General features: G+C 34.6%; 34 protein-coding genes (1 of these 34 running past the window's edge). 27 read left to right on the top strand and 7 right to left on the bottom strand.

Going from position 1 to position 57,671, the window contains the following annotated elements; translation table 11 throughout:
• The 4 genes from NK213_RS04080 to NK213_RS04065 all read right to left on the bottom strand — a co-directional run.
• Positions 1 to 1,659 carry the 5' portion of a glycoside hydrolase family 38 C-terminal domain-containing protein gene (locus NK213_RS04080; protein WP_253346966.1) on the bottom strand. The gene continues 1,026 nt to the left of window position 1, outside the view, so only the first 1,659 of its 2,685 coding nucleotides appear in the window; it begins with the start codon at positions 1,657 to 1,659; the stop codon falls past the left edge of the window.
• Between the two features lie 97 nt (positions 1,660 to 1,756).
• Entirely contained in the window at positions 1,757 to 2,821 is a 1,065-nt protein-coding gene (locus NK213_RS04075; RefSeq protein ID WP_253346964.1) for a PTS fructose transporter subunit IIC, read from the bottom strand.
• A 71-nt stretch (positions 2,822 to 2,892) separates the two neighbouring features.
• Entirely contained in the window at positions 2,893 to 3,198 is a 306-nt protein-coding gene (locus NK213_RS04070) for a PTS fructose transporter subunit IIB (RefSeq protein WP_253346962.1), read from the bottom strand.
• Positions 3,195 to 3,650, bottom strand: coding sequence for a PTS sugar transporter subunit IIA (locus tag NK213_RS04065; RefSeq protein ID WP_253346960.1), 456 nt, complete (start codon positions 3,648 to 3,650; stop codon positions 3,195 to 3,197). The genes NK213_RS04070 and NK213_RS04065 overlap by 4 nt, the downstream gene beginning before the upstream one ends.
• A 257-nt stretch (positions 3,651 to 3,907) precedes the next feature.
• On the opposite strand from NK213_RS04065, the gene NK213_RS04060 reads away from it, so the two are divergent.
• The 11 genes from NK213_RS04060 (at position 3,908) to NK213_RS04010 (ending at position 41,047) form a co-directional block, all read left to right on the top strand.
• Positions 3,908 to 5,062, top strand: a complete 1,155-nt coding sequence (locus NK213_RS04060; RefSeq protein WP_253346958.1) for a replication initiation protein — start codon at positions 3,908 to 3,910, stop codon at positions 5,060 to 5,062.
• Between the two features lie 68 nt (positions 5,063 to 5,130).
• Complete coding sequence (locus tag NK213_RS04055; protein ID WP_253346956.1) at positions 5,131 to 5,553, top strand: hypothetical protein; 423 nt, start codon at positions 5,131 to 5,133, stop codon at positions 5,551 to 5,553.
• 646 nt (positions 5,554 to 6,199) lie between these two features.
• On the top strand, positions 6,200 to 14,407 hold the full coding sequence (locus NK213_RS04050; protein WP_253346954.1) for an autotransporter domain-containing protein: 8,208 nt from the start codon (positions 6,200 to 6,202) through the stop codon (positions 14,405 to 14,407).
• Between the two features lie 663 nt (positions 14,408 to 15,070).
• A complete protein-coding gene (locus NK213_RS04045; protein WP_253346951.1) occupies positions 15,071 to 23,113 on the top strand; it encodes an autotransporter domain-containing protein in 8,043 nt (2,680 codons plus the stop codon).
• Between the two features lie 424 nt (positions 23,114 to 23,537).
• Positions 23,538 to 25,601, top strand: a complete 2,064-nt coding sequence (locus tag NK213_RS04040; protein ID WP_253346949.1) for a PTS sugar transporter subunit IIA — start codon at positions 23,538 to 23,540, stop codon at positions 25,599 to 25,601.
• 3 nt (positions 25,602 to 25,604) lie between these two features.
• Entirely contained in the window at positions 25,605 to 26,054 is a 450-nt protein-coding gene (locus tag NK213_RS04035; RefSeq protein WP_253346948.1) for a PTS sugar transporter subunit IIA, read from the top strand.
• A gap of 12 nt (positions 26,055 to 26,066) precedes the next feature.
• Complete coding sequence (locus NK213_RS04030) at positions 26,067 to 26,351, top strand: PTS sugar transporter subunit IIB (protein WP_253346947.1); 285 nt, start codon at positions 26,067 to 26,069, stop codon at positions 26,349 to 26,351.
• Position 26,352: 1 nt separating this feature from the next.
• Positions 26,353 to 27,621 (top strand): PTS ascorbate transporter subunit IIC, encoded by a 1,269-nt coding sequence (locus tag NK213_RS04025; protein WP_253346946.1) that lies wholly within the window; start codon positions 26,353 to 26,355, stop codon positions 27,619 to 27,621.
• 144 nt (positions 27,622 to 27,765) lie between these two features.
• Entirely contained in the window at positions 27,766 to 28,587 is an 822-nt protein-coding gene (locus NK213_RS04020; RefSeq protein ID WP_253346945.1) for a transketolase, read from the top strand.
• The gene (locus tag NK213_RS04015) at positions 28,580 to 29,521 is read left to right on the top strand and encodes a transketolase family protein (protein WP_253346944.1); all 942 of its coding nucleotides are present in this window, start codon (positions 28,580 to 28,582) and stop codon (positions 29,519 to 29,521) included. Before NK213_RS04020 ends, NK213_RS04015 begins: the two co-directional genes overlap by 8 nt.
• A 510-nt stretch (positions 29,522 to 30,031) precedes the next feature.
• Complete coding sequence (locus NK213_RS04010) at positions 30,032 to 41,047, top strand: hypothetical protein (protein ID WP_253346942.1); 11,016 nt, start codon at positions 30,032 to 30,034, stop codon at positions 41,045 to 41,047.
• Between the two features lie 92 nt (positions 41,048 to 41,139).
• Here NK213_RS04010 and NK213_RS04005 read toward each other — a convergent pair whose 3' ends face one another.
• Together NK213_RS04005 and NK213_RS04000 are read right to left on the bottom strand one after the other, a co-directional pair.
• Positions 41,140 to 41,715, bottom strand: coding sequence for a DUF4865 family protein (locus tag NK213_RS04005; RefSeq protein ID WP_253346940.1), 576 nt, complete (start codon positions 41,713 to 41,715; stop codon positions 41,140 to 41,142).
• A gap of 51 nt (positions 41,716 to 41,766) precedes the next feature.
• Positions 41,767 to 42,027, bottom strand: coding sequence for a winged helix-turn-helix transcriptional regulator (locus NK213_RS04000; protein WP_371926365.1), 261 nt, complete (start codon positions 42,025 to 42,027; stop codon positions 41,767 to 41,769).
• A gap of 213 nt (positions 42,028 to 42,240) precedes the next feature.
• On the opposite strand from NK213_RS04000, the gene NK213_RS03995 reads away from it, so the two are divergent.
• The 12 genes from NK213_RS03995 (at position 42,241) to NK213_RS03940 (ending at position 54,696) form a co-directional block, all read left to right on the top strand.
• Positions 42,241 to 42,762 carry a nitroreductase family protein gene (locus NK213_RS03995; RefSeq protein ID WP_253346938.1) on the top strand — a complete coding sequence of 174 codons (522 nt, stop codon included), beginning with the start codon at positions 42,241 to 42,243 and terminating at the stop codon, positions 42,760 to 42,762.
• 125 nt (positions 42,763 to 42,887) lie between these two features.
• Positions 42,888 to 44,573, top strand: a complete 1,686-nt coding sequence (locus NK213_RS03990) for a VWA domain-containing protein (protein WP_253346936.1) — start codon at positions 42,888 to 42,890, stop codon at positions 44,571 to 44,573.
• Between the two features lie 310 nt (positions 44,574 to 44,883).
• Entirely contained in the window at positions 44,884 to 45,879 is a 996-nt protein-coding gene (locus NK213_RS03985) for a LacI family DNA-binding transcriptional regulator (protein WP_253346935.1), read from the top strand.
• 219 nt (positions 45,880 to 46,098) lie between these two features.
• Positions 46,099 to 47,031, top strand: a complete 933-nt coding sequence (locus NK213_RS03980; RefSeq protein WP_253346933.1) for a sugar phosphate isomerase/epimerase — start codon at positions 46,099 to 46,101, stop codon at positions 47,029 to 47,031.
• Between the two features lie 41 nt (positions 47,032 to 47,072).
• A complete protein-coding gene (locus NK213_RS03975) occupies positions 47,073 to 48,101 on the top strand; it encodes a substrate-binding domain-containing protein (RefSeq protein ID WP_253346930.1) in 1,029 nt (342 codons plus the stop codon).
• A 73-nt stretch (positions 48,102 to 48,174) separates the two neighbouring features.
• The gene (locus tag NK213_RS03970; protein WP_253346928.1) at positions 48,175 to 49,671 is read left to right on the top strand and encodes a sugar ABC transporter ATP-binding protein; all 1,497 of its coding nucleotides are present in this window, start codon (positions 48,175 to 48,177) and stop codon (positions 49,669 to 49,671) included.
• Complete coding sequence (locus NK213_RS03965) at positions 49,664 to 50,653, top strand: ABC transporter permease (protein WP_253346926.1); 990 nt, start codon at positions 49,664 to 49,666, stop codon at positions 50,651 to 50,653. Before NK213_RS03970 ends, NK213_RS03965 begins: the two co-directional genes overlap by 8 nt.
• Before the next feature lie 16 nt (positions 50,654 to 50,669).
• Positions 50,670 to 51,803, top strand: coding sequence for a Gfo/Idh/MocA family protein (locus NK213_RS03960; protein ID WP_253346924.1), 1,134 nt, complete (start codon positions 50,670 to 50,672; stop codon positions 51,801 to 51,803).
• A gap of 229 nt (positions 51,804 to 52,032) precedes the next feature.
• Entirely contained in the window at positions 52,033 to 52,590 is a 558-nt protein-coding gene (locus NK213_RS03955) for a hypothetical protein (RefSeq protein WP_253346922.1), read from the top strand.
• Between the two features lie 159 nt (positions 52,591 to 52,749).
• Entirely contained in the window at positions 52,750 to 53,154 is a 405-nt protein-coding gene (locus NK213_RS03950) for a DUF3592 domain-containing protein (RefSeq protein WP_253346920.1), read from the top strand.
• 33 nt (positions 53,155 to 53,187) lie between these two features.
• A complete protein-coding gene (locus NK213_RS03945) occupies positions 53,188 to 54,126 on the top strand; it encodes a DKNYY domain-containing protein (RefSeq protein WP_253346918.1) in 939 nt (312 codons plus the stop codon).
• A 36-nt stretch (positions 54,127 to 54,162) separates the two neighbouring features.
• Positions 54,163 to 54,696, top strand: a complete 534-nt coding sequence (locus tag NK213_RS03940; protein ID WP_253346909.1) for a hypothetical protein — start codon at positions 54,163 to 54,165, stop codon at positions 54,694 to 54,696.
• Positions 54,697 to 54,752: 56 nt separating this feature from the next.
• Here the strand turns inward: NK213_RS03940 and NK213_RS03935 are convergent, their stop codons facing one another.
• The gene (locus tag NK213_RS03935) at positions 54,753 to 55,190 is read right to left on the bottom strand and encodes an SRPBCC domain-containing protein (protein WP_253346907.1); all 438 of its coding nucleotides are present in this window, start codon (positions 55,188 to 55,190) and stop codon (positions 54,753 to 54,755) included.
• Between the two features lie 160 nt (positions 55,191 to 55,350).
• Here NK213_RS03935 and NK213_RS03930 point away from each other — a divergent pair, with 160 nt between their 5' ends.
• From NK213_RS03930 to NK213_RS03915, 4 genes are all read left to right on the top strand, one after another.
• Positions 55,351 to 56,082, top strand: a complete 732-nt coding sequence (locus NK213_RS03930; protein WP_253346905.1) for a DKNYY domain-containing protein — start codon at positions 55,351 to 55,353, stop codon at positions 56,080 to 56,082.
• Positions 56,083 to 56,109: 27 nt separating this feature from the next.
• The gene (locus NK213_RS03925; protein ID WP_253346903.1) at positions 56,110 to 56,631 is read left to right on the top strand and encodes a hypothetical protein; all 522 of its coding nucleotides are present in this window, start codon (positions 56,110 to 56,112) and stop codon (positions 56,629 to 56,631) included.
• 169 nt (positions 56,632 to 56,800) lie between these two features.
• Positions 56,801 to 57,241: a MarR family winged helix-turn-helix transcriptional regulator gene (locus NK213_RS03920; RefSeq protein WP_253346899.1), complete on the top strand. Its 441-nt coding sequence runs from the start codon at positions 56,801 to 56,803 to the stop codon at positions 57,239 to 57,241.
• A gap of 65 nt (positions 57,242 to 57,306) precedes the next feature.
• Entirely contained in the window at positions 57,307 to 57,624 is a 318-nt protein-coding gene (locus tag NK213_RS03915; protein ID WP_253346897.1) for an MATE family efflux transporter, read from the top strand.
• Positions 57,625 to 57,671: the final 47 nt, after the last annotated feature.

The raw sequence follows: 57,671 nt of genomic DNA, 5'->3' as shown, positions 1-57,671 counted from the left end.
GTCGTATTCATCGCCGTCGTCTCCTTTTTCCTCGTATATTAAAGCTGAGAACTGTTTTCCGCTTTCTTTCTCAAGAATATTCAGTGAACCGTTTTCTTCAATAGTTATTTTCAGATATTTGTTTTCCATATTATTTTCTGACGAAAATACCAGATTTTCATTGCTATCGGCTGTTTCATTTTCTCTTATATCAATAACTTCATATCCTCCCGCAGGAAGAAAATCTGACGGAATAATAATTTTATTTTTCCAGAATACATATTTTGTATTTTTACTGTAAGAATCCAGAATATAATTTTCTGATGCAATATCCATGGCAAGGCTTATATCGGTCTCTGAAAGATCAGTATTCACAGCTGAAATAATTTCATAAGGAATTTTTTCACCCGAAGACGAATATACGGAAAATTCTTTTTCTTTAGTATAAACCGTGATCTCAATAAATTTTTCCCTTTTGTAAGGCAGGGTATTTACAAGAAGAACAGCTCTTCCTTTTATCTTGGAAAGATCAAGTTCTCTCTCCATATATCTGAAAAACATATTTTCAAGCTCTCTGTTTATCTGTCCTGAATATTTAAATCTGTTCATTATATCATCATGGCTTTCATCGGTACAGCATGTGCATATACTGTCATGAGCCTGATTTTCAAAGAGATACTTCCATGATTTATTAATAAGTCCGTTGGAATAGATACCGTCTTCAAGACAGGCAAATGCAGAAATCGGCTCAATAACAGAGGATATTTTATGTTCAAGGGTTTTATTCAGATATTTTATGTCCATTCTGCTTGAAGAATCACCATAATGAACTCTCTGCTCTTTGGTATTTCTTAATTCACCGTGTAAAACCTGTAATTTTCTGTTGTTCTTTTTCAGTGCATTTTTTATATCCTTAGTCAACAATTCAGGATTTGATATTTTTATATTTAAATCATAATTATTTTTTTGGAAATATTCATTTGCATAATTAATAATATCAGGAAGGCCTTTTTGTATAGTAGTATGGTCGCCGCCGCCCATCAGCATAATTTCGCCGTCTTTGAATCTGTCGGCTATTTTTTTTTCAGTTTCCATAATTTTTTTTACAGCTTCTTCTTTATCCGCGGGAAGGTATCTGTTATACCCGTATCCTAACGGGAAGTGTATTCCTAGTATTTCAGAACCATCAGGAGACTGCCATGAAAATACAGAATCATCAATATCATCACAGGCAATGCCACGCCAGACAAGAACAGATTTCAAATCAAAACCGTTTAATATCTGGGGAAGCTGTGCAGACTGCCCGAAAGAATCAGGGATATAGCCTGTTTCCATAGAATGTCCCATGTCGTCGGCGATATTTGAACCGATTAAAAGATTTCTCACAAGAGATTCACCGCTGATAAGATAAAAGTCAGGCTGTGTATACCAAGGGCCTACAAATAATCTTTTATCAGAAATAAGTTTTTTTAGTTTTTCTCTGTTTTCAGGGTAGATTGTGAGATAATCCTCAAGAATAGAAGTCTGGGCATCATACATAAAATAGTCAAAATTTTTATCATTCTCCAGAGTATCCAGAAGAATTTCCATGCTGTAGCCGAGTCTTACCCTGAAAGCTTCAAAGGTCTTATGCCATTCTCTGTCCCAGTGAGTATGGGGGATATAATGTAAATTTTTCATTTGCTTCTCCTTTTTATTATAATACCAATACCCGGACAGTATTGCCTGATAATCTCATCCAAGTCTGCCTGAGTATTGGTATATTTTTTTATAAATTTTAAACTTGTCCGGGTACTAATTCCTGAACCGGTTTTCTTAGCAGTATATTTGCAAATGCTATAAATAATGCACCTATAAATATAGACAAAACGTATAAAGGCCATTTTTCCACAGTAAACCATCCGTAAAAACCTGAAATAGGCGCAGGATTATTAGCTCCGAACATAACTGCAAGAGCTGAGGCTAGTGCAGAGCCTATTACATTTATAGGAATAACTCTAAGCGGTGATTCTATGGCGAAAGGTATCGCACCCTCTGAGATACCCACGAGTCCCATTAAAATAGAAGATTTTCCGGCTTCAAGCATTGATTCGTCATATTTTTTCTTTGACAGCAGAGTGGCTATTCCAAGTCCAATAGGAGGAACAATTATAGCTACCTGTGCAGCAGTATTAGGTGTAGTGATTCCGGAAGTAAGGAGAGCCATAGCTGTGGTAACTGCGGCTTTGTTAACAGGGCCGCCGAGATCAAAGCCGACCATTCCGCCGATAATTGCAGCAAGAACAATTTTGTTCGTTCCCGTCATACTTGTAAGCCATAGTTCAAACGCTTTATTAATACCGGCAAGCGGTACACCGACAACATACTGCATAAGAAGACATGTAACAAGAGTCCCTAAAACAGGTGCAAGGAAAATAGCTGTGATGCCGGCTGCAAAATCAGGAAGCTGCATTTTTTCAAGAATAAATTTTACAACATATCCTGCGAGTATACCAGCTACAAGAGCACCAAGGAATCCTGTATTCATATTTTTAGCCAGAAGTCCCGCTACGAATCCCGGTACTATTCCCGGTCTGTCTATAATGGAAAAAGCTATAAATCCTGCAATAAACGGAAGCATTAATCCAAGCGCAAGACCGCCGATACCATCCATAGTGTGAAAAAGTTTTATCAGAGCATGGCTGCTTTCGGCATGTGATGCATCCCAGATATCCACAACCCCGTAAAATGAAGAACCTATTCTTGCTATTCCCATAATAACAGCCCCGGCTATAACCATCGGAATCATATATGAGATTCCTGTCAAAAAGTGTCTCTTTAAATCAATAAAAAAATTTTTCATGTTTCCTCCTAAAATCAATTTCAAAATAGCAGATAAAATTATTAATTTTCGTTTCTTTAGAGTATGGATTATTATAGTGCCAAAGCATCTTCTATAGCTTTTTCAGCATTTTTGATAGCTTCTTTCACAGAAATTTTGTGTATGATTTTATCTTTAAATCTTTCTTCTTCTCTTACTTTAGTTTCCACGGCGAATATAACAGCATCAGCATCAGCAGCTTCCTGTACGGTAATTTTATTTTTTATTCCTGTAGCTCCCTGAGTTTCCACCTTTATATCATAATTTAATTTTTTTCCGGCATTTTCAAGAGCCTTTGCCGCCATGAATGTATGAGCTATACCTGTGGGACATGCTGTAATAGCAACTATTTTTTTCATTTTGAATCCTCCTTTTTTGTAATAATCTGATAAATTTCATTTTCATTATCAGCTTTTTTTATATTGGAAATAAAGTTTTCTTCCATAATTTTTGATGCAAGTTCAGAGAGTATTTCTATGTGTGTGTCTGAAGAGTCTTTTTTTACAGCAAGCATAAAGATGATGTCGATTTCTTCATTTGTTTCAAAATTCCATATAACCGGTTTTTTCAGTGCAGCAATACACACAGAGTTATCTTTTACAGTTTCAGACCGTCCGTGTGGGATAGCGGTGTACTCGCCCACTTCTGTGCTGGACTCAAGTTCCCTTTCATATATGGAGTCTCTGAATTCAGCGGAAGAGTTTATTCTGCCTTCTTTTTTCAGCATGCAGATAAGCTGTTCAATTGCCGAATCTTTGGAATCTGCGTCCATATTTACGGCAATAAGTTTTTCACTGTAGAGATTTGACATAATAAATTCCTTTCTGTTATTAATAAAAACTCATGAGTATTTTTATATATAAGTTCCAGACTGAGAAAAATTTTTACTGATCAGCCATGGTATTAGAAGTATATAGCGAAAAGATATATAGTCAATCAAAAATTGACAAATTTTTTTCAGAAGTCGTCTTTGAAAATAAAAAATACTTGAAAAATAAACCTAAAAAAACTATAATCAGATATAGACGACGAAAAAATATTTTGAAATCGTTATATAGGAGGCGGCTTATGAACGGGAATTTTTCTAATAAGATAAAAATGTCACTTACTATGAATAAACCACAGAAAAAGCTGTTTAAATATCTCTTTCTTGAAGCAAAAAAAGCATATGAGGAAGATAAAAGCACAATAGAATTTACACTTGAAATAAAGAAAATATTCAGATATTTAAATGTGAGATATAATATTATAGAAATTTTTGAATTTGAAAAAAATCTTGAAAAAATATTGGAAAACAAAATTATTTACACTGTTATTTCTGCGGATAATACTGAAATTATGAGGGGAAGATTTAATCTTCTGTGTTCTTACAGTATACAGCAGGATATACTCAGCTATGTATTTCCGAAAGAAATAATGGAAAGCACAGAACAGAAAAATTATTTTTCTGCCCTTGATTTTTTGGTTTCCATAGAACTGGAGCTGGAGAGAAGTCTGGTATTATATAAAGAACTCGGAAGGAATCTGGATGCGGGAAAAAGAAAAAACAGCGTGGAAATAGAACTGGAGAAGTACAAAGAGTTAATGGAAGCTGCTGATATATATAAAAGAATGTATGATCTTGAGAAAAAAATCATAGAACCCACACTAAAAGATATAAATAATTACTCACAATACTTCATAAGCATGGATAAAATAAAAGAAAACGACAACCCGAAAAGTAAAGTGAAATCTCTTGTTTTTCACATATATTCAAAAGAGGATAACGAAAAGATACAGCATCTTCTTAATATGTTTCCTGCTGATCTCAGGCAGAAAAATAATATAAGGGAAAAAACAGAAGATTTTTATTTTAGGGAAGGATATGACTTTGTATATAAAGTCATAAAATATTCTAGGGAAAAGCACGGAAATCTCTCGCTGGAAGATATGTTTTTCAAGACACTGGATGAGATATATGTGGAAAATAAAGAAGAAACAGAAGGATTTATGCTTTATGAGGAAATAAAAACCGGACTGGAAAAATTTTCAAAATTTAAAAACAGAATGGGCAGAATCCTGCTTCAGACCAGATTTGAGCTTCCTGTGCTTTTGGATATACTAAATACCCTTGCTATAGAAAAGAATCTGAAATATGAAAATAAATATTATAAAATAACAGCTTGTTATTCAGAAGATCCGGCAAAAAGATTTATAAAAATATACAAAAATACAAAAAAATAAAAAACTTCACATTAATATCACATTGCAGTGATATAATAAGTGTAACAAAGAATATTGCGGAGGTATATATGAAAAAGAAATTAGCTGTTTTATTTATTCTATTTGCAGCAGTTCTAACAGCGGGCAGTGTATCGGAAGACCTGATAAAGAAACAGAATAAAATAAATGAAAAACAGAGACAGATAGATGATAAGAAGAAAACAAACCAGATAAAGTACAAGGATAACAAGGGTAAACTTACAGAGAAAAATGCAGGTATCGCTGCTGATCAGAGAGAGCTGGATTATGAAAAGGCAAAGCTGAAATTTATGAAAGATAATAAAGATCTTCTTGTGAAAATAGAAAATAAAAAAACGGAAATACATTATGAAAGAAGAAAGAATAATCCTGACTGGGCAAAAATAGACAAAATGATTTCCGAAAGGGAAGCATTTGAAGATAGTTACAGAGATAAAGAATTAAAATTTGAAACAAATTATGCAAAGAGATAAAATATGAAAAATGGACTGGTAATTTTGAAGTAATTTTCAAAATTTGAAAGGTCCTTTTTTATTTTATGAAAAATACAGCAGCTTTTATTATGCTTATGAGATTATTCCTGAGTTTGTTTTTGATATACTCAGATATAATAAAAGCTATAAATTATCCTTTTTGTAAATTATTTAAGGGAAATTATCTGATAAAACAAATATATCAGGAAAAAATGTGTTTTAATAAAATTAAATGATATGATTTATGAAAATTAATTATAAAAATAAAATAACAAAAGTATGACAAATTTTTTACTTATTATAAATTTCATTTTTTTGTTTTCAAGTTTATAATTTTAAAGCTAAAATATCTTTTGTATTTTTTTAAAAAAATAAGTATTACTAAAATAAATTTTTATAAAATCAATTATTTGTCAGATAATAAAATTACCTTTCGGTTATTTTTTGATAATTTAAAAATTGAAAAAAAGTTTAAAAAAATAAGAAAATTGACAGGCTATAATGTTTTTATTATTATAGTGTATGAGAAAAATTCGAAACTCTATTCAAAAAATCTGTCAAAAATAAAATATATGAAAGGAGATAAATTTAAAGATAGTAAAATAAAGAAATGATAATATAAATATAAACTATTTAAGGAGGAAGTGTGAAAAAAAATAAAAAAATGTTAGTATTATTTTTATCCCTTAACTCAATGCTAACATCTTATGCTGACACAATAGATGAGATAGGTACTGTCAGTTCCAGATACGATAGAATGTATAATAGTATAATAAAAAATATTCGAAACGAAAAACCAACTCAAAAAAATTACCAGTCTATAGAAAACATATTAAAGAAAAAAAATAAAGAATTGAAAGATCTATATTTACAGGGAGATTATATTATAAAGCCGGAATATTTGGAATGGCAGGTTTTTTTTTCAGGTTTTTATACTGAAAAAGAAAAAGGTGATAATACCATGGAAAATGCTGAATATTATACTTCTGCAAGAACTCAGAGCGGGAAATTAACTGTTGATTCCAAAATATATAATGAACTTTTGGCTACAGGAATGACTGCCGGTCAGGTAGAAGCCCTTTTTAACGGCGATAGAAATGTTATGAATTCACTGACTAATGAACAGAGAAATATATTTTATGATCAGAATACTTCCTCTGGTACCTTCAAATCATTTAACCAAAAGGAAGACCCCAAAAATATAAAACTAGGTGCTTCAATTCCAATAAAAGAAGTTTTGGATTTTTCGCTTGATCCACAGATGAAAATAGTGGAGAAAACAATAAATCCGATAACTGTAACCCTTCCAAATACAAAAGTAGAAAAAATAATGATAACAGATTTTCGCGGAATAACAGCGCCGACACCGCAGGCCCCTGTGATTAATATTACTGTGAATCCGACTGTAAGTATTAATTCTCCTGATATCGATTTTAATTTTAGTGCCGGGCATAATGCCGGGGCGCCAATGAAGCTGAACGGGAGCGCAGTAAATTATGACACAAACAATAATCAGACAATATCAATGAATTATACACGCACTTTTAATGTATCGGATACTTTTCATATAGTAAACAGCCCTGGTGGAAAAATGTTTTTCGCACAGGGAACTAATGTAGAGTTTACTAATTCAAATCCCAGACCTGCCGATTCCTACGGAAGATTCTTTGCAGAAAATCGAAATAATGCTTCAGTACTTGCGAATTACGGAAGTATAAAAATATCCGCTGCATCATCAGATGCATTTATATTCGGTGATACTGTAGATTCAGTAGTGACAAGCGGAGTACCGTTTAGTACATCTGTGTATAACAGCGGTACAATGACACTGGATGCAGCATCTCCAAACGGACAGGCGAATATTCCGGGCGGAGTCGCTATGGCTTATCTTTCTAGAGGTGATGATAGTAATAGCGGGGCTAAACAGCGTTATCTGGTGAATGGAATTAATGGAGTTATGAATATAAACGGTTGGGGAAATTACGGTATTTTAATGAATCAGGTGGATAGTGAACCTTCCACACATGCTACAAAAGTAACAGGAGCAAATATAAATCTGCTTATAAATAAGGGAAAGGTAAATATAAATGTGACTGGAAGACCAAGCACTTCTACAGAAGGGAATGTAGGGATAGCGGCTTTTGCAGATAACGCCTTAAGTACCGGAAATGACAATTCATTTGTCCTGAATGATAATAAAGGAACAATAACTTCTGACAGCGGAAATAATATTCTTCTGAGACATAAAGGAACAGGCGAGGTATGGAATAAAGGTGTAATGGTAATTAATTCAGGAAATACAATCGGGATAGATAGGGAAAACTGGCTCCATGCAGCGTCTTCCAATCCTGCGAGCCAGGCATTAGGAGTTAATGACGGAGTGATAATAGTAAATAATAATGTTGAAAATGTGAAAGCAGTGTCAGGAACAGGTAATACTCGCAAACATAACAATACACAAAATACTGATAAAAAAATAATTATAAAAAACGGGGATGGTATAACAGGCGGCACTGATTATGATGGTAATAATACTGTGACGTCCTCTATTACTAAAGGTATAAGTAAAAATAGCCTTGGAAAAGGAGGGACTGTTCCTGGAAGTATATCAGGAATGAGATCTACCGCTACAGGAATGAGTGCAGTAACAACAACTCTGGATAATGATCCTGATATTGATAAAATAATTGAAAATAAAACAACGGTTTTTAACATAACAATAGCGGGAAAAAAGTATAATTATACAACACAGGACGGAGTTATATTTTTAGGAGGAAGGAATTCAGCTGGTCTGGCATCTGATATAAAAAATATAGGAGCATTTAGCCCACAGTTGGATTTGGTTACTGTAAGAAATGAAACAGATGGAAAAATCTTTATCTATTCAACCGGAAACGGTACAAGTCAATATACTATCGGAATAAACGGAATGTATTCAACAGTGGAAAACAGAGGCGGAATATTTTTAGGGCTTACGGCACAAAATGGGTCAATAGCCGGATCAGCTTCAGATGTAACTACTGAAAGTGCAGTTACGACAGTAGGGAACTATAATTATATTGGTATTTACGGAAAAGGAAGCAGTATATCAAATACAGGTTTTATAACTGATAAAGCTTCTGATAATAATCATTATTCAAAAAAAGCAATTGGAATTTATGCAGAAAATGCTAAAGCCAATAATGTACTGGTAGGCAGAGTGACAAATAGCGGGAATATAACGCTGGGGATTGGTGGAAGTGCTGTAATAACAAAGGGATTAAATACTACTGATAAAATAAATCTCACAAGTACCGGAGTAATCAGTGTAGCGGGAGATCAGACTAATCAAGGGTTAGGATTTACACTGGAAAATGCTGAAGCTGTTATTTCAAATAAAATAAACCTTTCAGGAGAGAATACTATTGGAATTTACGGAAAGAATAGTATTATTGAAATAGGTTCAACAACTTCACTGGAAATAGCAGGGAACAATATTAAGAACAGTATGGGAATAGTAGGAGATACAGCAGAATTAAAAGTGAAAAACGGGTCTAAAATAAGTCTTCTGAGCGGTGAAAATAATATAGGGATTTATGGAAAAAATATTACATATACAGATAAGATAACAGGAACGCAGCCGGATTATCTGACACTTGATATGGGGAACAGCGGTATAGGAGCATATCTGACTAATCTCGCATCTGATTCAACAATAAAAATAAATACAATAAAAACAGGAAATACAACAACGTCACAGCTTGCCGGAGGAATTTATGCCACATCTGCGTCAGGAACCATAAATATCAGAGGCGGTGACATAAAAATAGGAAGTACTCTTGCAGACGGCGGAGGATTCGGTATATATGTTTCGGGCCGATCAGGAACGAGCGGTGTTATAGATCTGGGAATAAATGCAATAACTGTAAATCAGAAATCAGGTTTGGGAATTTATGCAAATAATATAACAAATATAACTACAGGAAATATAACAACAGGAAAAACAGGAGTATTTCAGAATAACAGTATGGGAACAGGAGCACTAAAAACAGGGAAAATAACACTTACAGGTAAAGATGATAACATGATCGGAGTGTATACTTCCGGGAGTGCAACAAATGTAGAAATCAACGGGCTTGAAATGACAGGTCTTGAAAAACTTACGGGGATATATGTAGGAAAAGGCGGATTTAAAAATACCGGAAATATAAGTATTAAATCAGGAAAAGAATCTTACGGAATTTATATAAAAGGAGATGCAGGGAATAAAACAGTAGATTTTGGAAGCGGAACAAGTAATATAGTGCTGGGAAATGAAAGTCTGGGATTATATCTCGATACTGTAAATGTAGCAGGAACTATGCCAACCAATATAACTGTAGGAGATTCACTTGCTTCGGGTAAACAGAGTGTGGGAATTTATGCAAAAGACACTGCATTTATTAATTCTGTAAATACTAATGTAATTTCAGGAAAAGAATCTGTGGGAGTGTATTTCGATACTAATACAGGAAATGTTGAATATAACGGAAATGTTTCCCTTGGAGAAAATTCACTGGGAATATACAAAAAAGGGAATACACTGAAAAGAAATGCATCTTCTTCGCTGATATTTACAGGGGCTAACAATACACAGTCTACAGGTTTTTATCTGGATAATGCAATATTGGATTTTACGTCAGGAACTCTGAATACAAATACTCTTTCAATGAATTCCGGAATAGCATTCTTATTAAAGGGAAATACCTCTGATGTAAGGGTAAACGGAACTACAATTACACCGTCACAGCTGGATAGCCTCGGACTTGCACCTAAAGTAGAACGAATTGTTTATTCTGAAAAAAATGAATCTGTAACAGGAGATATAACTCTGGATCCTGCGGTAAGATATTACGGTCACAGAGCCAAGGACGGAAGGGTGGAAATAAGCGGGAATATCTATACCAGCAATAATATAACTTCTACTTACGGGGTAGCAGTGCAAAACAGATATACAGTAACAGCTGTAACAGAAGAAGTTCTGCTAAACAGCGGCTATACAATAGATATGTCAAAATCTTCCGGAAGTGTGGGGGTACAATCGCTGGCAAGTGCAAGAGCAGTAAACAAAGGTAAGATTATAGTGGGGAGCAGCAGCAGTACAAGTGCAGGAATAGGAATACTTGCAGAAAGCAAAAATGGTACAGCAGATAAGACAAGTGTAATAAATGATTCAGGTGCAGTGATAGAGATGCCTTATGCAGGAATAGGGATATATCTGGATTCACTTGAGCTTGGGGGAAGCATAATAAATAAAGGAACCATCAGTTCTACACAGGCAAGTGCACTCGGTATTTATGCAAAAATGTCTTCGGCAGGAGCTTTGGGAACGCCGATTACTACTATTACAAATACAGGAAATATAAATCTTTCAAACAAGGGGTTTGGAATATTTACGGATAATTCTACAATAACAAATTCGGGAAATATAACAGTGGATAATCCAGCAGTAAATAGTATTATTGCTGTCTATGGAGGAAGAAATTCCGTTATTAATAATACAGGCGGAAATATCTCGGTAGGAGCAGGCGGAATTGCTTTTTACGGGAATAAGACAGCAATGACAATCTCGGGAGGTAATTTTTCCACTGAAAGCGGTACATTAATCTATGGAGAAAATGGTACTAATATAACATACACTGCTAATGGAACAACTCTTGGAAATAAAATTGGAATTTATCTTGATCAGAGTAAAATAGATTTGGGCGGGAAAAATTTCTCTGTTATGGATTCAGGCTCAGCTATTTATCTTCTTGGAGGAAATGCAGAAGCTAAATCACTGGGAATAATGACTCTGAAAAATAATTCGGATGGGGTATATGTAAAAAATAGTACACTGAATGTTCTTGGCGGTACTATGAATATAACAGGCTCTAATTCCACTGGTATAATAAGTGTAAATTCTAATATTGAAAATACTACAACAATAAATGCTGATATAACGGCAGGAAGCGTTGAAAATAAAGGTATACTTGCAAAAGCAGATAATGGCGGAACTTATACAATAAGAAATAAAGCGTCTATAAACATAGCAGGAGCCAATTCGTTGGGGATTTATGGAAGTGCACTCGACAGCGGCGGCAGTATACTTGGTACAATTAATATAATAAATGAGAATAATATAAAGATGGGTTCTGCATCTGGTTTGAATAATATGTTGATGGGAATTTACGGAACCAAAAATGTAAATATTTTTAATACTTCAGGGAACATTAATGGAGGTAATTATACTGCAGGTATATATTCAGCAGGAGGAACAGCTGAAAATAATTCCAATATTAATCTCGGAAATGCATCAGTGGGGATGTATATGTCAGGAGGAACAGGAACAGTAGGTACTGGCGGAAAAATAACAATTGGAAACGGGATAAGAAAGGTAGTTTCAGGAAGTGAGAAAATAGAGAGCGGTGTAGCACTTTATGCAAGTAACGGAGCAGTTATCACGAATCTTTCTTCTAATATAACTGTGGGAAGTGACAGTATAATAGGTTATTCAAAAGGAGCAGGTTCAAAAATAGTAAACAAAGGAAATTTAATTCTGGGTACTGAAGCTATAGGATTTTACACAAGCGGGGGAGAACTTGAAAATCACGGAACACTGTCTTCAGGCGGAGACGGAGTGATTTATTTCTATGGTAAGAACGGTAAAATTATAAATAATGGAAATATAAACGGTTCTGCACATAATTACGGCGTAGGGGTATATGGAAGTAATTCCGAGATTATAAATACTGCAAATATAATTTTAGGAAATACATATTATAATCCTGCGAAGGCGGATAGTCCGTCTGATCCGAGCCATAGATATGCTGTGGGAATTTATGGTGATCAGTCAAAAATATATAATAACGGGGAAATACGTGTAGGACAGCGTGGTATAGGTATTTATTCATACGGTCAGACAGGAGACCTGATAAATGATACAAACGGGAAAATAATTTCTTCCGGTGATAATGCAGTAGGACTGCTTGTGGAAGGAAGCGGGAGTCATAATGTAATAAATAACGGAAATATTATTTTATCAGGAAAAAATTCGGTAGGTGCTTCTATAAACAGAAATACGACAATTATAAATAACGGATTAATACAGGTGAGCGGGGAAAACAGCGTGGGTATTATGGCAGAAGCCAGCTCAAAGGTGATTAATAATTCTACAATAAATGCATTAGGGAGAAGTACCGCAGGAGTGGTGTTAAGAGGTGGTTCGATACTGGAAAATAATGGAACCATAACAGGGCTTGTCTTATCTGATGATGTGGCTAATGCTGTGTCAGGTGCTTCTACTTCGGCAACAACAGCTACAAGTATTTCAGGATATGCTGATAAACTTCCCAGAGCAGTATTGATGTCGTATTCTAAGCCTACAATAATAAATTCGGGAATAATAAACGTAGATAATAATTTTTTGCTTAACGGAGTTAATCTGATAATAAAACCTGATCTGAATAATCCATTGACTACTAAAGTAAGCTCAGGAGGGACAGATTTTATATATAATGCGGTAAAAGTAACAGGAGGAAAAATAGAAAAAGGCATGCTGGTAGAGGTAACACCTGATTTTGCAGAAGGAACAACATCAACAGCAATACAGCTGCTAAAAACGTTTAAACCTTCTTCAGGAACGGATATAAAAGACTTTAATGTAATAAGCCAGTCTATTCTCTGGGCTATAACACCTTCATACAACAAAGATGACGGAACATCAATTGATCTTGTGGCTACGAAAAAGTCGTTCTACAGTATGTCAAAAGGATTATGGTATGAAAATTTTGCTGATAATCTGGATAAGAATTACTCAGGTTCAACAGGAGATGCGTTAAAAATATATAATAAAGCAAACTGGCTGACTTCTGATAAAGACTTAAGACATGTAATGGCAAGTCTTGCAGGGAATGTATATGCCAATATAAATCAAAGAGAAATGAATATAGAGTCAGTATTTGACAACTCTGTGAATTTTCTTCAGAGCTCGGAAAATAACACAAAAGAAAATGTGAAAATGAATATAATAGCCGGAAAAGGTGAACTGAAAGAAGATACAGACGGAGTAGCAGATTATACATATAAAACGGCAGGAGTTTTAGCACTTAGGGAAGTAGAAAGAACATACAGACACACATTTGGATATTCTTTGGGGTATGCAAATACCAGCTTTGATATGAAAGACGGGAATAACAGTGAAGAAACAGTAAATACAATACAGCTTGGATTTCATAATAAATACAGCGCAGACAGCTGGAAGATAAAAAATAATCTCACTGGAAGAGTAAGTTTTCATGATATAGACAGAAATATTATGTGGCCTACAAAAGACGGGAAATCAGAGATGAGCAGCAGATATGAAGTATACAGTATTTCAAGTGATAATATACTTGGGAAAGAAGTACCGCTTGGTAAAAATGCAAGTATAACACCATATGGAGCAATAAAAGCAGTATATATGACAAGACCTGACTTTACGGAAGACGGACTTGAAAGCCTTGAAGTAGAAGGAAATGATGCTTGGAGCGTAAAACCGAGAATAGGAATAGAACTTAAAGGAGAAATTCCTTTGGGAACAAATGCTGCATGGAAATTAAAAGGAGGCATTGATCTGGCATACGAATATGAACTTGCAGATATAGACGAAAGAGAGTACGCAAGATTAACAGCGATAGAAAATGACTACCACGAGCTTTCAAAACCTGAAGATGAAAAAGGAGCATTCAGAGGGAGAGCATCAATGGGTGTGGAAGCAGCAGACAGGTATGGAATATTTCTTACAGGGGAGTATGTAACAGGAGAGAATGATAATGAGGACTATAGAGCCGGAGTATCTTTGAAAGCAGTATTTTAGAATGATATAAATTAGTATTGAGAGCTAAATGTATGAACAGACAGGAAGCTCTCTTTTTTTGAGTTCAAGCCGGTCTCCTGATAAAGTATCAGTAGAAATTAATAAATAAAACCGATTTCTGCAATGTCAAAATACAGTTCAGCAGATAGATTGTATTTGGAATAGCTGTGAATTATTGAATTATATATTTTTGCACTATGAGAAGCGGAAAGAAACAGAAGAACAGAAAAAGAGCAGCAAATTTTTTTGTTACATATAAAAATAAAAAATAAATTTTTGGATAGTTAATTTTCGGAATGTGAAAAATAAATAATTGTTGTAAATAAGAAAAAAAATATTCATAAAAAAAATTTTATGCCGGAATTCCATCTGATGTAGAACATTGAAGAAATTATTAAAAAAATAAACTGCTAAAATAGAAATATTTATTTTTTCTGATAGAAATAATTTTAAATATATTATATTAAAATTATCTTATATATATTAGAGGATAAATTTTTCTAAAAGAATTGACAGATATCTTAAATTCTAGTAATATTAAGACAAAAGTGACATTTGGCACAATATAAAATTTCAGATTTATATTTGTATATAGTTGTGTTTTGATGAATAAAGAAAGGAGAAAAAATTAAAAAAGTTTTATTATAAAAATAAGGAGAAAAATTGAAAAGAAATAAAAAAATGTTGGTACTGTTCTTATCACTTAATTCAATTTTAGTATCTCACGAAAATATAGCAGAAAAGAAAATTCCCAAAAACGGAAAATATGAAAATATCTATAACAGTATGACCAAAAATCTTAAATTCAAAAAATCAAATCAAAAAAACTATCAATTAATAGAAGAATTACTAAATAAAAAAAATAAAGAACTAAAAGACCTGTACTTACAGGGAGAGTATATAGTAAAACCAGAATATCTGGAATGGCAGGTATTTTTTACAGAATTTTACGCAGAAAAGAAAAATAAAGATAACACATTGGAAAATGCCGTTTTTCATTCTGTTCCGGGAACTAAAACTATTAATGATTTTTCAATTAAACCATATAAACCTAAAGATTTACCAAGCAAAGTAAGGCCAGGTGCCACGGTTCCTGTAAAAGAGATTTTGGATTTTACTTTGAATCCGGAAATAAAGATAACAGAAAAAGTAATAAATCCAATAGTCATAAATCTGCCAAATACAAAGGCCGAGAAAATTTTGATGACAGATTTCAAAGGAATAGCAGCACCCACTCCTCAAACACCAACAGTCAACATTTCAGTAAATCCTACTGTCAGTATGAATTCACCAGAGATAAATTTTAATTTTAATGCCGGACATAATGGAGGAGCACCAAAAAGGCTGGGTGGGAACAGATATGTGTATACTACTTTAGGACCCAGAGGAACTGCGACTTCAATAAGGCATACAGGAAGTTCGGAAGCAATAGACAGATATTTTATAGTAAATGCCAAAAATAGACATGAATTATATTTCTCACAGGGAAGCGATTTTACTATTTCTAATACAGCTGTAAATGCAGGAGGCAGATTTTTTGCAGAGAATGAAGCGGATTCAGCAATATTGGCAAATTATGGGAAATTAAGTATAGGAACTGGTTCGGCAGATATCTTTATTTTTGGAGATACTGTAGATTCTACAGGTTACCCTAATAATATTTTCAGCACATCTGTATATAACAGCGGAATTATGACTATTAATGCTGATTCAGCAGGCGGACAGGCAGGTATACCCGGAGGAGTAGGAATGGCTTATCTTTCAAACGGGGATGACGGCAATATGGGAGCAAAGCAACGTTATCTGGTAAATGGTAAAAACGGAATAATGAATGTCAATGGATGGGGTAATTACGGTATATTAATGAATCAGGTGGATTCCCTTCCCGATACTCACGGAACTTCTATAATGGAAGAACATATAAATTTACTTATAAATAAAGGACAGGTAATAATAAATATAACTGGCAGAGATGACACACACAAAGAAGGAAATGTAGGGGTAGCAGCATTTGCAGATAATTCGGTAAATACAGGTAATGATAATTCATTTATGCTCAATGATTCAGAAGGGATAATAAGGTCAGAAAGCGGAAATAATATTCTTTTACGTCATATGGGAACAGGAGAAGTGTGGAATAAAGGGGTACTGGAAATAAATTCTTCTGAAACAATAGGGATGGATAAAAGAAACTGGCTTTATAATTCAGCTGCAGCTAATCCTATAAGTGAAGCAAGAGGTGTAAATGACGGAATAATAATTGTCAGTACTTCAGTAAAGGATGTAAAAGCTGTTTCAGGTCTTAATGACACGAAAAAACATGATAATAGCCGGAATTCAAATAAAACTGTTATTATAAAAAACGGAGACGGTAATGCTTTTGGAAGTGATTATAATGACAATGGATTAATAGATGACACCATTACAAAGGATATAAGTAAGGGGAAACTGGGAAAAGGTGAGACTGTTTCAGGAAATAACACAATAGTCAATGCAAGCGAGAATATGGTAGCTGATGACACTATTCTTGACAAAGATGATGATTTAGATAACATAATAGAGAATAAATCAAGATCATTTGATATAACAATCAATCAAAAAACATATAATTATACAACACAAGACGGGGTAATTTTTTTAGGCGGACGTAACTCTGCCGGTTTAGCAGCAGATGTTGCAAATATTAATAGTTTTGCGCCTGATTTAAACTTAATGAAAGCTGTAAATGAAAGAGACGGAAAAATCTTTATCTATTCGACAGGGAATACTTCAAATCAATATACTATTGGAATAAACGGATTATACTCTACATTGGAAAATAAAGGAGGAATATTTTTAGGGCTTACTGCGCAAAACGGAACAATAGCCGGACTGGCTTCAAATGTACTGACTGAAAGCGGGATACCCGCAATTGGACAGTATAATTATATAGGGATTTACGGCAAGGGGAGCGATATCACAAACAGCGGAATTATAACAGATAAGGCAACATCCGACGGACTGAATTATTCGCAAAAAGCAATTGGAATTTACGCAGAAGCAGATAAAATAAATAACGTATTAATAGGGAATGTAGTTAATAGCGGAACTATAACACTTGGAACAGGCGGAAGTGCAATAATAGCAAAAGGCCGAGATACTGCTGGCAGAATAGAGCTTACAAATACAGGTGAAATTAGTGTAGCAGGAGATCAAAACAATCAAGGTTCAGGATTTACACTTGAAAATGTAGATGCAGTTATTTCAAAAAAAATAAATCTCGGCGGCGAGAATACAGTGGGAATTTATGGGAAAAGCAGTGTAATAGAATTAAGTGATCTGGAAATCAGCGGAAAAAATATAAAAAAGAGTTTGGGTGTAGTAGCGGATAACACAGAATTGATAATTAAAAACGGGGTGAAAATAAATCTTTTAAGTGATAATAACATAGGGATATATGGAGAAAATCTTATTTATACAGACGGGATAACTGGGAAAAAATCAGATTATCTTACAATTGATGTGGGTAATGGAGGAATTGGAACTTATTTAACAGGATTAATGTCAGACATGACATTGAAAATAAATACTATAACTACAGGAAATTCAACAGAAACACAACTTTCAGGGGGAATCTACGCAACATCCTTAGCAGGAAGTGTAAATATCAACAGCGGGACAATAAAGATAGGAAGCAGTCTAGAAAACGGCAGTGGATTTGGTATATACGCAATAGGGAAAAAAGGAACAAGCGGATCAATAAATACAGGTGTAAATGATCTTATTGTAAACCAAAAATCAAGTCTGGGAATATATGCAGATAATATAACAAACATTGCATCAGGAAATATAACAGCGGGAACTACAGGGGTATATCAGAATAACAGTCTGGGAACAGGTACATTAAAAACAGGGAAAATAACACTTACAGGCAATGCAGATAATATGATAGGTATTTACACTACAGGAAACATAATAGACGTAGAAATAAACGGTCTTGAAGTAAAGGGACTAAATAAACTGACAGGTATATACGTAGGAAAAGGTGGATTTAAAAATACAGGAAATATAAGTATAAGTTCAGGAAATGAATCTTACGGAGTTTATATAAAAGGAGATACTTTAAATAAAACAGTAGATTTCGGGAGCGGAACAAGCAATATAGTTCTCGGTAATGAAAGTCTCGGATTATATCTTGATAACACTAATGTTACAGGAAGTATGCCTGAAAATATAACAGTAGGAAATTCATCGTCTTCAGGAAAACAAAGTGTAGGTATATATGTGAAAAATACTGTTTTTTCCAGAGCTGTGAGTACTAATGTTACATCTGGAAAAGAATCAGTGGGTGTATATTTTGATTCCGGTACAGGAAATGTGGAATATAACGGGGATGTAAAATTAGGAGAAAATTCACTGGGAATTTACAGTAAAGATAGTACATTAAGAAGAGACCCCAATAGTTCAGTGATTTTTACAGGAACTAATAATATCTCATCTACCGGATTTTATTTGGAAAATTCAGTGTTGAATTTCACTTCTGATGAATTAAATGAAAAGACTCTTTCAATGGATTCAGGAATAGCATTTTTAATGAAAGGAAATAATTCCAAAATAACAGTAAACGGTGAGGAGATAACGCCGGAACAGCTCGATAAATTAGGGCTTGCCCCAAAAGTAGACCGTATAGTTTATACAGAAAAAGATGAAACAATAAGAAGAAATATCACTTTGAATCCTTTGGAGAGATATTACGGACACAGAGCAAAAGACGGACGGCTTGAAATAAGCGGAAATATATATACTGCGGACAATATAATATCTACATACGGAGTAGCGGCACAAAATAGATATAATAATGTTTCTGCTTCTGAGGAAGTTCTTTTGAATAAAGGATACACAATCGATATGTCAAATTCTTTAGGAAGTGTGGGAATACAGTCACTTGCAGGTGCAAGAACAATAAGCAGAGGGAAGATTATAGTAGGGAGTAACAGTGATAAAAGCGCCGGTATAGGAATACTTGCTGAGAGTAATACAGAAGATCTCACAAGTGTGATAAACGATAAAGACGGAATAATAGAAATGCCTGATGCAGGAATAGGGATATATCTGGATTCTGTTGAACTTGGAGGAAGTATAATAAATGAAGGAACCATAAATTCACTTAGAGCAAATGCAGTTGGTATTTATGGGAAGATGTCCTCTGAAAAAATATCTGATATACCTGTTTCAAAAATTCAGAATACAGGAAGTATAAATTTGTCTGATAATGGTTATGGGATATTTACTGATAATTCTATAATAGAAAATTCAGGGAATATAATGGTGGATAATTCGCAATCAAATAAAATTATCGCAATTTATGGAGGAAAAAATTCTTATATAACTAATTTAGGCGGTAATATTTCAGTGGGTGAAGGCGGTATAGGATTTTACGGAAATAATAGCAGTATGGTAATATCCGGCGGTACATTTTCTACAGAAAAAGGTACATTGATTTATGGAGAAAATAATTCAAATATATTTTATACAGCTGACGGAACAACACTTGGAAATAAAATAGGAATATACCTTGATCAGAGTAAAATAGATTTTGGAGGAAAAAAATTCACGGTTGCAGATTCAGGTTCAGGTATTTATCTTTTCGGTGCAAATGCAAATGCAGAGTCACTTGGAACTTTGGCTTTAGGTAATGATTCAGAAGGGGTATATGTGAAAAATGGAATACTGAATAATCTTGGCGGTGTCATAAATATAGAGGGTACGAACTCTACCGGTATAATAGGTGTGAATTCAAATATTGAAAATACAACAGTAATAAATTCCGGTACACTCAAAGAAAGTAACAGCAGCAAAGGGATTCTCGTAAAGATAAATGACGGAGAAACTTACACATTAACAAATAAAGCAGATATAAATATATCAGGGGCGGATTCATTAGGAATTTATGGGAGTACAATTGATGAAAATAATAAAGTGTCCGGTACTTTGAATATAATAAACGAAAGTAATATAAAAATGGACTCTGTATCCGATATAAGCGATATGATTACAGGAATATACGGAACAAAGAATGTAAACATTATTACTTCAACAGGGAATATATCAGGTGGTAATTATACAGTCGGAATATATTCTGCCGGAGGAAATGTCATACATAATTCGGAAATTGCTCTTGGCGATGCAGCAGTTGGAATTTATATATCGGAAGGAACAGGGACAGCAGAGACCGGATCATCTGTAGCAGTTGGAAACGGAATAAAAAAAATAATTTCAGGAAATGAGGTAATAGAAAGAAGTGTAGCTTTTTATACAGCTAACAAAGGAGTATTTACTAATTATTCCTCAGATATAACAGTGGGTGATGATGGTATAATCGGTTATTCCAAAGGGGCGGGATCAAAAATACTGAATTATGGAAATTTAACTTTTAAGGAAGAGGGAGTAGGTTTTTATACGAATGGAGGAGAGGCTGAAAATGCCGGAATATTATCTTCAGCTGGAAACGGCATAATATACATGTATGGAAAAGACGGGAAAATATCAAATAACGGAAATATAAACGGATCAGGAAATGATTACGGAATAGGAATATACGGGAAAAATTCGGAAATAATAAATACTGCGAATATACATTTAGGAGATACATATCTGAATCCTGCAAAAATTTCTGATGCATCTGATCCGAGTCATAGATATGCAATAGGAATATACGGCGAGGAATCTAAAATATATAACAACGGGGAAATAAAGGTAGGTGAGAATGGAATAGGTTTTTATTCATACGGTCAAATAGGAGATATTATAAATGATGTAAACGGGAAAATACTATCTTCAAGTGATGATGCAATGGGCTTAATCGTGGAAGGAAGCGGAAAATACAGCGTTATAAACAACGGGAGTATAATTTTATCAGGTAAAAATGTAATAGGAGCTTCTATAAGCAAAGGAACTACACTTATAAATAACGGACTGATAGAAGTAAGCGGTGAAAAAAGCGTTGGTATAATGGCCGATGGTAATTCAAGAGTAATTAATAATTCTGTAATAAATACAAAAGAAGGAAGCATAGCAGGAGTAGTTCTGAGAGGAAACTCAGTATTAGAAAATAACGGGACAATTACGGGACTTATTCTTTCTGACGATGTGAGTAAGGCCATATCGGAAAAATCCGGATCTTCAACATCGGCAACAAGTATAGACGGTTATATTGACAAACTCCCTGATACTATAATACCATCTTATGCTAAGCCGACAATAATAAATTCCGGTATAATAATAGTTAATGAAAATTTTCAGTTGGATAATATAAATCTGATTATAAAACCAGATCTGCTGAATCCGTCAACAAGTATAATAAAGGGAGATAATACAGACTTTATATATGATGCCGTGAAAGTAAGCGGTGGAACAATCCGTGAAAATGCAGCTGTTGAAGTAACTCCGGATTTTGCAGAAGGAACTTCAGCTGAAACAATACAGCTTATGAAGGTATTTACAGGTTCCGGGAATAATAAGAAAAATTTCTATATAACAAGCCAGTCTCTTTTATGGTCAATAACACCTACATATAACGAAGAGGACGGCAGATCAATTGATCTTGTGGCTACCAAAAAAACATTCGGCAGTTTTTCGCAAGGTTTATGGTATGAAAACTTTGCAGATAATTTAGACAAAAATTACAAAGGTTCAACAGGAGATGCTCTAAAAATATATAATAAAACAAACTGGCTGACTTCTGAAAAAGATTTGAGAAGAGTAATGGCAAGTCTTGCAGGAAATGTATATGCCAATATTAATCAAAGGGAAATGAGTATAGAGTCAGCTCTTGACAGCTCAATTAGTTTTCTGCAAAATTCACCGAATAATACAAAAGAAAATATAAAAATTAATATAATCGGCGGAAAAGGGAAGACAAAAGATAATACAGACGGTGTAGTACCGTATGATTATAGAATGACAGGAATCACCGCACTAAGAGAAGTAGAAAGAACTTACAGGCATACATTCGGCTATTCTTTTGGATATGTGAATACAAATTTTGACATGGACGACGGAAATAAAAGTAAAGAGACTGTAAATTCTGTACAGCTGGGACTATATAATAAATATACTGCTGATAACTGGGTGATAAAAAATAACCTTACAGGAAGAGTTAGTTTTCATGATATGGACAGAAATATTATATGGCCTGAAAAATATGGAAGATCAAATATGGAAAGCAGATATGAAGTATACAGTATGTCAAGTGATAATATACTTGGCAAGAAATTATCAATTGGTAAAAATGTAAGTATAGTACCATACGGGGCAGTAAAAGCAGTGTATATAACCAGACCGGATTTTAATGAGGATGGTTTGGAAAAGCTTGAGGTAAAGGGAAATGACGCGTTAAGTATAAAACCAAGAGCGGGAATAGAGTTAGAAGCTGGTATGCCCATAAAAAAAGATTCTGAATGGAGAGTAAAAAGTGCTTTGGATTTAGCGTATGAATATGAACTGGCTGATATAAACGAGAAGGAATATGCAAGGCTGACAGCAGTAGAAAATAATTATCACGAGCTTTCAAAGCCGGGGGATGAAAAAGGTGCATTCCGGGGTAAGGCATCTGTAGGAATAGAAGTAGAAGACAGATACGGTATATTTATCACAGGAGAATATACAACAGACGGAAAAGAAAATAAAGATTACAGAGCAGGATTAGCTTTGAAAGCAGTTTTCTAAAGATATTGTAAATTTTAAATTCATAAAGTAAAAATAAGGCAATTATGTACAAATGAAAATGGAAACAAAGAAATAAGTATGATTATCTATATAATATGACTTTTTCTGAGGTTCCATTTTATTTTGATAAAATATTTATTTCGGTAATATTCACAGATCAGTCCCGCTTTCGTCTGTCTGAAAATGATATTAATAATATAAGGATTATTTTTAAAACACTAATAAAAGCTTTATCAGATAATAATTTTGTCACATACCAGGGATTACAGAAAAAATCATAGAATAGAGAGCATTAATTTTTATGTTTCAAGCAGAGAAATTTTTTTAAAACTTTTTGTAACTTTATAATACAAATATGTGAATCTTTCCTTTTTACCTATTCAGGGTATATTATAAGTGACTATAGTTGAAATGAGGATTAAATATGATTATCAGTTCTAGAACAATAAAAATTCTGGAATATATTTCCAGAAAGGAAGAAACCACGATCAGAGATATTGGTGAAAATCTGTTGTTGTCTGAAAGAATAGTAAGATATGAAATTGATAATATTAATTTTATTATATCTGCTGAGAAAACTGCTTCATATATTATAAATAAAAGAGGCAGGCTGCATATGAATAATACTTCAAAAATGCTGGAAATGATTGAAGATCTGAAGGAAGTGGAGAAAGTATCAAAACAGGAGAGAGAAGATTATATATTTATAAAACTGCTGTTTGATGGAAAGGTAAATCTGAAAAGACTCACCGAAGAACTGGATGTAAGCAGGACGACTATAAAAAAGGATTTGGCTTTGCTGGAAAAGAAAATGAAAAAGACCGGGATAGAGCTGGTCGCCAATTCTCTTTGTTTTCCGGTAAATGATGAGTTTGAGAAAAGAAAACTGCTTATTGATACGCTGGACAAATATATAGATGAATATCTGAACGGGATCGGAGACAATATAGTGATTACCGGTTTGAAAAAGATGTTTACCAAAGAGGAACAGCTTCTCATAGAAAAGTTTTTGAAAAACATTTCCGAGCATAATTTGAAAACAAATAAACTTTATAAAACATTTTACATGTATCTTATTATTACAATTCAGAGAATAAAAACCAACAACCTTATTTTGAAAAATGAAAATGCTAATTTTTTGAAAACTACACAGGAGTATCAAAAAATAAACAAGGAAATAGTATTGCTGGAGAAAAAATTTGAAATATTGTTTACAGAAAATGAAAAATTACAGATAGCAGATTTTTTAACAGGATTATTTTCATATTCATATAATACGTCAATATTTGATGTGTGGATAAAAATAAACATGTTTATAAAAGAAATAATAAAGAATGTAGGGAAAAAATTAAAAATAAATCTCGAAGACGATGTCTGGCTTCTTGAAGGTCTGATGAATCATATAAAACCTGCTGTTTACAGAATACGTAATAATATAAATCTAAAAAGTATGGAAGTATATTACGAAGAGGCAAGGGAAATTTATCCAAGGCTTTTTACCGTGATAAAAGAAGAACTAAAAGCTTTGGAAAACCTCATAAATACAGAGTTTCCCGAAAATGAACTTCTGCTTTTCCTTATTCACTTTCAGGCAGCATTGGAAAGAAACAGAAATAATAAGGGAGAAATAAAAAATGTGCTGCTGGTATGTATAGGAGGGTTCGGTACGACAAATATACTGGCATATAAACTTCAAAGGGCCTATGAATTAAATGAAATAAAGATAATATCCTATCTGGAAATTGATAAATCTTACAGAAATATAGATGCTGTTATTACAACTGCAGATTTGAATATAAATGTAAAAGAAAATATTAATGTTCCCGTAATCAAGGTTTCTCCATTTCTCACTGAAAAAGATACTGCAATATTAAATGAACATGGTTTTTCCAGAAAACAGAATACATATGATATTTCAGAAATAGTAAAACAGCTGAAAAAAAGTGCGGATATAAAAAATAAAGAAGAATTCAGGGAAAAACTCCAGAGTATTTTCAGTGTAAGTATAAGAGGAGATGAAATCGGGAAAAAGGATTTGTTTTATTTTTTGAAAGAGGAAAATATAATCTTTGAAAAAGAAGAACTGGAAAAATGGGAAGATGCAGTGGAAGAAGGATTTAGGCCGTTGGTGCAAGGGAAGTATGTAAATGAAAGTTATTCTAAAAGTATAATAGAACTCATAAATAATTTCGGGTCATATATGGTAGTCAGTGAAGGTCTGGCAATTCCTCATGCAGAAAATATGAATAATGTGTATAAATCAGGGATAAGTCTTTTGTATTTAAAGCATCCGGTAGTATTTCCCGGCAGTAAAAAAGTAAATTTGTTATTCTGTCTGTCAGCGGTGGATAAAAAAGATCATGTACAGAGTCTGGAAGATATTCTCAGACTTGAAGAAGAATTTTCTTTCAGGAAAAAAATGGCAGAAACAAACTCAAAAGAGGAAATTACAGAGATTTTAGATAAATATAAAAGGTTCAGGAGGTGAGAAATGCTGACCGATTACATAAAAAAAGAGTGGATAAAACTAAACGTAAAAGCGGAAAACTGGGAAGAAGCAATTGAAAAAGGCGGCAGAGAGCTGCTGGAAGCCGGTATAATAACCCAGAGTTATATAGAAGCTATGAAGAAAGCAGTAAAAGATATGGGAGCGTATTTTGTGGTAACTAAAAATGTAGCCCTTCCCCATGCAAAAGCAGAAGAGGGAATATTAGAAACAGGTTTCGGTCTTATTACATTAAAGAATCCCGTGGAATTCGGAAATGTAGATAATGATCCGGTAAAATATATATTTTGCCTTGCAATAAAAAGCAGTAACGAACACATAGAAATACTGAAAGAATTATCGGAACTTCTGGAAGATAAAGAGTTTTTCAGACTTTTGGACAGCGAAAAGGATGGAGAAAAAATTTATGATTATTTGAAAAATAAAAAAATATAAGAGGTGAGAAGTATGAAAAGAGGTCTTGTAGTATGCAGAACAGGTATGGGAAGCAGTATGATGCTCAGAATAAAACTTGAACAGGTAATAGGCGAAAATAAGTTTCCTATTGAAATGGAACATGATGTATTAAGTGCATTAAGCAACTATGATGTAGACTTCGTAGTAACCATGAATGATCTGGTAGATCAGGTAAAAGAAGATGCAAAATATACCATTGGAATAGAAGATCTTATGAATAAAGGGGAGATAAAGGAAAAACTGGAAAATTATCTAAAAGAAACCAAGGAGGTATAAAATGGAGATTTTGAAAATATTTGTTTTTGATTTTTTGGGATCAGCTCCGATTCTGGTAGGTTTGATGGCTTTATTAGGACTTATCCTGCAAAAAAAGAGACCTGAAAAAATTATATCGGGGACATTAAAAACAATAGTGGGATTTCTTATTTTCGGCGGTGGAGCCGGTATGGCTGTGGCCTCTCTTGCAAGTTTTCAGACATTGTTCAGTGATGGTTTCGGTCTGAAAGGAGTTCTGCCTCTGGCAGAAGCAATAACGGCACTTGCACAGACGAAGTTTGCATCAGTGGTCTCTCTTGTAATGGTAGTGGGATTTATATGTAATCTGCTTGTAGCCAGATTTACAAAATTTAAGTATATATTTCTTACAGGGCAGCATAACCTGTATCTTGCGGCATTATTAACAGTAGTTCTGAAAGCTCTTAATTTCGGCAATGTTACTGTAATAATAGCGGGAGGAATAATACTGGGGTTTGCAGCGGCACTTTATCCGGCATTGGCACAGCCGTGGATGAGAAAAGTAACAGGAAACGATGAGATTGCAATGGGGCATTATGTTACTATAGCGTACGCGCTTTCGGGATGGCTTGGTTCAAAAGTAGGGAAACCTGAGGAAAGTACAGAAAAGCTGAAACTTCCGGGATGGCTTTCTATATTTAAAGATTATATAGTGTCTGTAAGTATTTCGATAATTATATTTTTCTATATAGCAGCATTTATGGCTGGTAAGGCAAAAGTAGAACAGCTTTCAGGAGGAGTAAGCTGGCTTGTATTTCCGTTATTTCAATCATTAACATTTACTGCGGCTCTATACATTATTATAACAGGAGTAAGAATGTTTTTGGGTGAAATAGTTCCTGCATTTGTGGGGATATCGGAAAAACTCATACCAAATGCAAAACCGGCTCTGGATTGTCCGGTAGTATTTCCATATGCGCCTACTGCTACTGTGGTAGGATTTATATCTGCATATGCAGGCGGGCTTATATGTATGTTTATACTCGCGGCGCTTCATATGACGGTAATAATTCCCGTGGCAATACCGTATTTCTTTATAGGCGCCACAGCAGGTGTTTTTGGTAATGCAACAGGAGGATGGAAAGGAGCCATAGCAGGTGGTTTTGTAACAGGAATACTTATAGCAATAGGACCTGCTCTGTTATATCCTGTTATGGAGGTAATCGGTCTTTCAGGAACTACTTTTCCGGAAACAGACTTTGTGGCTTTAGGTCTGGTAATATATTATCTTGGTAAGATGTTTGGGCGGTGAGATTTAGCTGATTTATGGAGGATGGAGAGAATATCGGAGTCTTATGTTACTGAGTTTTTATAATTGTAGTACTTGCAGGGACAGGTACAAGTGTTTTGACATTGATAGTTATTAGTTATTTGAAAGTATAGTGGGAGGAATAAAATGAAAACTAAAATTAACACACTAAAAGAGGAAGCCAAAAAAAACAGAAAAAAAATATTAGAAATGGTATACAGAGCTAATGCAGGACATCCCGGAGGTTCGCTCTCGGTAATTGATATTCTTACTGCAATTTACGCCAATGAAATAGATTTTAACTCAGCCGAAAGAAGCAGGGTCGTATTATCAAAAGGACACGCCACTCCAGCTTTATATGCAGTGCTGAATGAACTTGGATTCATAGAAGACAGTGAATTCAATACTTTTAGAAAAGTAAACTCAAGATTACAAGGGCACCCCGATAAAAATAAAATTCCTGAAATAGATGCTAATACAGGACTTCTCGGTCAGGGACTTTCTATCGGTGTGGGAATGGCACTCGGTAAAAAGCTGAAAAAGGATCAAAATAAGGTCTATGTGATACTTGGAGACGGAGAGCTTCACGAAGGACAAGTATGGGAAGCATTAATGTCAGCACCGCATTATAAACTGGATAATCTTGTGGCAATACTCGACTATAACAGACTTTCTTCAAAAGATGATGTAAATAAAGTAATGAATCTGGAACCTATAAATGATAAAATAAAAGCCTTTAACTGGGAGTTGATGGAAATCAACGGACACAGTATGGAGGAAATCACTGACGCAATAGAAAAGGCTAAGGGAGTCAAGGGGAAACCTGTGTTTATAATCGCTGATACAGTAAAAGGAAAAGGCGTAAGCTTTATGGAAAATAATCCAAAATGGCACAGCGGAGGACTCAGCGATGAAGAATATAAAACAGGTATAGAGGAAATAGAAGCAGGAGGTAATAATAATGAGTAATTATAAACTGGTATCCCCAAGAGATTTTATAGGTGAAACACTTATAGAATATGCAGAACAAAATGAAAAAATAGTAGTGATAGACAGTGACTTATCATCTTCTGTTACAACACATAAATTTGCAGAAAGATTTCCAGAAAGATTTTTTGAGATGGGAATAGCTGAACAGAATTCAATGGGAGTAACAACAGGACTTGCTTTTGAAGGATTAATTCCGTTTTTTGTGGATTTTTCCATATTTGTCACAGGTACTGTGTGGACACAGTTAAGACAGGCGTGTTATTCCAAAGCAAATATAAAAATAATAGGCTCACATCCCGGTATGGATAACGGGCCTGACGGTGCAACACACCATGCATTGGAGGATATAGCCCTCTCAAGGGTTCTGCCTAATCTTACTGTATTAATTCCGGCTGATACTTATGAACTGAAAGATATGATAAAAAAAGCACTTGAAATAAACGGGCCTGTGTATATAAGAACTGCAAGGGATGTAGTGCCTTTGTATAATAATGAAAAAACCGGTTTTGAACTTGGTAAGGCTCAGGTAATATATGATGAAGGCGACGATATAGCAGTGATATTTGAAGGAACAGCAGGAAAACAGGCATTTGAGGGGTTTGAACTTTTGAGGGAAAAAGGATATAAGTGCAAATTAATAAATATAAGAAGTCTAAAACCTGTAGATAAGGAACTGATATTAAAAACAGGAAGAGCTGTAAAAGGAATAATAACAGTAGAAAATCATACGATATACGGCGGTTTGGGATCTGTCATTGCAGAGGTACTCGCTGCTGCGGAACATAAGGCAGTACTCAGATATGTAGGGGTGAATGATACATTTACAGAATCAGGAAAGACTGCTGAAGTTAAGGAAAAATACGGATTAAGTAAAGAGAAAATATTAGAAATGGCAGAAGAAATAATAAAGTAATATTTTTAATAAATTAAAAAATTTATGACTGTATCAATAAGAAAAATTATGATACAGTCTTTTTTTAAACTAAGAATACTTTGTGTTTTGGTAGAATTACATTAGTATTTAATTTGAAAAATGAATTGACAAAACCATATTCATGAAGTAAAATATAATACAATGGTGTTTTGTTTTTTATTTATATTTATTATAATTAAATCTTTTGGTTATTGTTTTTTAAAAAAATAACGAAACTTTTTTTAGAATTAGGAGGTGTACTTTTATTTTGACAAAACTACCATTATTAGCAAACAAAACTACTAATTATATAAAATTATTTTTTTAATTAACCAATTAAATATAAATAAATAATTTTATTTTTAAAAAAGTTAAATTAATCCTTAGTAAGGTAAGGCGTAATTTTCTTAAAATAGCAGATTATAAAGATAATTTATAAGATAAAAAAAGAAAGGATATTTTTTATAAACAGGGGAAGGCTATTTGAGAGGTGCAACTAAGGAGGAAAATATGAAAAAACCGAAAAGAAATAAAAGATTATTAATGTCTTTTTTAGCAATTAACACAATGATAACAGCTTATGCCAATACAGGCCAGAGTCTGACAACTACCAAAAATGACAGACTTTATAATAAGGTAATCAAAAATATACAAACTGGAAAAACCAATAAAGACAATTATAAACTTATCGAAAACATTTTAAAGAAAAAGAATAAAGAATTAAAAGATCTCTATTTACAGGGAGACTACATTGTAAAACCTGAATATCTGGAATGGCAGATATTTTTCAGCGGTTATTATGAAGAATATAATAAAGATGTGGATAATACAAGTGAAAGTGCAATGTATCATTCTAATCCGGAACATGGTACAAACGGATACTATGATGAAAACGGAGTTTATGTGGCAACAGGAAGAACTTCGGGATTAATGGGGAAACCTTATCAGCCGCCTCAGGAAGGTAAGGAGATAAGAATGGGTGTAAATATTACACTCAGAGATATGAAAAAGGAAGCTATTAATCTTAGTGTGGGAAATGTGGAAGTGGCAGAAGTGACACCTCTTACAATGAATGTAACACCGCCGGATGTAAAAGATCTTCCTGAAATATCTGTAGGAACATACGGAGGAATAACTACTCCGTCAATTTCAATACCTACAGTAAATCCTATCAGCATAGGATCAATAACAGCAAGTTCGCCGGGAGCAATATCGACACCTGTTATTACTCCTTTTGAGGTAACAGTTCCCACGGCACCTACTGTACAGGAACCTGTAGTAGGAGAAATAATGGCACCTGCCGCACCTGCTGTACCTACAGCACCTACAGTTACTGCTGTAGCTTTTAATCCTGTGACACCGTCTGTTTTAACACCTTCGACGTTTACACCTGCGACTCTGACATTCACTCCAACAGGATTCGGGCAGAGTTACAGTCCGTCGTTTACTCCTACTTCAAATCAGATGGTACATAATGTAAGCGCTCGTACACTTGATGCAGGCGGAGTAACAATAACTGCCGGAGGATCTTCTGGGGGAACATGGACAGGAAGAATAGAATACGCTAACACTGCATATCCAAGTGCTCCTTGGAATTCATGGCAGACAAGTGCGGCTTCTTATGCTTCCAGCGGAAGTCCTATTACGGTATTTAACTATGTTGATAACTATAACTATACTGTCGAAGGTGACTGGACATACACAAATACAGGCTCAACTAATTCGACAACAATGTTTTTAAGCTATAACCCGTATCAGGTAATAGATCCTGCAGGAAAAACCGTTGAATTCAAAGGGAATCTGACAATGAACCATACCAGTCCTACTGCCAATTACATGACTTTAGGATTTGAACATCAACTGCTCTACGGAAACGGAGGCGGAAGCAGTGCTGCAATGTTAACGGGATATTCGACTTTGCTAAACAGCGGGACAATAACTTTGAATAACGGACAGAATATGATTGCCATAATGGTTGATTCAGAGGGAACACAATCTCCACTGATGTCATATACATTAAATAAAGGAACTATTCATATAAAAAGTAAACGTAGTATAGGAATTGACTTTGGTCAATATCTTAATAACGCAAGTATAGGCTCTGCCAATCCGAGAGTAACTGTAAGACCGGGATATATATTAGTAGACGGCACTGAAAATTATGGTATAAGAGTAGCAAATGTATTCAGTACTGATCCTACATATTACCAATATGCATATATAGACGGAACAAATCAGGGAAAAGGCGGAATAGTAGTTCAGGGGACAAATAACGTAGGACTGTCTTTATCAAAGCAGATGGGTGCTAATTTAATAGGAAATATTTCTAATTTGAATATATCAGTTAACGGCACTGAAAATATAGGTATATTAAGAAGAACTGACTATGCACAGACTGGAAATATGGTCTTTACTGCAAGTCATATACAGAATTTGAATTTTGGAGCTAATGCCTCTAAAAGTGTGCTTTTAAGAACTGATAACGGGAATATTACACTGGACAGGGACATTACAATAAATAACGGACTTGGAAATAATATAGTGCTGCAGGCAAACGGAGCAGGAACATCAGTTATAAATAATTCAGGAAGAACGATAACCCTTGATACAGGAGCTAAAACATCAGTAGGTATGCTGTCCTCAGGAAGCGGAAGTCTTGAAAATAAAGGGACAATTAATGTGAAAGAAGGAAGTTCACAAGGATTGGCAATACTGTCTTCATCAAGCGGTACAAACTCCGGAGCAATAACAGTTACTGGAAATACATCAACAGGTGTATATAATGACGGAACTTTTAATATGACAGGGGGAAGTATCACTGCTAATAACTCAGGTATCGGGGTATATGCCACAGGAACAGCTACCAGTCTTACAGCGGGAACTCTTACGGTAAGCAACGGTTCTGCGGGAATATATGCTAATAATGCAACTGTGGGTCTGGGAAGCGGTTTTGCCACAACTGTAAATAACGGAGGACTTCTTTTTTACAGAGGAGGAACAGGTAATTTAAGCGTAACCGGAACATCAACAGCTAATATAAATTCAGGAGGAACTGCATTTTATCTTTCGGGAGGAACTGTGGCTTCACTTGGGAATCTTGTAAGTTCTGGTAATCTGGCGTTAAATATGGCTTCGGGATCAAGTCTTGTAGGATGGGATTCACCTTCTACCACGATTCAGTCATCGGCAATGCCTACGCTGCTTTCTGTAAGTTCAATAACTAATACAACAGTTACAGGAACAGGGTATAATAACTTTTTGATAAATAAAGCTAATGTAGATATAAACAATGCTGTAAATCTGGACACTTATGCAGGGAAATATTATGATAAAGTAGATTTTGTCTCATCAAGTGTAGAAGTAACAGCAGGAGGATCACTGACAGGAAGCAGTGCCAATCAGATAGGAATTGCACAAAGAAGCTATAGCGGTGCTGCTGTAGGAAATATAAAGCTTACTAACGGCGGGACGATCAGCATGACAGGTAATGATTCTACAGGTATAGCAGGAGATTTTGCCACTATAACAAATAGTGCGACAGGGATTATAACAATTTCAGGTAATAAATCTACAGGAATATTCTCAGCTAACGGATCACTTACTAAAAACAGCGGAATAATTAATGTAAATACAGCAGGTACAGGAAACAGCGCAGTGGGAATCTATGGTTCGAATAATTTCGGCGGATCAGCTGCAACATATGGCGACCAGAAAATTAACATAACTAATGACGGTACTATAAAATACGGCGGAACAGCTGTTTCTGACGGAATAGGAATCTATGTAAAAAATAATAATGCAGCTAAATCAGATGCTGTAATAACATTAAGCGGAAGTTCCAATATAGATATGACAGGCTCTAAAAGCGGAGTGGGAATATTTGCAGATAAAGCATTAATAAACATATCAGCAGGAAAAATAAAAGCTGGAGCTAATATAACCGGTATTTATGCGGAAAATGGGACAGAAATCAGCACGACAGGCGGAACAGTGGATATTTATGGAAGCGGGGTAGGAATATACCTTGCCGGTTCAAGTAAATACAACGCAGGGACAGGTAAATTTGTCCTTTATGAAAACGGCGGAGCAATTTTTGGTCTTGAAAACGGTTCAGTATTTAATATAACAACTGCAAATATAGACAATACAACACACGGCGGCGGATCAGCCCTGAGTTTTGTATTAGGAAGCGTAGGTAAAAAGGATTATACACATAACTCAGCCATAAACCTCGGAGCAATAGATAATGCCACTATTCTTGGGACGAAAGGCGGGGTAATAACACTTGGTACAAGTTCTGACCTTCAGTCTACAGGGGAAAATGTAGTAGGAATAGGTGCGGGATCAATAAAAGACAGCTCTGTAACAGGAACAAGAGAGATAACAAACAGCGGTAATATAAAACTAACTGGCGTCGGATCAACAGGAATTTATGTAAAAGACGGTGCAAGAGCGTTAAATAATGCCGCAGGTACAAATACGCTTACTGTAAGCAATTCATCTGTGGGAATGTTTGCCACTGGAGCAGCAACAACAGCTGAAAACAGCGGTAATATTCTGGCAGGAACAGGTTCCGTGGGGATGTATTCGGCGGCAACAGGTGCAGGAAGCGGTATATTTCTCACAGGAGGAAGCATTAAGTCTTATGAAACAATCTCCGGAACACCTGATGAAAAAGTAACGGGAATGTACATAAAAGCTTCTTCAAACGGAAGCCAGTCAGGCGGAACTATACAGCTTGAAGGGAAAGAATCAACAGGAGTATATAACGAAGGTACATATACACTTTCAAATGGTGCCATAACAATGAAATCTGAAAAAGGCGTAGGAATTTATGCTACATCAGGTTCTTCTACAAATATAAGCAATGGAACAATAAGTGCTGAAAATGGTTCAGTGGCACTTTATGCAGATGAATCAACAATAAATATTTCAGGCGGAAATTTCATTATAGGAAATGCAGGACTCTTATTTTATAATTATCCTTCAGTGATATCAGGAAGCAAAGGAAAACTATATATGACAGGCTCTGCGAATGCCACTGTAAACAGCGGGGGGATGGCGTTTTATATAGAAGGCGGAGCATCTTCGAACATAGCAACTGAATTATCATCACTTGTAGGAAGTTCCGGAGCAGCTAATAAATTAAACATAACTATGAATCCGGGATCAAATTTAATCAGATGGAACGCTCCTACAGGAGGAAGCATAAATCTGTCAAGCATAAGCAGTCTGAGCAGTTCAATAGCCAATGTAACAGTATTGGGAAGCGGATATAATACACTGTCTATAAATAAAGGCGAACTGACAATAGATGAAAATGTTTCGTTAACAGGAACAGGTAATGCATATAATGGTGTAGAAATGTCGCAATCAAAGGTAACACTGGCTTCAGGCTATAGTATAACAGGAACTCTTGACGGACAGATAGGAATAGCCCAGATAAATCCAGGAAAACTTTCTGATGTTTCAATAACTAATAACGGAACAATTACATTAAGCGGTAAAAAATCAACAGGTTTAGCACTTGATCATGGTCATATAACTAATACAGGAACTATAGAAGTGGCGAATCCGGGTATAGCCGGTGACGGTTCACTGGGAATTTTCTCAGCCAATGATACAGTAACTGTTAATAACGGGACTATAAATGTAAGCGGAATTGAATCCGTTGGAATCTATGGAGCTAATGATTTTGTATCAGGAACTCCGGCATCTTATGGAACAAGAAAAATAGACATAACACATAATAATATCATTACATTAACAGATTCAAAAAATAACTACGGAATTTACCTGAATAATACTGCTGTTCCTCAAAGTGACTCAAATCTGATTTTGGGATCAGGGTCAAAAATAATAATGGGGAATAATACAGTAACTGACAGAAGTATAGGAATAACACTGAAAAATTCTACACTTACAAATAACGGCGGAATAATAGAAATAGGCAAGAACGGTGTGGGAATCTATGCAGAAAACAGTAAGGTAACAGGAAGCGGGGGAGTAACGAAACTTCAGGAAAAGTCAGTAGCTTATACTCTTGAAGGAAATGTAGATTTTAATGCAGCAATAGGAACAGTGGAATTTAACGGGAATAATACCACAGATGCAGCAGCCATATATTCAATAGGAGATAACAGCGGTGCTGACACTTTGTCATTTAATACAGGGGATATAAAAGTAAATGTCACAAATGGCGGAATACTTACTGTGGGAAATATTGGCAAAAGCAGAATATTAACATTAAATAATAAAATAGAAGTAGGAAATCCGGGAACGGGAACAATTACAGGTTCTATACTGGGACTTACTGAATCAAAAATAACACTGGGAACGTCATCACAGCTTATTACTGAAAATGCCATGACAGGAGTAAGTGCCACAGGTGCTTCAAGTGCTGGCGGATATGAGGTAACAAATCAGGGACAGATAACAATTGGTAAAGAAGCAGCGGGAATATATGTATCTAACGGAGCAGAGGCATTAAATGATTCCGGACAGATAACAATAGGAGAAAAAGCTGTGGGAATGTATGCTATGACTTCGGGAGCAAGTAACAGTAAAGCGGTAAATACAGGTATAATAACGCTAAACGGCGAGTCAGCATTAGGATTATACGGAAAATCTTCAGGAACAGGAACTGCGGAAATAGAAAACACAGGAACTATAGTTTCTGCACAGGACAGTTCATCAGTTTATTATATAAAAACACTTGGTATGGTTTTGGAAAGTGCAAAAATCACAGCTAAGAACAGCGGGACTATAGATCTGAGAGGTGATAATTCCATAGGTGTATATAATAAAGACGGAAACTTTACAATGACAGCGGGAACAATTTACGTAGACGGTGAAAAAAGTGTGGGAGTATATGCGAATACTAATGTCGGAGGAAGTACAGCAATAAATTCGGGAACGGTAGAAGCCCGCGGAGCAGGAAGTATAGGTCTTTATGCTGAAAAAGCCTCAGGGAGCAACACTACAATAAATATCGGAAACGGAACAAATATAAAAGCAAGTAACGGAGCACTGGCTTTCTACACATCACTGGACGGATCGAATAATCCTACGGGTCACTTTAATGTAGTAAGCGGTACAGCAACGGCAGAAATAGGAGTAAATGGTACAGCCTTTTATTATAAGGGTCTGAATAATCCTGCGGATATAAAAACATTCCTGACTAATATGTTCACAGGAACAGGAACACTGAATCTGAAACTCACAGATTCAAGCTCAAAAATGATGATACTGGAACCTACAGGCGGTGGAACAATGCTGCTTTCAAGTCTCGGAGGAGGAGGGACACCATTACTTCCTGCTAATGTAACAATAGATCCGGGATCTGTAAGTGATTATAAAATATTACAGGTAAATAAAGGAACTTTGAGTATAAATCAAAATGTAGACCTTGATAATGTCAATGATGCTTATAACAGGACAGATTTCTCATCATCAAATGTAACACTTGAATCCGGAATAAATATGATAAGTGTTTCTCCTAGTAAAATCGCAATAGCGCAAAAAAGTTACACAGGTGCTGTAAGAAGTGATATTAAGCTGATTAATGACGGAGGAAGTATTATTCTTTCCGGAGATAAAAGTGTAGGAATAGTAGCTGACTTCGGAGAGATCAGCAATAATGCCGGAGGGATTATCGAAGTATCCGGAAAAGACGGAATTGCAATAATCAGTGCCAATGGTTCATATGCTAAAAACAGCGGAACTGTCAAATTAGGTGAAGCGGGAGTGGGAATGTACGGAGCCAATGCATTGGATACGAGCAATATACCATCTTACGGAGATCAAAAAATAGAATTGGAAAACCATGGATTAATTCAGGGACTGGCAGGGTCAAAAAAAGCATATGGGATAATTGCTGATAATAAACTTCTGACTCAGGCTGATTCCAAAGTAACTCTCGGTTTAGGTTCAAATATAGATATGTCAGCTTCAGAAGGCGGTATAGGAATATATACTAATAATTCAGGATTGACAGTTAACGGAATAATGAAAACCGGAAAAGACGGTGTAGGTATATTTGCTAAAGATACCGCAGTTACAGTAAATGGATTAAATCTTGAACTTTCGGGAAATAATTCTCTTGGATTATATACAACAGGAAATACAACAACTACGGTAAGCGGGACAGTAAATGCATTAATTACAGGGACAGACGCCGTGTTGTTTAACTTTGAATCAACAGGAGCAGTAAACGGTCTTGGAACGAATTTAGTAATAAACGGTGCGAGTACTGGGACTTTCTCATTGGGAGCAATAAAAAACAGCGTATTTGATTTTAGTAATGCTTCTGCAAATCTGGTTAATCTTGGATCAGGAAATGCATCTACAGGAATAAATGCAGCTAATTCAGCTGTAAGATATGGTACTAATGTAACAGTAAACGGAGCATTGGCTTCACAGACAGGAATGGCTCTTGACGGAGTGTCTTCGGGATTTATAGCAGGGTATACAAATTATGAAGGAGTAAATGAAGGTCAGATTTCATTGTCTGGAATAAAGTCTGTGGGAGTTTACGGTAAAAATGGTGCGAGAGCAGTAAATGCAGGGGTAATAACTGTAGGAGATAACTCGGCGGGGATTTTTGTAAAAGACGGCGGAGAAATTAAGAATACAGGAACAGTTACAATTGGTGCAAACTCTCAAGGGCTTGCTCTGAAAAACGGTACAGGAATTGATAACAGCAATGCGATAAACAGTACACAAAGCAAAGCTATAGGTATTTACAGTGAAAATATATCAGGAAATGTAGTATCATCAGGGGTAATAAATCTTTCAGGTGATAAATCTATAGGGATATATTCAAAAGGCGGAGTTGCACAGATAAATAATTCAGGAAGCATAATAATAGGGGTTTCATCTGATGAAAAAGATCCGGGTATGGGAATTTACTATGATAATACAGCAGGAACTACAATAAATTCCAATATTATAACAGTGGGCGACAAATCATTGGGGATATATAATAAAGCAGCCGGAGGGACAATTAATCAGACAGGTGCACTTAATGTAGGAAAAGGCGGAACAGGGATTTATACAAACGGAGGAATTCTTAATATAAGCGGTTCTATGTTCGTGGATGATGCTTTTGCTGCAAATAAAAATTCTGTGGGAGTTTATGGAAACGGTGTGGTTAATATTACTGATTCCACAGCAACAGCTTCAATAGGAAATGATTCATTCGGATATCTGCTTAATACTGCCGGTTCAAGTTTCACAAATACCGGAGGAGTAGTTATTCTGAATACTAACGGTGTCTATGTTCATGCCAAAGACTCTGTAATACAAAACTATAACAGTATATCCATGCTTGGAAGAGAAAATATAGCATTGTATACAGAGGGAGGATCAGCGGCCAATTACGCTTCGATACAAAGTACAGGAGCTGCATCAGATATAGGGAATATAGCAATATATAATAACGGTGGTTCTGTAGATAACTATGGAAACATTGAAGTAGGACATTCAGATATAGTATCAAAATTTGATCCGACTTTAAATAAATATGCTGTGGGAATTTACGGAGTGGATTCATCTGTTACGAATCATTCAGGAGCAGTAATAAAAGTAGGAAAAGACGGAATAGGAATTTACGGCGGGAAAACTGACGGAAATTCAATAATTCCGGTAATAAAAAATGAAGGAAATATAATTTCATCAGAAGATAATGCACAGGGAATGTACATAGTCGGAGCTGTTGGCAGAAACAGCGGACTTATTCATCTTACAGGAGATAACTCTACGGGAATAGTCGCTGACGGAGCCACAATTACTAATGAATTAACAGGAAGAATAATAATGGACGGGGATAATTCCACAGGAGTATTTCTGACAAGCGGTGCAGTATTATATAATAAAGGAACTATAGAAATAAATGGTGCAAACAGCGTGGGGGTGCAGAAAGATACAGCAGGGGCTTCAATAGCTGAAGGAGATAACTCAGCACATATAATATTAGGTCCGGGAGCAGTAAATTCAAATATGGTTCAGCAATCAGGAAAAGGATACACGAAACCGTCAATAAGAAATGCCGGATTAATAAAGGTAAATGATAACTTTACTATAGACGGGTTTAATATGATAATAGAACCTGATCTGACTTCGCATAAAGCAGAGGCATATGTGGATTCGCTCGGTGAAAATTATATGTTCGTGGTAAATAATACTTATCTTGATGTAAAAGGAGACCTTACAGTCTCTGCAAGTGACACTATTATAGTAATGCCGACTTTTACAAAAGGTACAAGCGCTAATGTATACAAGCTGGAAAATGCTATAGTTGCTGGCGGTCAGATAAAGCTTACAGATGGAAAAACGAATATAAAGAGCGGGTCGCTTACATGGGAAATCACACCTGTGGACACTACAAACGGCTATGATTTATATGCCCAGAAGATTGACTATGATAACTTCACAAGCGGTTTGTGGTATGAAGACTTCGGACGTGCGCTTGATGAAAAATATCTCACTCCTGAAGGAGAATATGAAAGAAAAGAGATATTTGAAAAAATTGATGTTATAACAAATGAAAAAGATTTTAGAACTGCAATGTCAAGTCTGGCAGGAGATATATATGCCAATATGAATCAGAGAGAATACGATATAGCAAGAGCATTTGAAAACTCGCTGGATTTAATGGCAAATTCTTCAAATAACACAAAAGAAAACGTGAAGCTGAATGTAATAGCAGGAAAAGGTAAAAATAAAGAAGAAACAGACGGTGTAGTAGGATATGACTATACTACGGCTGGAGTGTTGGCTTTACGTGAAGTAGAAAGAACTTACAGACATACATTCGGTTACTCACTGGGATATATGCACACGGAATATAATTTTGATGATGCAGGAAACAGTGATGAAAAAGCAGATACAATTCAGCTGGGATTACATAATAAGTATAGTGTAAACGGATGGAAGCTGAGAAATGATCTTACAGGAAGAGTGAGTTTCCATAATACTGACAGAAGTATATTATGGGAAAGCAGCGGACCTTCTGATCTGGATGCGTCATATGAAACATATTCGGTATCGTTTGATAATATACTGGGCAGAGAATTCGAACTTGGCAAAAAACTGAGTATTGTTCCATACGGGGCATTAAAAGCAATGTATATGACAAGACCGACGTTTAGTGAAAAAGGACTGGAAAGACTTGAAGTAGAAGGAAATGATGCATGGAGTGTAAAACCAAGAGCCGGAATAGAACTAAAAGCGGCTGTACCTCTTGGAACACAGAGTGCATGGAAGCTGAAAGGGAATTTGGACTTTGCATATGAGTATGAGCTTGCTGACCTTAATGAAAGGGAAAAAGCAAGACTGATAGTAGTAGAGGATAATTATCATAATCTCTCAAAACCGCAGGATGAAAGAGGAACATTTAAGACAAGAGCAAGTGTAGGTGTGGAAGTAGAGGACAGATACGGAATATTCCTTACTGGAGAATATACAGTGGGGAATGATGACAGAGACGATTACAGAGCAGGGGTAACACTAAAAGCAATATTTTAACTATAAGTAAAAATAAAAAACCGGCAGGGTTAATAACCTGAGCCGGTTTTTACTGTAAAAGTCATAAATAAATATTATATTCCGAAATAGAATTATTTCGAAGATTCAATATCTGATTTTTTGCCGTCATCAGATATATGAAGAATTTCATAATAATTTCCTTTTTCCAGATAAAGTCTGTCTATTTTGTCAGTAAATAAAAAAATAGAAAATCTCCATGTTTCAGGATTATAAAGGGCGAGAATTCCCAGATGATTATTAAAACCTGCTGTTTCGGCAATAATCCTGTCTTTTATGGAAGTGAGACTTCTGGCAGGCTTTATATGCTGCGTAAATTCAAATACATACTTGGAATTCTTAATATCATCACTAAAATCATAAAATAAAGGTATACCTGTATCTATATTCTGCCATCCGAAAGACTCCAGTATGTTGTCATAAAATCCCTCAAAAAGAAACTTGTTCATTCCAGAATGATTTTTCCAGAGATATAACGGAGCATAAGAATTCTGATGATTACCATTAATGTTTTTTTCTGTAATCAGATAAAACTTAAATTTTAAAGAGTGAAAACCGTCTGTTTTATAGCCGTTGTTTTTTACTCTTTCTCTTATAATATCCATGTTATAATCACTTGGAAGATTAATTTTATACTGCATTCCAATCATTGATACCACACTCCTAAAAATGAATTTAATGTTATTTTCTGCTGAATAAGACTAAGTCCACTTTTTTCCCCATAATTTCATTTCATTAATAATATTGTTAAGATCCTTTCCTTTGTCAGTCAGTGTATATTCCACTGCCGGCGGGATAGTAGGATATACTTTTCTGGTAAGGATATTATTTTTTTCCAGTTCCCTCAAACAACTGGTCAATGTCTTCGGGCTGATATTATGAAGCGACTTTCTGATTTCACCGAATCTCATGGTACCGTCAAATAGATGCCTGATTATTAAAAATGACCATTTTCCGCCAATTACATTGAGTGCTTTTTCTACATAACACTGAAAGCTGTCTGGGCATTTGGAATCTTTTTTTCCACATTTTCCTCCTATAGTTTCCTTTTTATAGTGAATATATTTATGATATTGAATATCTTTTTTGTAATTATATGGTAAAAATGTAACTACTTGTAATTATATACTGACCATGTTAGGATGTCAATATAGATTTTTATAAGGAGGGAAAATATGGATTTTAATGAACTTGCGAAACAAAGATATGCGGTAAGGCAGTATAAACCTTTGAAAGTGGAAGAGGAAAAAATGAAAAAAATTATAGAGGCAGGCTGGGTTATTCCAACTGCAAAAAATCTTCAGCCGCAGAGATTTCTTGTAGTGAATGATGAGAATGAACTGGTAAAATTTGATAAAGTAACGAGATATCACGGAGCTCCCCTTGTCATAATAGTTTGTTCAGACCGTGAAACTGCATGGCGCCGTCCATATGACAATAAAGACACAATGGATATAGATGCAACAATAGCAACAACTCACATGATGATGGCTGCACAGGATCTGGGGCTTGGCTCATGCTGGATAACATATTTTGATCCCGAAGCTTTGAAAAAAGAGTTTAATATTCCGGATAATCTTGAAGCAATAAATATTCTGGAGATAGGTTATGCAGATGGAGAGGCAAAATCTCCTGACAGACATAAAGAGATGAGAAAACCCATTGAGGAAATTGTTTTTTATAATAAATTCAAATAGGTATTAGAAAAAAGGAAAATTGACTGTGGTGATTTTCCTTTTTTGAATAAAAATATAAAACTTCACATAGAGTTCACACGGAAAAGTTATAATTTTACAAAGAATAAATAAAAAAGGAGATGATTATGAAGAAAAAGACAATGTTATTTTTATTGGGAGCATTAATTTTTTTATTCAGCAGCTGTACAATGACAGATAGAAAAGAAGTAGTGGTAGTGCAGCAGGTAATGGTGGAAAAGCCTGTAGAAAAGATTGTATATGTGGACAGGGTGATTTCAACAGGAAAAATAGAATCGAATGGTGATGTACTGATTGGAAGTAATTCAGCAGTTACTATTGTTAATGCCAAAGGTGCAACAGCAGATTTGAGAAGTGAGTATTCTATAGGGACAGAATCATATTCAGAGATAAATGAAAATGGATTTATAGATGCCAAAACATCACCATTATCTACATTTTCAATTGATGTAGATACAGCTTCATATACGAATGTACGCAGAATGCTTATGACACAGGGAAAAATGCCGCCGAAAGACTCTGTAAGAATAGAAGAAATGATAAATTATTTTTCTTATGATTATAAAAAGCCTGAAAAAGAAAACGGTAAGTTCGGGTTTGATTTTGAAATGGGTGATTCCCCGTGGAATAATAAGAATAAAATATTAAGAATAGGAATACAGGGGGAAAACCTCAAAGAAGACAAGAAACCAAAAAGTAACCTCGTATTTTTAATTGATGTGTCAGGTTCTATGAATCATAGTAACAAGCTTCCTCTTTTGAAGGAATCATTTAAAAAACTGGTGAATAATCTTAATTCAGAGGACAGAGTATCAATAGTAGTTTATGCAGGAAATGCAGGAGTGGTACTTGAACCTACTTCGGGAAAAGAAAAAGATAAGATAATAGAAGCACTGGATAACCTTAGTGCAGGAGGAAGCACAGCCGGGGGAGAGGGCATAAAGAAAGCTTATGACCTTGCAGTGAAGAATCTTATTAAAAACGGCAACAACAGAGTAATACTGGCAACAGACGGAGACTTTAACGTAGGAGTGACTTCGGGAGCAGAGCTGGAAGGGCTTATCGCCTCTTATAAAAAGAAAAATATCTATCTGACAATTCTTGGCTTTGGAATGGGGAATTATAAGGATGATACAATGGAAAGACTGAGTAACAAAGGAAATGGAAATTACTTTTATATAGATAATCTGAAAGAAGCAGATAAGGTTTTTGATCAGGGACTTATGGGAACTCTTTATACAATAGCAAAGGATGTAAAGATACAAATAGAGTTTAACCCTGCTGTAGTAAAGGAATACAGACTTATAGGCTATGAAAACAGAAAGCTTGCCAATGAAGATTTTAAAAATGATAAAAAAGATGCCGGAGACGTGGGATCAGGACATCAGGTGACGGTTCTTTATGAGATTGTTCCAAAAAACGGCAATTCTGAAACTGATGTAGATAAACTGGTATATCAGGATTCCAAAGTAAAGAACAGTTCTGATATAGCTACATTCAAGCTGCGTTACAAAGAGCCTGACGGTGATAAGAGCAAGGAATTAAAAGAAGTATTGAAACAGGATATTTATAAAAAGAATAATACAAATGATTTTAATTTTGCTGTATCAGCAGCTGAGTTCGGGATGCTGCTGAGAAATTCAGAACATAAAGGGAATCTTACATATGAAGATGTGCTGAAACTGGCAAAAAATAATAAAGAAAATGATAAATACGGATATAAGGCAGAATTTATCCAAATGATAGAGAAAGCCGCAGAAATAGAAAAAGCATCAGAAAATACAAAAAAATAAATTTATAAACAGTCTGTTAAATTAGATATCATAACAGACTGTTTTTTTGAAAAAATAATAAAAAAATTTTTTTTATTTTATTTTCAAATATAGAAAAACCTAATGAAAACAGCTGTATGACGGACTTAGTGCAAGAACAGGTATTTTGCAGATTTATGAAAAAAATTATTGAATTACGTAGAAAATACAAAGGAAAACAGATGTTTTTTCATAAAAATCAGAAATATAAAATTATGACTTGACATTTTGGAAAATTAGGTTAGAATATATTATAGTTTTTGAAAAGGTTTACAAAAAATGGTGATTGATTATGACAGGAATTAAGAAAGTAGCCAGTCTTGCTGGTGTATCTACGGCCACTGTATCAAGGGTCATTAATAAAAATCAGAATGTTTCCGAGGAGAAGAGAATAAGAGTTCAGAAAGTTCTTGATGAACTTAACTATGAGGTAAATTATCATGCGAAATCTCTTCGTGAAATGAGAACAGGAATGCTTCTTTTCATTGTAACTAATATTTCAAACCCGTTTTATGCAGAAGTGGTAAAAGGGGCGGAAGAATATGCCAAGACTAAAAATTATAATGTTTTAGTATGTAACGGCTATTTTGACCGTGATATAGAAAGAAAGTATTTTAAGTTCATAGAAAATAAACTGGTTGACGGGGCATTTATAATGGATCTTGCTATTGAGAAAGATTTTTTGAAGGATTTTTCCACAAAGTATCCTATTATCCAATGCAGTGAATTTTATGACGACATAGGAGTTCCCTTTGTCTCGATAGATCATGAGAAAGCAGCTTTTGAAGCAACAAGTTATCTGTTGGAAACAGGTTTTGACAAAGTCTTTTATGTACAGACATATGAGGATTTTATTTTCGATAAATTAAGATTCACAGGGTATAAAAGAGCCCTTGAGAAGTATGGAAGACCATTTGATGAAAGATTTGTCATAAAAACAGATTTTAATTATAACGGAGGAATCAATGCTGCTAAGCAGATACTTAAAACTAAGGTGAAAAAAGCCGGGATTTTTACAGTATCAGATATGATAGCGATAAGCATGGTGAATTATCTCAACTATAAAAATGTCAAAATTCCAGAGGAATTTTCAGTAATAGGTTTTGATAATATAGAACTGTGTAATGCCACTTATCCCGGTATTACGACAATTCATCAGCCGAGAGTAAAGATAGGTAAAGAAGCCTGTAAGTTGTTAATAAACAGAATACTTAAAGTAAATGCTTCTGATACAATACCGAATAAATTTTTACCGCATAAGCTTATAAAAAGAGGAACAACTTATTAACATATATAATAAAATATATTGCTCTGCATATTAGGTGCAGAGTGATGTAAATCAGCCTTTACTTTGCATTAATATAAAACATCTTTGGAGCTGCACGATGAAAAGATTCAGGATATTTTTAATAAAAAAAATGTAGTCAAAGGAGGATTGGTAATCTATTTTCAAATTTGTAAAGCTTTACAAAAAATGAAAAAACAGAACGAATGAAGGAGAATTAATATGAAACTATCGTATTTAACAGCCTGCTTTAACAGCTTATCTTTAGAAGAAAAGGTAAAATTTGCAGTGGAACAGAAATTTGACGCTATAGAGCTTTCATGCTGGCCTATGGTAAATGACAGGGATTATTCAAGTACTGATATTGATGTTTCAAGATTTGACAATAAAGTCAAAGAAGATGTACTGAAATTAATGGAAGAAAATAATCTGGAGATAGCATCTCTTGCTTATTATGACAACTGTCTTCATCCAAATCCGCTGGTAAGGGAAGAGAATGTAAAGCATCTCTATAATGTAATAGAAACTGCAGGGAAACTAGGCGTAAAATTCGTGGGAGCTTTTGCAGGGAGAAATCTGGATATCAGCTTTGAAGAAAATTTCACAGAATTTGGAAAGACATTTCCAAATATAGTGAAATATGCTGCGGACAGAAATGTAAATCTCCTGATAGAAAACTGTTCTATGCCGGGATGGCACAGAGAAGGCTGGGGAGCTACTATATCTTATTCACCTGAATTATGGGACAGAATGTTTGAGATTATACCTGATGAAAATTTCGGGCTGAATTTCGACCCTTCACATTTAATATGGCTGGGAGTGGATTATATTAAGGCATTAGTAGATTACAAAGAAAGAGTGCTTTATTTCCATGCTAAAGATACAAAAATATTTGAAGAAAAGAGAAGCCATTACAGTATATTCGGCAAGCAGCTGGATAAGGAAAGCGAATGGGACTACGGATGGTGGCAGCACAAGATACCCGGAGGAGGAAGCATAGACTGGCAGAAAATATACCAGACGCTGAGAGAAATAGGGTATGACGGTTATGTAAGTATAGAACATGAAGACTTGAATTACTCTGAAAATGACGATGCAATAAAACTAGGTCTGATAAAGGGTAAAGCATTTTTAGATTCAATATTCAAAAAGTAACAGGTAACAAGCTAAAACAATAAAAATTTGGAGGTAACAATATGAAAAAAATAATGTTTCTTTTATTTTCTCTACTGCTTTTGGTTTTAACTGTTTCATGCGGGGGTGAATCAAAAGGAGGAGCAGAAGGAGCAACAGGTGCAAAAACTGAAAAGAAAAAAGTACTTGGTATAGTAATGCCAAATGCAACTCACGGATTCCTCGGTGAGAGTATTAAGCATGCTGAGGCGGAAGCTAAAGCACTTGCAGAATCTCAAGGGTTTGAGTATAAGTTTTTGACTTCAAGCGAGGCTTCAGAGCAAAATAACCAAATGGATACCCTTATTAATGAAAAAGTAGATGCTATAGTGCTTTGGCCGCATAACGGAGACGAGCTTCGTTCTACAGCACAGGCAGCTATGGATGCAGGAATTCCTCTAATTGTATATGACAGACTGATAAATAATTTTACACCAACTGCCACTGTAATGGGAGATAATACAGGGATCGGAGAAATGACTGGAAATTATCTGAATAAATATTTTGAAGAAGATTTGAAAAACGGAGAAGTTTTGGTTCTTGAATTTCTGGGGGATAACTCTACTGTACCTCAGCAAAGACATGACGGATACATGGCAACAGCAAATAAAAATTTGAAAATAGTACAAAGCTTTAATACAAACTGGCAGAGACAAAAAGCTCAGGAACAAATGGAAAACTTCCTGAATACTTCAAAACCTGAAGATATAGAAAAAATCAAAGCTGTAATAACTCAGGATGATGAAGTGGAAATGGGTGTTCTTGATGCGATCAATGCATATAAAGGGCCTGCTAAACTGAATATAAAATTAATCACAGGAGTAAGTGCTAGAAAAGAAAATCTTGATACTTTTGAAAAAGAAAAAATAGATCAGGTAACATATGCATTTTCACCGGCAATGGTAAGAGAAGCAGTACAGCTTGGAGCTGATGTGCTTGCAGGTAAAACACTTGAAAAAGCATATATTATAAAAACAGTAGAAGTAGACAGAAATAATGTAAATGATTTTAAAAACTCAGATATTTATAAAATCAGATACAGTATTCAGTAATAGAATATTTTAGGATTTTGAAACAAGAAATATAAAGCTGATAAATGATCTTTACTTAGAAGGTTGTGAAATAATGTTATTGGAGATGAAAAATATATCAAAATTTTTTGGTCCGGTAAAAGCTTTATCAGGGGTTGATTTTTCTGTGCAAAATGCATCTATACACGGACTGCTCGGTGAAAACGGTGCAGGGAAATCTACCCTTATGAATATTTTATCAGGAACAATACCTCTCTCTGAAGGTGATATTTATTTTCAGGATGAGAAAATAGATGAGATGACGACTAATAAATCAAAAAAACTCGGGATTCGTTTTATACATCAGGAATTAAACCTTATTAATGATCTGAAAGTATATGAAAACCTTTTTTTAAGCGAGGAAATAAAAAATAAGTTCGGATTTCTCGATAAAAAAACAATGATTGAAAAATCACGGGAAATAATAAAAAAGTTAAAAATGAATATAAATCCTGAGGAGATAGTGGAATATCTGGATATGCCTCAAAAGCAGATGATAGAAATAGCAAAGGCATTATTATTTGATTCAAAGCTTATAATAATGGATGAGCCTACTACAGCCCTTACAAATAAAGAAATAGACTCGCTTTTTGATATAATGAGATTTTTGAGGGATGAAGGAGTAAGTATTATTTATATTTCTCACAAAATGCCGGAACTTTTCAGTATTTGTGATGATTATACAGTGCTTCGGGACGGCAGATTTATACAGACAGGAAAGTTTTCTGATATAAATGAGAAAATGGCAACAGAACTTCTGGTAGGAAGAAAGCTCGTGGAAGATGAGCTGGAAGCAGGGGATATTCCGGATATACCTCTTTTGAAAATAAATAATTTTTCTGGGAAAACTTTTAAGAATATTAGTTTTGATGTGAAAAAAGGAGAGATAATAGCAATTACCGGTCTTTACGGAGACGGAAGAGCAGAACTTGCCGAAGCGCTTTTCGGGGCTTATCCTCTGGATGAAGGGGAAATGTACCTGAATGATAAGAAAGTAAACATGGCTTCTATAAAAAATGTAATATCAAGCGGTATTTCCCTTGTTCCGAGAAACAGAAAAGAAAAGGCCATAATAAAAGATATGAGTATTCAGGATAATTTATCCATTGCTGTCTTTAAAAATATGCACAAAAAATTATTTATAAGCAAAAATGAGGAAACAGAGAGATATTATAAAAATAAAGAACTTATAAATATAAAAGCAGATAATCCCTCGGATCTGATAACGTCACTGAGTGGTGGAAACCAGCAGAAAGTGATTATTTCCAGATGGCTGGAGCTGGATTCTGATGTGTACATACTGGACAATCCTACACAGGGAATAGATGTGGGAGCTAAATTTGAGATATATAAAATAATGCATAATCTGGCTGCCGCAGGCAAATCTGTTGTTGTATTCAGTTCGGAGTTCCCAGAAATATGGAAAACTTCCCACAGATGTATCGTTATGTATAAGGGAAATATAAATACTATTTTGGACAGGGAAAATCTCACTGAGGAAAATATAATGTACTATGCAACAGGTTCAAATTTGGAGGTAAAAAATGACTAATGGCGGAAAACAAATGTCTTTTCTTAATAAAGCAAATTTCAGTAAAACAAATTTACAAAAATTTTATAGTAATTACAGTTATCTTGTTTCATTTTTGATACTGTTTTTTATAGCCACTATTATAAATCCCAGATTTTTATCATATACCAATCTGAGTACTCTTCTTAAACAGGCTGCAATAATAGGGATAGTAGCATTAGGGATGAATCTGGTAATTATTGCCGGAATGATAGATCTGTCTGTGGGGTCACTGGTGGCGCTAACAGCAGGACTTGGTGTAATAGTGCTGAATTCCACAGGAAGTATATTTCTTACATTGATATTTTGTCTTGCATTCGGAACTATCCTTGGCGGAATTAACGGAATCCTTATAACAAAAGGAAAAATAGCACCATTTATAGTAACACTTGCCACAATGTCGGCTTTCAGATCGATTATTGTACAGCTGGGGCAGGGAGGGCCGTTTAACGTAGGAGAAAAATCCTATAATACTTTCCGTCTTATAGCAGCAGGTGAAACGCTGGGAATTCCCAACCTTGCAATTATATTCGTAATTACTGCGGTTATTATTTCCATTGTAATGAATAAAACGAAGTTCGGGAGATATGTTTATGCTGTGGGAAGTAATGAAAATGCAACAAAACTCACAGGTATAAATGTAAATATGATAAAAAATGCAGTTTTCTGTATTACAGGACTGCTTTCAGGACTTTCGGCTTTTCTTCTTTCATCAAGACTTACGTCAATAACAGCACCTAATGCAGGTCTGGGGTTCGAGCTTGACGCAATAGCCTCTGTAGCAATAGGGGGAACAGCAATGAACGGAGGAAGAGGGAAAGTTTTCGGAACATTTCTCGGGGCAATAATGCTGCAAATGATAAATAATATACTGGTTATTGCTAATATACCGCCGTTTTTGGAAGGACTCGTAAAAGGGATCATTATTATAGTCGCTGTATTATTCCAAAGTAAAAATAAGTGACGAAGGGAGATAAAATATGAAAACTTATAAAGCGGGAGTAATAGGAACAGGTTTTATCGGAGTAGCACATGTGGAAGCACTTAGAAGACTGGGAAATATAGAGGTAACAGCAATTACGGATACACAGGATCACAAAATAAAAGCTGAAATGATGAATATACCGAATAGTTTCGCCGACTATAAGGAGATGATGGATACACTTGAGCTGGATATGATCCATATCTGCACACCAAATAATACACATCATGAAATAGCTATGTATGCAATGAAAAAGGGAATAAATGTAATATGTGAAAAACCTATGACAAAAACAGCCGAAGAAGCAAAAGAGATGTGTGAGTATGCAAAAGAACACAATATAGTAAATGCAGTGAATTTTCATAATCGTTTTAATCCTATGGTTCATCAGATAAAAAGAATGGTGACTGCCGGGGAACTTGGGGATATTATCTCTGTTCACGGAGGATATGTGCAGGACTGGCTTTTGCTTGAAACGGATTTTAACTGGAGAATAAACAGCAAGGAATCAGGGCAGACGAGAGCTGTGGCTGATATAGGGTCGCACTGGATTGATACTGTGGAGTATGTTACGCAATTGAAAGTTACTGAGGTTTTTGCGGAATTTCTTACATATCATAAGACAAGAAAGAAATTTTTGAAACCAGTGGAAACTTTTTCCAAAGCACAGGCAGATGCAGAATATGAGGAAGTACCTATAGATACAGAAGATATAGCTGTAGTAATGCTGCGGTTTGATAACGGAGCTGTGGGAAATGCTTTTATTTCTCAGATGTTTTCAGGAAGAAAGAATAAAATATCAATATTTCTTGGAGGAAGCAAGCAGTCAGCCGAATGGGATTCAGAAAGACTGAATGAAATGATAATAGGCGAAAGAGATAATTTTAATAAGATATTTGATAAAGATCCGGCAATACTCAGTCCGGAGACACAGAAAATAGTAGATTATCCCGGTGGACATGTAGAAGGATTCCCGGATACTTTTAAGCAGTGTTTCAGACAGGTGTACAGCAGTATTGCAGATAAAGGAAAGGTTTATGACTTTGCTACTTTTGAAGACGGATACAGACAGATGATCCTTGAGGAAAAAATCTTTGAGAGTGCAAACAACGGGAAATGGGTTAAGATATAAAGATATTAATATGCTCTATCAAAATTTTAATAAATAAAAAGGGAATCGGCGGTTAGCGTCGGTTCTTTTGATTTTTATGCGGGAAGTATTAATTATATGAGATAAAGTTTTGGGATTTTTGGGAATAATGTTAAAATAAACTTAGCAGGGATAGATTTTATTATATTTTTATGTGTTTGGGCAGAGAAGATAGGAATTTATTGAAAAATTATTTGTGTAAGGGGAAGATATGAAAGAAGTGAAATTTAATTACTGTAACAGGTTTATTCTTCATTTTATCTGGTTTGGGATGACTCTTGCGGGTTTTGCGGGATTTATACTTCTTTTCAGAAACTGGCTGAGGACATTGGGAATAGAGCCGAATGGACGTTTTATATCAGAATGGTGGTTTGAACATAAAGCTGTGTTTGTTTTTGTATTATTCGGCATTCCTTGTATAGCTTACTGTGTGATATTTTTAGCGTGTATGGTTTTCGCAGTAACTATTCAGAACAAGAAAGGGAAATGTGTATTTTATGATGATTTTTGTGTGTTGTTTTTGGGGAGAAAAATTCGGATAAATTATGCAGATATTAAGAGTATTAAGTATGTACGTGTGTTTACTCCGCCGGCTTATCTGGGACGTACTCCGTATAAGCTTATAATAAAAAACGGGAATAAAAAAATAAAGGTGAATATGTCTTTGAAAGAGTCATGGTTTAATCGGAGAAATAAGGTTACGCTGGAAATATTTTATAAACAGTTAAAGAATAAACGACAAGATTTTTTATCACAGAAGAAAATATAAAATTTTTAAAATTATTTGATTTAATGGGAAATAATGATATCATATAAGTATATAAAAGATTTAGGAATTATATACGAAGAAAACTATATTATTATAAATATTGCTTAAAATAGAAAAATCTTATAGAATAATAGTAAATACTAAACAAGGATGTGGAAAATGGAATTATACAAAATAATAGTAATAGTGGGCTGCTTTCTTCCGGGCATAATATTTCTAACAGTAAGTATTATTGGATTTAGACGGGATAATTATATAAAAACAAGGGGGATACCAGTTCAGGCAGAAGTGGTGGAAATAATGAGAAACGGGAAGAATTACAGGCCTGTGGTGGAATATCGGACTTCTGAGGGAATAATAAGGGTAAAAAGCCTCTATTCAGGAAGCGGTGTGTTTTTTAACTTTAAGGCTGGGGATAAAGTAAATATTTTTTATGATGAAAATAAGCCAAAAAGTTTTCGGTTTGAGAATGACAAGATTGGAATGTTTTTGTGGGGGCTGTTCTTCTTTTTAGGGATAATGGGTCTTATAATGTCGTGTTTTATTCCGTTTGTGTTAGTTTAAGTGATTCAAAAGCAGAAACAGAAAGGAGGAAAAATGAAAAGAATAGTTATTTTAGCGTTATTTTTTAGTATGGTGCTGTATCCGGCAAGCTTGAAAAGCGGTCTTTATAAGGCAGAGTATGATTATTCAGCACTTCCTGAAAATACGTATATTACTGAAAAAATAGTTCCTTGTGAGGGGATTGGCAAAAATGCTATTATGAGAAGATATAAATGCGGGGATCTGAAAATATTTAAAGATGGCAAAACTGTGTTTCTTGAGGTAAAGAGCTATATGGATACCGGTAATTTTGTATATATGAACACAGGAAAGTATCTCACAGAATTGACAGAACAGAAAGACGGCATATACTACGGTAAAAATGATTATATAGATTTTTATGTGAAGAAAATAAGTAAAGATGAACTGGAAATTACAATTGTTTCAAGAATAAAATATTCTTCCACTGAATTTCCCATGCGCGGCGGAGCCTATGTGCCTGAGGGGAGCGACAGGATGACTTTCAGATATAAGAATAAAGTTACAGAAAATGATAAAAGTCAGGCTGAAGAATCGGCAGGAATTTTTGAGGATACTGTAAAAGAAATGGGAATAAATTACGGAAGTTACAAAAAACTGGAAGGTGAAATATATTATTCTGATAAAAAAGTAGATAGTGCGGATTTTGACAGTTTTATGGTTTATAAGAGCAATACTTATTCTGCCATGGTATTTTCAGACTATGCCAAAGATAAGAACGGTATATTTTATGCGGGGAAATTATGGAAAGAAGCGGATTATAATTCATTTCAATTTTTAGGGGAAAGTTATTCCAAAGATAAGAATAATATTTATTACAGTGGTAAAAAAATAAATGGAGCAGATATTGATACTTTTGAGATAATAAACTGGGCATATGCCAAAGACAAGAAATATGTTTATCTGAAAGGTGAGGTAGTAAAAGGGCAGGATCCGGCTAAATTTAAATTATAATAAGAATATTCAAGATAAAAATAATCAGGAGGATATATGAAAAAGGGACTTTTTTTAGTGATGTTTCTAAGTGTACTGTCGTATTCCGCAGGCTTGAAAAGCGGATTATATATTACAGAAGAACCGCAGTTTGATTCTTTGATGATAAATTATAACAGTTACGGTGATTTGAAAGTATTTAAAGACGGGAAAACGGTTTTTCTTTCAGTGAAAATATGGAGAGATACAGCTAATTGGAAAACAGGGAATACGGGACTGTATCTGCTTGAACTACAGGATCGCGGAGATGGTACATATTACGGGAAAAATAATTTTGTGGAATTTTATGTGAAAAAAGCAGATTCTGATAATAACAAACTTGAGATCAATATTGTATCAATGGATATGTTTTCAAAAATAAGTGATTCCCGTATTATAATGAGTGACCGTGAGACATTTGCTTCGGACAAAAATAAGAATCTGGTTCTCAGATACAGCAGGGAAATTACCAGTGATGAAGAGAAAGAAGCCAAAAATAGAATTGAAACTTTTAGAAAACAGCTTGAAAGTAAGAGAAATATCCAAAAGTGAGATAAAAAGAGAGAGCGTATGCTCTCTTAATTAATTTATATATATTTGGATACAGGCTAGATAATCAGCCCGGTACGTAATGTATTGACTCCATTTTCTAGGTAGGCTTTCAGGCAGGTAAGCATATACACCCATCCCTCTTTATTCTTGAGGAGCTCGTCTGTGAGATTTTCATTTTCCTGCCAGCCTTCTTCAAGGGTGGTTACTATTGTGGAAGAATTATCCAAAATTTCAAAGAGTATAGTATTAGTGCGTTTTTCTTCATCCGATCCCCATTCAAAAACAATCTTTTTTTCTGGTAATACTTTAACTATAAATATATCAAATTCTGCAGTATATTCATCATAAGTAAGGGTAACAGTTTTTCCTGTTTCCCATTTGCATGAACTGGCAGTAAACCAGAAGTTACCGATTTTTTCCGGATTCACAAATGCGTCAAAAACTTCAGAAACAGGTTTTAGTATTTTCATTTTTGATTTTAAAATGATTTCCATATTTTTCCTCCGTTAATTTATTTTTTATATTGATCAGATGAATTATAACACAGGAGTATTAGTTTTTAAAGAAAAAATAGTACGGTAAAAGTGCTTGCATATAATTTTATTTAATGTTTTAATATATTTAACTTAAAGAAAAAATCTTAAAGGAGGTTTTATGAAAAAAATTATTTTTTTATTATCATTATTAATGTTAGTATTTAACGTTACATATACAGAAGAAACTGATATAGAGGAAATATTATACAAACAATGGGATTTTTCAGTGAAAGACGGAAGTGTTTATTATGGGAAACAAAAGATACCTAATTTGGATTATTCAAGTTTTGAGAAATTAAATGATTATTATCTGAGAGATAAAAATGGGATTTACTCAGCAAATTCAACAATAATTGTTACAGGGTGGGAAACTCTTGCTGATTATGAAAATTTTCAGAATGAAAACTGGTATGAGGATAAAGAAATTAAGCAGTGGTATGGGCTTGAAATGGAAGCAGAAAAAATTTCACAGATCGGGCAGAACAATTATGTCTTGGACGGGCAGTATATATTTGGAAACGGTTATGCGGTGAATAGGGGGGAAGTGATATATTCCAGTGAAAATTCGGCGTTTAGGATGGATATGAGAACATTGAAAATAATTGATACAGATTTGTTACAATGCGGCGAGAATGATTTTGAGTGTAAGCTTCACAGAAATATACTGGTGAAAGATAAAAACGGTGTCTATGGGATAATAGACGGGGCTGACAGAACAAAGGTCTATAGGATAAAGAGCGTTAATGCTTTGAGTTTTGAAAAAATAGGGACTCGTATTTATAAGGATAAAAATAAAACATATACTTTAGAGGATATAGATAAGAAAGCTGTCAGAGTGAAGGGGAACTAAAGAATATTTTTTAGGAAAAGAGAGAAAATGGAATATGTTATAGATGTATTAAAAGAAACTCTGAATGAAGAAGAAGCGGGGTATTATTACAGAAAATCCATAGTTGAAATGAATGAAGAAGAAAGGATGCCATATATGGAAAATGAGATGAAGTATTTGGCATTTTTTCGTGAACTATTTGAATTGAATGATCAGGAATTGATAATTAGAATAAATTTTATTTGCAGTTCAGATATTGAAGAATTTTTTGATAACGAGAAAGATGATTTTATTAATGAGATAAAAAAAGTAGGAATTGAAAATATAATGCTAAAAAAAGAAGTAGTGATAAGAGAATTTGATGATATTGTTCATTTTATAAAATTAAGCTACAGGGATTTCAGAGCGGGGTTCGGCAAAGTAGAACTTTGGTATAACAATCTTGATTTGAAAATATCTTCAAACTCTGATTATATCTATATTTTGGAAACTTTTAACGGAGTAAGTGAAGTGCTTGAGGAAATTAGTGGAAGAAATGCAGTATATATGAAAAAAATCAATACTTTATAAAAATATTTAAATAAAAAATAAAGTGAAAAGATGACAAGGGAAAGTATTTAACAGCGGGAAGTAAAAGGTTATTTCCTTTATAAAAAAATATTTTAAAATAAATATTGACAAAGTAGAATTCTACCTATATAATAATGGTAGAATTCAACCTAAATAAAGAAGGTGAAATATGAAAAAGAAATTTCAGGAATTTGACTATAATTTCTATATAAGAGGTATTGGTCATAATATGCGGTATGCAAATGATCAGTCACTTACAGGATATGACATTACAAATCAGCAAGCACGTTTATTGGGAGAAATATATGACAGGCTGGAAAGTAAACTGGAGATAAGCCGTCGTATTTTAAGCGAGGCAATGGGATTAAGCGGGCCTTCTGTTACCAGTCTTTTGAACGGACTTGAGAAAAAAGGCTTTATTATACGTCATGCTGGCAATGAGGACGGGCGTACCATGCAGATAGAGATAACGGATAAAGCACAGAAACTCGTGGATGAAACAGAAGATATATTTGCAGGAACTGAAGAGAAACTGCTGGATGATTTTTCAGAAGAAGAGAAGAAAATATTCTTGAAATTACTAAAGAAAGCTTATAAAAATCTGAGTTAGTATTTTTAGACAGTTTTTTTATACATATAGGTAGAATTCGACTTATTTTTAAAGGAGGAATTAAAATGAATAATGAAAATAATGCTTTATATTATCTTGAAAAAGCGCCGGTATCTAAGGCAATTGCACATATGGCGGTTCCGATGATATTAAGTATGGTTATTAATATAGTTTATAATATAACTGATGCATTTTATATAGGAATACTGAATAACACTGCGATGCTTGCAGCAGTGACTCTGGCACTTCCATTTACGACGGTTCTTATGGCTCTCGGTGAAATTTTTGGAACAGGGGGAAGTACATATATTTCACGTTTGCTTGGTGAAAAAGATACAGAGAAAGTGAAAAAGGGGGAGTGTGCAAGAAAGTCTGTAAATTAAATCTGATATAATAAAAGATTTGTTTTTCATATATTGATTTATCTATT

It is taken from the genome of Sebaldella sp. S0638, assembly GCF_024158605.1.
Taxonomy (GTDB): Bacteria; Fusobacteriota; Fusobacteriia; order Fusobacteriales; family Leptotrichiaceae; genus Sebaldella.
This window is presented reverse-complemented; position numbering and strand designations above follow the sequence as displayed.

Coding starts and splice junctions, on each gene's coding strand:
- NK213_RS04075 (WP_253346964.1), bottom strand. CDS start 2,821: ATGAAAAATTTTTTTATTGATTTAAAGAGACACTTTTTGACAGGAATC.
- NK213_RS04070 (WP_253346962.1), bottom strand. CDS start 3,198: ATGAAAAAAATAGTTGCTATTACAGCATGTCCCACAGGTATAGCTCAT.
- NK213_RS04065 (WP_253346960.1), bottom strand. CDS start 3,650: ATGTCAAATCTCTACAGTGAAAAACTTATTGCCGTAAATATGGACGCA.
- NK213_RS04060 (WP_253346958.1), top strand. CDS start 3,908: ATGAACGGGAATTTTTCTAATAAGATAAAAATGTCACTTACTATGAAT.
- NK213_RS04055 (WP_253346956.1), top strand. CDS start 5,131: ATGAAAAAGAAATTAGCTGTTTTATTTATTCTATTTGCAGCAGTTCTA.
- NK213_RS04040 (WP_253346949.1), top strand. CDS start 23,538: ATGATTATCAGTTCTAGAACAATAAAAATTCTGGAATATATTTCCAGA.
- NK213_RS04035 (WP_253346948.1), top strand. CDS start 25,605: ATGCTGACCGATTACATAAAAAAAGAGTGGATAAAACTAAACGTAAAA.
- NK213_RS04030 (WP_253346947.1), top strand. CDS start 26,067: ATGAAAAGAGGTCTTGTAGTATGCAGAACAGGTATGGGAAGCAGTATG.
- NK213_RS04025 (WP_253346946.1), top strand. CDS start 26,353: ATGGAGATTTTGAAAATATTTGTTTTTGATTTTTTGGGATCAGCTCCG.
- NK213_RS04020 (WP_253346945.1), top strand. CDS start 27,766: ATGAAAACTAAAATTAACACACTAAAAGAGGAAGCCAAAAAAAACAGA.
- NK213_RS04015 (WP_253346944.1), top strand. CDS start 28,580: ATGAGTAATTATAAACTGGTATCCCCAAGAGATTTTATAGGTGAAACA.
- NK213_RS04010 (WP_253346942.1), top strand. CDS start 30,032: ATGAAAAAACCGAAAAGAAATAAAAGATTATTAATGTCTTTTTTAGCA.
- NK213_RS04005 (WP_253346940.1), bottom strand. CDS start 41,715: ATGATTGGAATGCAGTATAAAATTAATCTTCCAAGTGATTATAACATG.
- NK213_RS03995 (WP_253346938.1), top strand. CDS start 42,241: ATGGATTTTAATGAACTTGCGAAACAAAGATATGCGGTAAGGCAGTAT.
- NK213_RS03990 (WP_253346936.1), top strand. CDS start 42,888: ATGAAGAAAAAGACAATGTTATTTTTATTGGGAGCATTAATTTTTTTA.
- NK213_RS03985 (WP_253346935.1), top strand. CDS start 44,884: ATGACAGGAATTAAGAAAGTAGCCAGTCTTGCTGGTGTATCTACGGCC.
- NK213_RS03980 (WP_253346933.1), top strand. CDS start 46,099: ATGAAACTATCGTATTTAACAGCCTGCTTTAACAGCTTATCTTTAGAA.
- NK213_RS03975 (WP_253346930.1), top strand. CDS start 47,073: ATGAAAAAAATAATGTTTCTTTTATTTTCTCTACTGCTTTTGGTTTTA.
- NK213_RS03970 (WP_253346928.1), top strand. CDS start 48,175: ATGTTATTGGAGATGAAAAATATATCAAAATTTTTTGGTCCGGTAAAA.
- NK213_RS03965 (WP_253346926.1), top strand. CDS start 49,664: ATGACTAATGGCGGAAAACAAATGTCTTTTCTTAATAAAGCAAATTTC.
- NK213_RS03960 (WP_253346924.1), top strand. CDS start 50,670: ATGAAAACTTATAAAGCGGGAGTAATAGGAACAGGTTTTATCGGAGTA.
- NK213_RS03955 (WP_253346922.1), top strand. CDS start 52,033: ATGAAAGAAGTGAAATTTAATTACTGTAACAGGTTTATTCTTCATTTT.
- NK213_RS03950 (WP_253346920.1), top strand. CDS start 52,750: ATGGAATTATACAAAATAATAGTAATAGTGGGCTGCTTTCTTCCGGGC.
- NK213_RS03945 (WP_253346918.1), top strand. CDS start 53,188: ATGAAAAGAATAGTTATTTTAGCGTTATTTTTTAGTATGGTGCTGTAT.
- NK213_RS03940 (WP_253346909.1), top strand. CDS start 54,163: ATGAAAAAGGGACTTTTTTTAGTGATGTTTCTAAGTGTACTGTCGTAT.
- NK213_RS03935 (WP_253346907.1), bottom strand. CDS start 55,190: ATGGAAATCATTTTAAAATCAAAAATGAAAATACTAAAACCTGTTTCT.
- NK213_RS03930 (WP_253346905.1), top strand. CDS start 55,351: ATGAAAAAAATTATTTTTTTATTATCATTATTAATGTTAGTATTTAAC.
- NK213_RS03925 (WP_253346903.1), top strand. CDS start 56,110: ATGGAATATGTTATAGATGTATTAAAAGAAACTCTGAATGAAGAAGAA.
- NK213_RS03920 (WP_253346899.1), top strand. CDS start 56,801: ATGAAAAAGAAATTTCAGGAATTTGACTATAATTTCTATATAAGAGGT.
- NK213_RS03915 (WP_253346897.1), top strand. CDS start 57,307: ATGAATAATGAAAATAATGCTTTATATTATCTTGAAAAAGCGCCGGTA.